General features: G+C 33.9%; 56 protein-coding genes, 6 pseudogenes, 1 riboswitch and 1 other annotated feature (1 of these 64 running past the window's edge). Of the genes and pseudogenes, 41 read left to right on the plus strand and 21 right to left on the minus strand.

Features of this window, described 5'->3' with window-relative positions:
• The first annotated feature begins 217 nt into the window (after nt 1-217).
• The 3 genes from B5P40_RS26760 to B5P40_RS26770 all read left to right on the plus strand — a co-directional run bounded on the left by B5P40_RS26760 (nt 218) and on the right by B5P40_RS26770 (nt 2,967).
• Complete coding sequence (locus B5P40_RS26760) at nt 218-748, plus strand: RNA polymerase sigma factor SigX (protein ID WP_002190245.1); 531 nt, start codon at nt 218-220, stop codon at nt 746-748.
• A gap of 3 nt (nt 749-751) precedes the next feature.
• Nucleotides 752-1,729, plus strand: coding sequence for a DUF4179 domain-containing protein (locus tag B5P40_RS26765; protein ID WP_078177526.1), 978 nt, complete (start codon nt 752-754; stop codon nt 1,727-1,729).
• Between the two features lie 800 nt (nt 1,730-2,529).
• Nucleotides 2,530-2,967: an NUDIX hydrolase gene (locus B5P40_RS26770; protein ID WP_113710200.1), complete on the plus strand. Its 438-nt coding sequence runs from the start codon at nt 2,530-2,532 to the stop codon at nt 2,965-2,967.
• Between the two features lie 780 nt (nt 2,968-3,747).
• On the opposite strand, the gene B5P40_RS26775 is transcribed toward B5P40_RS26770, so the two are convergent.
• Nucleotides 3,748-4,380, minus strand: a complete 633-nt coding sequence (locus tag B5P40_RS26775) for a lysozyme family protein (protein WP_113710201.1) — start codon at nt 4,378-4,380, stop codon at nt 3,748-3,750.
• Between the two features lie 256 nt (nt 4,381-4,636).
• On the opposite strand from B5P40_RS26775, the gene B5P40_RS32965 reads away from it, so the two are divergent.
• A complete protein-coding gene (locus B5P40_RS32965; protein ID WP_002137499.1) occupies nt 4,637-4,804 on the plus strand; it encodes a hypothetical protein in 168 nt (55 codons plus the stop codon).
• Between the two features lie 1,339 nt (nt 4,805-6,143).
• Here the strand turns inward: B5P40_RS32965 and B5P40_RS26780 are convergent.
• A complete protein-coding gene (locus B5P40_RS26780) occupies nt 6,144-7,400 on the minus strand; it encodes an ATP-binding protein (RefSeq protein ID WP_063217447.1) in 1,257 nt (418 codons plus the stop codon).
• Nucleotides 7,401-8,429: 1,029 nt separating this feature from the next.
• On the opposite strand from B5P40_RS26780, the pseudogene B5P40_RS26785 reads away from it, so the two are divergent.
• A pseudogene (locus B5P40_RS26785) lies at nt 8,430-11,710 on the plus strand (VaFE repeat-containing surface-anchored protein).
• A 511-nt stretch (nt 11,711-12,221) separates the two neighbouring features.
• On the opposite strand, the gene B5P40_RS26790 reads toward B5P40_RS26785, so the two are convergent.
• Complete coding sequence (locus B5P40_RS26790; RefSeq protein WP_002035246.1) at nt 12,222-12,476, minus strand: SunI/YnzG family protein; 255 nt, start codon at nt 12,474-12,476, stop codon at nt 12,222-12,224.
• A 244-nt stretch (nt 12,477-12,720) separates the two neighbouring features.
• On the opposite strand from B5P40_RS26790, the gene B5P40_RS26795 reads away from it, so the two are divergent.
• Nucleotides 12,721-13,464, plus strand: coding sequence for a M15 family metallopeptidase (locus B5P40_RS26795; protein WP_033728243.1), 744 nt, complete (start codon nt 12,721-12,723; stop codon nt 13,462-13,464).
• A 1,400-nt stretch (nt 13,465-14,864) separates the two neighbouring features.
• On the opposite strand, the gene B5P40_RS26800 is transcribed toward B5P40_RS26795, so the two are convergent.
• Nucleotides 14,865-15,161: a hypothetical protein gene (locus tag B5P40_RS26800; RefSeq protein WP_002142559.1), complete on the minus strand. Its 297-nt coding sequence runs from the start codon at nt 15,159-15,161 to the stop codon at nt 14,865-14,867.
• A 129-nt stretch (nt 15,162-15,290) separates the two neighbouring features.
• Here B5P40_RS26800 and B5P40_RS33805 point away from each other — a divergent pair.
• The 3 genes and pseudogenes from B5P40_RS33805 to B5P40_RS26810 all read left to right on the plus strand — a co-directional run.
• Nucleotides 15,291-15,359 (plus strand): annotated as a pseudogene (locus B5P40_RS33805) (Holliday junction resolvase RecU); the annotation flags it as partial.
• A pseudogene (locus B5P40_RS26805) lies at nt 15,352-15,711 on the plus strand (recombinase family protein); the annotation flags it as partial. The pseudogenes B5P40_RS33805 and B5P40_RS26805, both read left to right, overlap by 8 nt.
• Before the next feature lie 61 nt (nt 15,712-15,772).
• On the plus strand, nt 15,773-16,144 hold the full coding sequence (locus B5P40_RS26810; RefSeq protein WP_002084333.1) for a hypothetical protein: 372 nt from the start codon (nt 15,773-15,775) through the stop codon (nt 16,142-16,144).
• Between the two features lie 68 nt (nt 16,145-16,212).
• Here B5P40_RS26810 and B5P40_RS26815 read toward each other — a convergent pair whose 3' ends face one another.
• Nucleotides 16,213-16,419, minus strand: a complete 207-nt coding sequence (locus tag B5P40_RS26815) for a hypothetical protein (protein WP_000834521.1) — start codon at nt 16,417-16,419, stop codon at nt 16,213-16,215.
• Nucleotides 16,420-16,936: 517 nt separating this feature from the next.
• Between B5P40_RS26815 and sigI the strand changes: the two genes are divergently transcribed.
• From sigI to B5P40_RS26830, 3 genes are all read left to right on the plus strand, one after another.
• A complete protein-coding gene (gene sigI / locus B5P40_RS26820) occupies nt 16,937-17,659 on the plus strand; it encodes an RNA polymerase sigma factor SigI (RefSeq protein WP_002128341.1) in 723 nt (240 codons plus the stop codon).
• Nucleotides 17,652-19,031, plus strand: coding sequence for an anti-sigma factor domain-containing protein (locus tag B5P40_RS26825; RefSeq protein WP_113710202.1), 1,380 nt, complete (start codon nt 17,652-17,654; stop codon nt 19,029-19,031). Before sigI ends, B5P40_RS26825 begins: the two co-directional genes overlap by 8 nt.
• A 181-nt stretch (nt 19,032-19,212) precedes the next feature.
• Nucleotides 19,213-19,479 carry an ArsR/SmtB family transcription factor gene (locus B5P40_RS26830; RefSeq protein WP_000661861.1) on the plus strand — a complete coding sequence of 89 codons (267 nt, stop codon included), beginning with the start codon at nt 19,213-19,215 and terminating at the stop codon, nt 19,477-19,479.
• Nucleotides 19,480-19,726: 247 nt separating this feature from the next.
• Here the strand turns inward: B5P40_RS26830 and B5P40_RS26835 are convergent, their stop codons facing one another.
• On the minus strand, nt 19,727-20,050 hold the full coding sequence (locus B5P40_RS26835; RefSeq protein WP_078176806.1) for a winged helix-turn-helix transcriptional regulator: 324 nt from the start codon (nt 20,048-20,050) through the stop codon (nt 19,727-19,729).
• Between the two features lie 124 nt (nt 20,051-20,174).
• On the opposite strand from B5P40_RS26835, the gene B5P40_RS26840 reads away from it, so the two are divergent.
• The 4 genes from B5P40_RS26840 (at nt 20,175) to B5P40_RS26855 (ending at nt 24,041) form a co-directional block, all read left to right on the plus strand.
• The gene (locus B5P40_RS26840; RefSeq protein ID WP_002014057.1) at nt 20,175-20,708 is read left to right on the plus strand and encodes an NAD(P)H-dependent oxidoreductase; all 534 of its coding nucleotides are present in this window, start codon (nt 20,175-20,177) and stop codon (nt 20,706-20,708) included.
• Between the two features lie 211 nt (nt 20,709-20,919).
• Complete coding sequence (locus tag B5P40_RS26845; RefSeq protein ID WP_113710203.1) at nt 20,920-22,422, plus strand: class I adenylate-forming enzyme family protein; 1,503 nt, start codon at nt 20,920-20,922, stop codon at nt 22,420-22,422.
• 144 nt (nt 22,423-22,566) lie between these two features.
• Nucleotides 22,567-23,130 carry a GNAT family N-acetyltransferase gene (locus B5P40_RS26850; RefSeq protein ID WP_002190220.1) on the plus strand — a complete coding sequence of 188 codons (564 nt, stop codon included), beginning with the start codon at nt 22,567-22,569 and terminating at the stop codon, nt 23,128-23,130.
• 11 nt (nt 23,131-23,141) lie between these two features.
• On the plus strand, nt 23,142-24,041 hold the full coding sequence (locus B5P40_RS26855; RefSeq protein WP_113710204.1) for a PhzF family phenazine biosynthesis protein: 900 nt from the start codon (nt 23,142-23,144) through the stop codon (nt 24,039-24,041).
• 188 nt (nt 24,042-24,229) lie between these two features.
• Here the strand turns inward: B5P40_RS26855 and B5P40_RS26860 are convergent, their stop codons facing one another.
• Nucleotides 24,230-24,439 carry a hypothetical protein gene (locus tag B5P40_RS26860; protein WP_044443258.1) on the minus strand — a complete coding sequence of 70 codons (210 nt, stop codon included), beginning with the start codon at nt 24,437-24,439 and terminating at the stop codon, nt 24,230-24,232.
• A 176-nt stretch (nt 24,440-24,615) separates the two neighbouring features.
• Here B5P40_RS26860 and B5P40_RS26865 point away from each other — a divergent pair, with 176 nt between their 5' ends.
• From B5P40_RS26865 to B5P40_RS26885, 5 genes are all read left to right on the plus strand, one after another.
• Entirely contained in the window at nt 24,616-25,455 is an 840-nt protein-coding gene (locus B5P40_RS26865) for a phosphotransferase (protein ID WP_078176809.1), read from the plus strand.
• A 27-nt stretch (nt 25,456-25,482) separates the two neighbouring features.
• Nucleotides 25,483-26,040: a DUF7010 family protein gene (locus tag B5P40_RS26870; protein ID WP_078176810.1), complete on the plus strand. Its 558-nt coding sequence runs from the start codon at nt 25,483-25,485 to the stop codon at nt 26,038-26,040.
• 29 nt (nt 26,041-26,069) lie between these two features.
• Nucleotides 26,070-26,894 carry an MBL fold metallo-hydrolase gene (locus B5P40_RS26875; RefSeq protein ID WP_002033312.1) on the plus strand — a complete coding sequence of 275 codons (825 nt, stop codon included), beginning with the start codon at nt 26,070-26,072 and terminating at the stop codon, nt 26,892-26,894.
• A gap of 16 nt (nt 26,895-26,910) precedes the next feature.
• A complete protein-coding gene (locus B5P40_RS26880; protein ID WP_078176812.1) occupies nt 26,911-27,477 on the plus strand; it encodes an SGNH/GDSL hydrolase family protein in 567 nt (188 codons plus the stop codon).
• A 305-nt stretch (nt 27,478-27,782) separates the two neighbouring features.
• A complete protein-coding gene (locus B5P40_RS26885; RefSeq protein ID WP_002033314.1) occupies nt 27,783-28,259 on the plus strand; it encodes a heme-degrading domain-containing protein in 477 nt (158 codons plus the stop codon).
• A 69-nt stretch (nt 28,260-28,328) separates the two neighbouring features.
• On the opposite strand, the gene B5P40_RS26890 is transcribed toward B5P40_RS26885, so the two are convergent.
• Nucleotides 28,329-28,502 carry a DUF1272 domain-containing protein gene (locus B5P40_RS26890; protein WP_001162783.1) on the minus strand — a complete coding sequence of 58 codons (174 nt, stop codon included), beginning with the start codon at nt 28,500-28,502 and terminating at the stop codon, nt 28,329-28,331.
• Between the two features lie 195 nt (nt 28,503-28,697).
• Here B5P40_RS26890 and B5P40_RS26895 point away from each other — a divergent pair, with 195 nt between their 5' ends.
• Complete coding sequence (locus tag B5P40_RS26895; protein WP_078176813.1) at nt 28,698-29,552, plus strand: pentapeptide repeat-containing protein; 855 nt, start codon at nt 28,698-28,700, stop codon at nt 29,550-29,552.
• 21 nt (nt 29,553-29,573) lie between these two features.
• On the plus strand, nt 29,574-30,110 hold the full coding sequence (locus B5P40_RS26900) for a hypothetical protein (RefSeq protein ID WP_107887987.1): 537 nt from the start codon (nt 29,574-29,576) through the stop codon (nt 30,108-30,110).
• Nucleotides 30,111-30,131: 21 nt separating this feature from the next.
• Here B5P40_RS26900 and B5P40_RS26905 read toward each other — a convergent pair whose 3' ends face one another.
• A complete protein-coding gene (locus B5P40_RS26905) occupies nt 30,132-31,019 on the minus strand; it encodes a DMT family transporter (protein ID WP_078176814.1) in 888 nt (295 codons plus the stop codon).
• A gap of 492 nt (nt 31,020-31,511) precedes the next feature.
• On the opposite strand from B5P40_RS26905, the gene B5P40_RS26910 reads away from it, so the two are divergent.
• A complete protein-coding gene (locus tag B5P40_RS26910) occupies nt 31,512-32,297 on the plus strand; it encodes a glycosyltransferase family 2 protein (protein ID WP_080683311.1) in 786 nt (261 codons plus the stop codon).
• Here the strand turns inward: B5P40_RS26910 and B5P40_RS26915 are convergent.
• The 5 genes from B5P40_RS26915 to B5P40_RS26935 all read right to left on the minus strand — a co-directional run bounded on the left by B5P40_RS26915 (nt 32,266) and on the right by B5P40_RS26935 (nt 37,135).
• Nucleotides 32,266-33,189: an NAD-dependent epimerase/dehydratase family protein gene (locus B5P40_RS26915; protein ID WP_113710205.1), complete on the minus strand. Its 924-nt coding sequence runs from the start codon at nt 33,187-33,189 to the stop codon at nt 32,266-32,268. The genes B5P40_RS26910 and B5P40_RS26915 overlap by 32 nt on opposite strands.
• Complete coding sequence (locus B5P40_RS26920) at nt 33,186-34,409, minus strand: class I SAM-dependent methyltransferase (RefSeq protein WP_002033332.1); 1,224 nt, start codon at nt 34,407-34,409, stop codon at nt 33,186-33,188. The genes B5P40_RS26915 and B5P40_RS26920 overlap by 4 nt, the downstream gene beginning before the upstream one ends.
• A gap of 12 nt (nt 34,410-34,421) precedes the next feature.
• Complete coding sequence (gene rfbG, locus B5P40_RS26925; RefSeq protein WP_113710206.1) at nt 34,422-35,477, minus strand: CDP-glucose 4,6-dehydratase; 1,056 nt, start codon at nt 35,475-35,477, stop codon at nt 34,422-34,424.
• 1 nt (nt 35,478) lies between these two features.
• Nucleotides 35,479-36,246 carry a glucose-1-phosphate cytidylyltransferase gene (rfbF, locus tag B5P40_RS26930; RefSeq protein WP_002033335.1) on the minus strand — a complete coding sequence of 256 codons (768 nt, stop codon included), beginning with the start codon at nt 36,244-36,246 and terminating at the stop codon, nt 35,479-35,481.
• Between the two features lie 115 nt (nt 36,247-36,361).
• Nucleotides 36,362-37,135, minus strand: a complete 774-nt coding sequence (locus B5P40_RS26935; RefSeq protein ID WP_113710207.1) for a glycosyltransferase family 2 protein — start codon at nt 37,133-37,135, stop codon at nt 36,362-36,364.
• Between the two features lie 225 nt (nt 37,136-37,360).
• On the opposite strand from B5P40_RS26935, the gene B5P40_RS26940 reads away from it, so the two are divergent.
• The 4 genes from B5P40_RS26940 (at nt 37,361) to B5P40_RS26955 (ending at nt 40,452) form a co-directional block, all read left to right on the plus strand.
• Complete coding sequence (locus B5P40_RS26940) at nt 37,361-37,765, plus strand: MerR family transcriptional regulator (RefSeq protein ID WP_012261301.1); 405 nt, start codon at nt 37,361-37,363, stop codon at nt 37,763-37,765.
• A 119-nt stretch (nt 37,766-37,884) separates the two neighbouring features.
• The gene (locus B5P40_RS26945) at nt 37,885-39,213 is read left to right on the plus strand and encodes a hemolysin family protein (RefSeq protein ID WP_044443291.1); all 1,329 of its coding nucleotides are present in this window, start codon (nt 37,885-37,887) and stop codon (nt 39,211-39,213) included.
• Nucleotides 39,214-39,266: 53 nt separating this feature from the next.
• Nucleotides 39,267-39,680: an ATP synthase subunit I gene (locus B5P40_RS26950; RefSeq protein ID WP_113710208.1), complete on the plus strand. Its 414-nt coding sequence runs from the start codon at nt 39,267-39,269 to the stop codon at nt 39,678-39,680.
• A gap of 220 nt (nt 39,681-39,900) precedes the next feature.
• Nucleotides 39,901-40,452 carry a DUF2179 domain-containing protein gene (locus B5P40_RS26955; RefSeq protein WP_002014015.1) on the plus strand — a complete coding sequence of 184 codons (552 nt, stop codon included), beginning with the start codon at nt 39,901-39,903 and terminating at the stop codon, nt 40,450-40,452.
• A gap of 157 nt (nt 40,453-40,609) precedes the next feature.
• Here B5P40_RS26955 and B5P40_RS26960 read toward each other — a convergent pair whose 3' ends face one another.
• The 3 genes from B5P40_RS26960 to B5P40_RS26970 form a co-directional block, all read right to left on the minus strand.
• Nucleotides 40,610-40,837, minus strand: coding sequence for a DUF3923 family protein (locus B5P40_RS26960; protein WP_002190201.1), 228 nt, complete (start codon nt 40,835-40,837; stop codon nt 40,610-40,612).
• 75 nt (nt 40,838-40,912) lie between these two features.
• Nucleotides 40,913-41,299 (minus strand): hypothetical protein, encoded by a 387-nt coding sequence (locus B5P40_RS26965; RefSeq protein ID WP_078176818.1) that lies wholly within the window; start codon nt 41,297-41,299, stop codon nt 40,913-40,915.
• Nucleotides 41,300-41,527: 228 nt separating this feature from the next.
• Nucleotides 41,528-42,724, minus strand: a complete 1,197-nt coding sequence (locus tag B5P40_RS26970; RefSeq protein ID WP_078176819.1) for an MDR family MFS transporter — start codon at nt 42,722-42,724, stop codon at nt 41,528-41,530.
• A gap of 112 nt (nt 42,725-42,836) precedes the next feature.
• On the opposite strand from B5P40_RS26970, the gene B5P40_RS26975 reads away from it, so the two are divergent.
• From B5P40_RS26975 to B5P40_RS34125, 3 genes and pseudogenes are all read left to right on the plus strand, one after another.
• Nucleotides 42,837-43,379, plus strand: coding sequence for a CGNR zinc finger domain-containing protein (locus tag B5P40_RS26975; RefSeq protein WP_078176842.1), 543 nt, complete (start codon nt 42,837-42,839; stop codon nt 43,377-43,379).
• Nucleotides 43,380-43,381: 2 nt separating this feature from the next.
• Nucleotides 43,382-43,551 (plus strand): annotated as a pseudogene (locus B5P40_RS26980) (class I SAM-dependent methyltransferase); the annotation flags it as partial.
• 211 nt (nt 43,552-43,762) lie between these two features.
• Nucleotides 43,763-44,566, plus strand: a pseudogene (locus B5P40_RS34125) (collagen-like protein); the annotation flags it as partial.
• 322 nt (nt 44,567-44,888) lie between these two features.
• Nucleotides 44,889-45,031, minus strand: a riboswitch (cyclic di-AMP (ydaO/yuaA leader).
• Nucleotides 45,032-45,074: 43 nt separating this feature from the next.
• On the opposite strand, the gene B5P40_RS26990 reads toward B5P40_RS34125, so the two are convergent.
• A complete protein-coding gene (locus tag B5P40_RS26990) occupies nt 45,075-45,530 on the minus strand; it encodes a GNAT family N-acetyltransferase (RefSeq protein ID WP_113710209.1) in 456 nt (151 codons plus the stop codon).
• A gap of 231 nt (nt 45,531-45,761) precedes the next feature.
• Here B5P40_RS26990 and B5P40_RS26995 point away from each other — a divergent pair, with 231 nt between their 5' ends.
• Both B5P40_RS26995 and B5P40_RS27000 read left to right on the plus strand, forming a co-directional pair.
• Nucleotides 45,762-46,010 carry a GlsB/YeaQ/YmgE family stress response membrane protein gene (locus B5P40_RS26995; RefSeq protein WP_000539737.1) on the plus strand — a complete coding sequence of 83 codons (249 nt, stop codon included), beginning with the start codon at nt 45,762-45,764 and terminating at the stop codon, nt 46,008-46,010.
• Nucleotides 46,011-46,073: 63 nt separating this feature from the next.
• Complete coding sequence (locus B5P40_RS27000) at nt 46,074-47,195, plus strand: AI-2E family transporter (protein ID WP_078176821.1); 1,122 nt, start codon at nt 46,074-46,076, stop codon at nt 47,193-47,195.
• A gap of 29 nt (nt 47,196-47,224) precedes the next feature.
• Here B5P40_RS27000 and B5P40_RS27005 read toward each other — a convergent pair whose 3' ends face one another.
• Nucleotides 47,225-48,382 (minus strand): 1-deoxy-D-xylulose-5-phosphate reductoisomerase, encoded by a 1,158-nt coding sequence (locus B5P40_RS27005; protein ID WP_078176822.1) that lies wholly within the window; start codon nt 48,380-48,382, stop codon nt 47,225-47,227.
• Between the two features lie 137 nt (nt 48,383-48,519).
• Nucleotides 48,520-48,727, plus strand: a binding site (T-box leader).
• 51 nt (nt 48,728-48,778) lie between these two features.
• Between B5P40_RS27005 and B5P40_RS27010 the strand changes: the two are divergent.
• The 5 genes and pseudogenes from B5P40_RS27010 to B5P40_RS27030 all read left to right on the plus strand — a co-directional run bounded on the left by B5P40_RS27010 (nt 48,779) and on the right by B5P40_RS27030 (nt 53,431).
• A pseudogene (locus B5P40_RS27010) lies at nt 48,779-49,777 on the plus strand (tryptophan--tRNA ligase).
• Between the two features lie 221 nt (nt 49,778-49,998).
• Nucleotides 49,999-50,562 (plus strand): maltose acetyltransferase domain-containing protein, encoded by a 564-nt coding sequence (locus tag B5P40_RS27015; RefSeq protein ID WP_078176823.1) that lies wholly within the window; start codon nt 49,999-50,001, stop codon nt 50,560-50,562.
• Nucleotides 50,563-50,631: 69 nt separating this feature from the next.
• Complete coding sequence (locus tag B5P40_RS27020) at nt 50,632-51,825, plus strand: MFS transporter (RefSeq protein WP_078176824.1); 1,194 nt, start codon at nt 50,632-50,634, stop codon at nt 51,823-51,825.
• A gap of 123 nt (nt 51,826-51,948) precedes the next feature.
• The gene (locus B5P40_RS27025) at nt 51,949-52,989 is read left to right on the plus strand and encodes an ROK family transcriptional regulator (RefSeq protein ID WP_078176825.1); all 1,041 of its coding nucleotides are present in this window, start codon (nt 51,949-51,951) and stop codon (nt 52,987-52,989) included.
• A gap of 61 nt (nt 52,990-53,050) precedes the next feature.
• The gene (locus B5P40_RS27030) at nt 53,051-53,431 is read left to right on the plus strand and encodes a VOC family protein (RefSeq protein WP_078176826.1); all 381 of its coding nucleotides are present in this window, start codon (nt 53,051-53,053) and stop codon (nt 53,429-53,431) included.
• Between the two features lie 96 nt (nt 53,432-53,527).
• Here B5P40_RS27030 and B5P40_RS27035 read toward each other — a convergent pair whose 3' ends face one another.
• The gene (locus B5P40_RS27035) at nt 53,528-53,977 is read right to left on the minus strand and encodes an NUDIX hydrolase (protein ID WP_078176827.1); all 450 of its coding nucleotides are present in this window, start codon (nt 53,975-53,977) and stop codon (nt 53,528-53,530) included.
• A gap of 17 nt (nt 53,978-53,994) precedes the next feature.
• Entirely contained in the window at nt 53,995-54,834 is an 840-nt protein-coding gene (locus B5P40_RS27040) for a DUF2785 domain-containing protein (protein ID WP_002013997.1), read from the minus strand.
• Between the two features lie 123 nt (nt 54,835-54,957).
• Between B5P40_RS27040 and B5P40_RS27045 the strand changes: the two genes are divergently transcribed.
• The 3 genes from B5P40_RS27045 to B5P40_RS27055 form a co-directional block, all read left to right on the plus strand.
• Entirely contained in the window at nt 54,958-55,680 is a 723-nt protein-coding gene (locus tag B5P40_RS27045) for a GNAT family N-acetyltransferase (protein ID WP_002190192.1), read from the plus strand.
• Nucleotides 55,681-55,860: 180 nt separating this feature from the next.
• Complete coding sequence (locus B5P40_RS27050) at nt 55,861-56,892, plus strand: tyrosine-protein phosphatase (RefSeq protein ID WP_113710210.1); 1,032 nt, start codon at nt 55,861-55,863, stop codon at nt 56,890-56,892.
• A 157-nt stretch (nt 56,893-57,049) separates the two neighbouring features.
• Nucleotides 57,050-57,671 carry the 5' portion of a YjjG family noncanonical pyrimidine nucleotidase gene (locus B5P40_RS27055; protein WP_002128295.1) on the plus strand. It continues 89 nt past the right edge of the window, so the window shows 622 of its 711 coding nt (coding positions 1-622); its start codon is at nt 57,050-57,052; the stop codon falls past the right edge of the window.

Genomic DNA, 57,671 nt, shown 5'->3' on the forward strand with positions numbered 1-57,671 from the left:
TTAAGTTGATGGATGTGTGGCGGTACCCCATTAATAGAAAACTACTGCAAGAGTTATAGTTTTATGTTTTCATTTCCCTTTTGGCATTTATCTTTTAATCAGATGAATGCTTTTTTTAGTACATAATAAAAAAATAACCAGAAAAACTGTCACAAAATCCGTTTTTCTGGTTTCTCTATAATACAGGCATCAAATTGAAAGTGAGGTTTAAACTAACATGTTAACCATAGAAAATGAAGAAAGTCATGCTTCTGATATACCTTTTGAAGATTTATTTAAGCAGTACTATGCTTATGCTGTGAAACAGATTATATGGATTGTTAAAGATCAATCTATCGCTGAAGAGTTAGCACAAGAAGTGTTTTTACAATTATATCGTAGCGACTGGAAAGTAATTGAAAACATACCTGGATGGTTGATTAAATCTTCTACTTATGTAGCTTATAACCATTTGCGATCTGAAAAAAGGCAACAAGCGAAGATTGATAAAGAAATACAATACCATGAAGTACAAAATGTTTCATCATTAGACGATGATTGGATAAGAAAAGAAGAAATTACAAAGGTACAAACGATACTAAATAAAATGAATGATCGAGAACGAACCCTTTTACTAATGAAATTCTCTGGTTTTCAATATAAAGAAATTGCAGAAATACTTCAAATTGAAATATCTTCTATTGGAACATTATTGGTCCGAGCCAAAATGAAATTTCGCAAGATTTATAAACAAATGGAGGAGGCATAACAAATGAAATGTTATGATATCGGATTTATTCAAACATATATTGATGGAGAACTTTCTCATGATATAAGAAAGGAATTCACAAAGCACCTAGATACATGTGAAGCATGCCAAGATTTATTAGTAGAAATTAGTAAATTAAATCAATGGGAAAACGTAATGCTAGATGAAGAATCTGCAAATTCACCACAAGAAATCAAAATTGATATAGAACAAGCATGGAAAACATTTGAAAGTCGTTCCAAGCTAGACAATGTTTCTAATATAAATCACAAAAAACAACAGAAGAAGGGACTCTTTACAAACATGAGTAAAAAATCAAAACGTTTCATGTATACAGCAGTAGCTGCAGCAGCACTTTTCACAACAGCAATGATTCCACAAGTACAAGTAGCGGCTACAAATGTTGCCTCATATTTTTCTGATGCAATTACAAATGATAAAGTTGTAAATGAAGGAATACAAGATGAAAATGGTGTCACACAAGATATGATGAAGAATGGTAAATATATTCCTATTGATGAAAAAATTATAGATCAAGGTATTACTGTACATTTCAAAGAATTATATATCGCAGATTCACGTATATCAGTTCATTATAGAATGGAAAAAGCTGACGGAAGTTTAGTACCATTTGAATTTGATACATCAGGATTAGAGCTCGAAAGTGATGGTAAAATTAATGGGCAACAAGAGGAAAACCCTGAGATTAAACATGAAGGGAGACTATCATTTATCCATGATTCAGATGACCGTCTTCCTTTTGAACTTATGGCAGCAGGTAAAAAATTAAATGATGTAGGCATTCGTGATAATGATAAACCCGAAGGTGTTGCTACATTTGTTATAGTTTCTGAGGGAAAAGACGATTTTAAACAGCCCCTTACTTTAGATGTAAATATAAATAGAATTGGAAAAGTAATTGGATCTTGGAAAGGTGAAATTCAAATTGATACTTCACATCTGAAAAATAATACTAATTAAAATGAAAAAAAGAATAGAACAATATGTATCTAATGCTCAGTTTATATGTTTTCTTGCTTTCGTTACATTTATTTCTTATATAGTTTTTACTCTATCTTTTATTTATGATTTAAGTTTATAACCTTAAATCAATCATTTAAGACCATTACAAGAAAAACCTCCCTAAAAAAGTAGGAAAATAAATAACCGGTCCCTTAACGTATAAGGAATCGGTTATTTTGTATCTAAAATGTGTCTAAACTTACAATTTTCTTTTTTGATATGGTGCCCCTATAGAGAAAGAATTTTTTCGTTTAGGGGGTACTTCAAAACCTTAACTTGATGGCGATGGGGTCCCGCCAACATAACGCGAATTTCGTACGCTAAGGAATTTTTTATTTAAAAAACTTGGTTTTCCGTACATTAAGAGTGTTCCATAAACGGTATTTGATGTTTGATATAAAAATTTGTTTTTGGTAATGAGTTTTTGAACTGAATTTTAAACATATTTCAGTCAGTTTTGATAGATATAAATAAAGTTCCTTAAACGACCGTTTTAGGGACTATTTGGACTGGTTAGTCAACATGTGATACCGCCAGCATTTCGAAAAAAAACACGCTAAGCAAATTAAATAAGAAATAAGCAGGTTTTTATCACGTTAAGAGTAAACCTATTTATGAAAAATAAAATTCTTAAAAAATGGAGAGCCGATACCATAAACCTGCATTATTAATGTAGAATTTTGATGTTGGTTCTTTATTTACTAAAATAGCAAGTTAGTGAATAAATTGCTCATATTTTTTCGAGAGGAGGTTAAGCAATGAGAGCGCCGTATCAAGTATTGATATTTCCTTATATAAAAACTGATGATTCCATTCAATATACCATTTTTAATCGAAGTGATTATGGTTATTGGCAAGGAATAGCTGGTGGTGGAGAAGATGGTGAGACTCCTATTGAATCAGCAAAACGGGAAGCGTTTGAAGAGGCTGGTATTATAAGAGAATGTCCATATATAAAACTAGATTCTGTGTCTTCACTACCAGTAGAGGATGTAGTTGGTGAATTTCTTTGGGGAGAAGATGTTTATGTAATAAAAGAATTTTCTTTTGGAGTTAAAGTTCCTACAAAAAATATTAAATTATCTAAAGAACACTTCAAGTATAAATGGTTGTGCTTTGAGGAAGCCGTAACGCTTTTAAAATGGGATAGTAACAAAACAGCTTTGTGGGAATTAAACAAAAGGCTGTTAAAATAATTTAAGTGTTAGTTAACAAAGCCGATAATAGAAATCACACATTAAACATATATTTATACGCGTTGTTACTACACGCTAAGGAATAGTAATAAAAAGATGATGCCGATAGAACTATATAAAAACCAAAAGAATCCTAAGATGGGGAATGTTTTATGAAAATTAAGCATGGTAAACCTCCTTGGGTATATAAAGGATTATAATACATCGTTGGTCTATTTAGAATACTAACCATGAATTAGATGGCATTAGGCATGGTTAAACTAATAGAAATGATACATTAAACGTATTTAATGAGTCTGCTAGGTATAAAGATAATTGATAATCATATAATGATATGGAAGGGCCTTTTCTAACGTGTTAGTTACCTCAACGTATATGTATCTCTTGGCGCCTGGGCGAGGGTGCTTTTTTTATTGCACATTATAATATGGACAAGCATAATATTATGTAACAGGACGAGTTCTTCGTGTCCTGTTCAATGCTCAGGATAAACCCCAATTCACATTGAGAGCACCAATAGCGAGGGTGCTCTCTTTTTATTGAATCTACATTTATTTTTATGCCTAATGAATTCGCTAAGTGGATACTATTTCATGTAAAAGGGTGATTTTATTTATATTCTGGATAGATTTCTTGCGGAATATGTAACTAGAGCCGTATTTAAATTGAAATATGATACGATAGTTGTATATATACATTTAGATGGTAAGAGGGGATAAAAGTTGATGAAAAACCATATAAAAGTAAATGGAAAACTCCTTCAAACAAATATATACAATTTTAATTTTTTTGGAGGCGTTCTTCAATAAGTTTTGCTTTTTCATTCACTTTTGTTGTATATGTGAAATCACCGTAACAATATGGATATCTAAAATTTTGTTTATTTCCACCACAAGTGTATGTAGCTGGATTCTGATCAACTTTCAACTTAGAAAACTGTTTAGCTTTATCTTCCGAGTGTTGTTTAGCTTCTTGATTGGCAATAAAATCAATATAGCCTGGCCCCATATTATAGCTTTGAATAATTGTATCCATACTAACACCTTTTTCTTCTCCATATCTATACATTTGAACAAAGTGCTTTACCCCTTGTTTAATGCTCAAGTTTATCTCTTGGATTTCATTTGGCTTTAATCCAAGTGATTCGGAAGATTGCATAGGGTCGTTGCCCTCACCCCTACTCTCGTGGTACATAATTCCTAGTAAAATTGCTGTTTTTTCTCCCAAATTATATTTTTCTAATTCTGTTTTCATGATGGGCTCATATTGCAATAAACGTTCCTCGGTAGCAAACGCTTTATTTTTTTGAGTATTGGTTTTGTCATTAAAATATAGTATCCCGATTATTGTTCCTAACCCTAAAATACTAATAAAGAATAATATAATAGTTTGTACTTTTCTCTTATTCTTCAAATATTACTCCTCCTTTTACAAGAAACCCTATTTTCAATGGTGGCTGGTTATTAAAAAAATTCAATAATTCTCTATTTCCCAGCTTTTTTAGACTCGAAAATTTTTTTCTAAATGCTAAGTTTAATAGAAAAATTTAAAGATAAGATAAAGATAAAATAAAGTCTATTTTTTAGGGTATCCATTATGTGTTCTAAAGGCTTCAGATTCAAGAGATATATTATCTACATAACCCATAAGAGAGAAGGAGGTAAGCAAAATGTCACTTGAAACAGACATAATTCTTTCTTTATTAGATATAAAACTGTGGATGGCCCATCATTCGGAAATTAGTCGCTTAAAAATAAAAAAAAAATTAAAATCAGAACCGTACCTCAATAAGTCTTCAAGTGTTAATAAAAGAAAACTATATAAGGTGAGGGAATAAAGATTCAACACCAATGATTATCAAAAATTGAAGTGCTAATGATTATAATAAAAAAGAACCTTCAATAGGTTCTTTTTTATAGTTGGTAAATACGTTATCAACAATAGATGGTAATAAAGATAGAAATTTAGACACTTTTTATTAATGGGCTAAGTTTTCTTAGGAAGAAATCTATTTCTCATGACTGATCGCTAGATATAACAGGATATATCATTTATTAATTTGGGTGGGTGATTTAGCTTTTTGAGTTTACCACACTAAAATTTAAATTTTGTTTAGGGACAAAATGTTAAAGTGTTACATTCTGAATTAACAGAAAATTAAGGTGGTAAAAATCCTATTAAATCTTTTATCAGGTAACTCATATTTCTTTGGCCTTATTTTCATGGTATTACCGAACGTTTATATGTCTCTAAGGGAAAGAAATACTTTAAGTTTTATTACCATCTAATGTTTGATTAAGATGGTAATATGAAAATAAAACGTTTACAACTAGAAAATAAAGAAAAAATATAAAAATTCGACTTTTTTCGACATTACGACTATGAGAGAAAGAATCTAAATTAAGTAAATCTTATATTTAGAGGGGATATTTACCTTATACATAACGGTTAAAACATTTGCAAATGTTTCACGAGTAATTAAAAACGTCGAATATAAAATTATATTGTGACAATTTTAAACGAACATACTTTATAATTCATACTTAGACTAATAAATTAATTACTAATAAATTAAATACGCTATATTTAATAGAGTATAATACGGAATATTTAACTTTAATATTCCATATTATATATAATTATGAATCATTTAACATATTAGTTGCGGGAAATTTTGACATAAGATATTTTAAATATTAAGCACAGAAACATTTCAAAGAAAAAGAGCTATTTTAAAATGTACCCTAAAAACGTTTTTCCTAAAAAGTAGTAAGATTTTGCAAAACGTTTCTGTGCCTAATTAGATGAAAATAATATAATAAATTGTTTAAAAGAGATAAAAATAAGTTACTTTTATGGAGAAAATATACATCCCATACTATTAGAATTATGTCAAATTGTAGTTTGCAAATTACATTTCAAAGTATAAAAGGGGCATTTATTGCAGCTCGAATATCTATTACTTTTTTCTTGAAAACATTATTATGCAAATAGCATACTTAACGTAAACTTGCGCTTAACGGTACTTGTGAATAAATTGTGAAATTGCTACTCTATGTTTCTAACTAGCATTTTTGCACCAGAACCATATAAAAAGAGGACGAATAGTTACGTCTTCTTTTTATATGGTTATATTAGCTACAAAATAATATCATTTAAATAAATCTTCTATTATATTAGCAGGGGATAGTGATAGAGAAGTGTGTTCCTTTTCCTAGTTCACTTTCTATCTCTATATCTCCGTTTAATTCTTTAATAATACTGTACGCAATCATAGTACCAAGCCCAGTACCTTTTTCTGTTGTTGAATAAAATGGCAAGGCAATACGTTTTATTTGTTGGGAAGACATTCCTATTCCTGTATCAATAATATCAATTACAATATTATCTTTTATTTTTTGTATATTTATTTGTAATACGCCACCATTTTTCATAGCCTCAATTCCATTTTGTATGATGTTGGTTAGACATATTTTAAATTTTTCAGTATTAGCATTTATGTAAAGGGAATCTGTTGTAATATGCTGTTTTATTTCAACATTATATGAAAGAGCGAGTGGTGAAATATTATCTTTCACTTGATTTAATATGTAATTAATATCTAGTTCCTCTTTTATAATGTTTTGTGGTTTGGTTAAAGATAAATAGTTATTAATAGTAGATTGTATTTGCTGCATTTCAAGTAACATAATTTCTAAGTACTTATCTTGAGACATCTTAGCACTCTCATCTTCATTTAGTAATTGAGTGAATCCACGTACCGTGGTCAGTGGATTATGAATTTCATGCGCGATCGATGCAGCTAGTTCGCTAGCTATATAAAATTTTTCTGCTCTTTGCATTCTTTCTTTTATTTTATATTTCTCGATCATTCCTTCTATTAAATAAACTGATAATAATACTGTGAAAATATTTATGATTATATAATTGAATAAAAATTCAATGAGAGTAGAGTCAATTTTAACACCTGTATTTATTTGCGTTACAATACCGCAGATAGAAAGGGAAGTTGTACATATCAAAATAAGTAGAATACTTAATAATATCTTCTTTTCCTTGAAATAAGTAGGTGACAAGTAACGAAACATGATTGTAATAACAGAAATAATAGTAAAGATAATAAATGATGGGAAGACTCCGCTTCCACCTAAGTAAAATCTATAAGAAAGATATAAAACTCCAATACAAATAATGCTCTTTGTATTTCCATATAGAAAAACTAATATAATGGGAATAAAACGTAAATCATAAATGAACCCAGCGTGTAAATGAAAAGGAAAAGTCATACAAAAAATAATTGCAATGGAGGAAAGTACAGAAATTAATATATTATTACATGCCATTTTTTCTTTATGTTCTAGCCAAAATACTTGGTAACTAAGGATACAAATAATAATAATAAATGTATTTAATAATAGTGTAGGAATTCCCATAGTTTATACCTCTCTGAGAGTTTGTAAGTAGGATTATGTATGTGTTTAATCTAGGTGTTTGATTTTATTAGATTTTCTATCTTTAAAAAAGAAAAGGAAGGGCACTTGAAAAAGTGCTTTTTTACCATTTATATTAAAATCGATGAGGAAGATAGAAATAAAAAGTTACTTTTACTTATGAACAAAAAAATTGAAAGTAGCCCTTGTATAGGTAAAAGATAAAGCAAATTACAGAAATAGTTACGTTTCTCTGGAGTGAATATTCCGAAAAAACATTGTGTATGGCGAAATCCATTTTATAACCTTCGCCATATTAACATGTAACTTATTAAATTACAAAGAAAAAAATTAAAAATTATTATTTTTTTCTTTGTAATTTATTTAAAAACGTAAAAGTATTCAAGAGGTTACCATTGAGATGCTAGGGTACTTAGACCAATATTCGAACTTAGTAATAACGTTGTTACTTTTTTACTAATATTCTTAATACTAATTTTAGTATAATTAATTGATTGAAAGTTCTAATAATTATCTACGTGCCCCTTTTTTTATATCATTTTATATTAAATACAATGATATTTATTGTCACATAATAATGCAAATTTCCAGTAAACTAATAGAAAAAATCCTATAAAAACATAATTTACTATCTTTTATATAAACATTGCAGGTGTAAATGCAATAAAATTTCATTATTAATACATATATTCAATCTGAAAATATCTGTTTACATATTAAAATATCTTTGTAGTGGTCCTTCATGCCAAGAATCGTTTCCGTACTCCAACTACCGTTATTCTAGTATTTTACCAAGTTTCTTATTTTGCTAAGGTATCCTAATATTGTTACTTTTGTGAAATGGAATGTTTTAATATTATAATTTATAGCGGTTGTTGAGAAAATAAATAATTTGTAAAAATAATATAATATTTGTAACTTTATGTCTTATAATATGAAATATCTTCGTTGTGATTATTTTAAATATTTGAATAATACATCGGATTCATTTTATCTAGGTAGGTTTTAAAATTGGGGAGAAGAGTTGTTAAAAGAGTTTTTGCATTATTATCAGTACTAGCATTATTCTTTAATGTGTTTCTACCGAAGGCAAATGCGGAGGTTATGACGCATGAAAAGTATTCAATGAACTGGAGTTATAGCAACAGTTTAGGTAAGTACATTCGAACTGAAATTATTAAAAATTCAAGCGGTCAAATTGCTTATTGTTTAACTCTTGGCTTAAAATCACCAAATGGTGAAGATCTTCCTGAAATGGGAAAACAGATAATGTAGTATATAGGGTTCTATTAAATGGTTTCCCACAAAAAAGTATAGAACAACTGGGAGTAGCTAATAAGAATGAAGCACATTATGCAACTCAGCTTGCGGTTTGGAATGCATTAGGTCAACTTGATGTAAATGAATTAAAGCATGAAAATAAAAATGTTGAAAAAGCGGCTAAGACAATTATTAATGCTGCAAATACAAGTGAAGATACTCAAGATATTTTTATGAATGTGATTCCTGCTGAAAAGCAAAAGGCAGAATTAAAGGGTGAGTTTTTTGAAACAAACCTATACACAGTACAAACAAATGCTAAGAGTGGTTCTTATAAAGTAGTAGCGAAAAATGCACCTAATGGAGTTAAAATTGTTAGTGAAAATGGAGAAGTGAAAGATCAGCTTTCACTTGGGGAAAAATTCCGTATCCAAATTCCTAAAGATACAAAAACAGGTGAATTTAATCTAAGTGTTGCTACAAATTTAACTAAAGTTCAAGCAATTGCTTATCGCGGTACTGATACTGTTCAGAATGCTACAGTGCTACTAGAAAGAAATGAGGAAAAGCTTAGTAGTGACCTTGCAGTAAATTGGGAAGCTGCTGGTTCTTTAAAAATTAAAAAGGTTGGGGAAAATGGAGAAATATTAGCTGGTGCAGTATTTGAAGTCTTTAATGCAAATAATGAATCAGTTGGAAAAATCACGACGGGTGCTGATGGTACTGCAGAATTAAATAACCTACCAATTGGTACCTACACAGTAAAAGAAATTAAAGCACCAACAGGTTATGTTTCAGGTGATAAACCACAAACTATTGAAGTTAAGACAGGGGAAATAGGAGCTGTTCAAGTAGTAAACAACAAAGTAAAAGGTAACATCGAAATAAAAAAACTTAGTGATTCAGGTAAGATGTTACCTAATGTTGAATTCACGGTCTTTACTGAAGATGGAAAAGAAGTGAAAAAAGTAGTAACAAAAGAAAATGGAATTGCAAATGTTGATGGTCTTACGTATGGTAAATATTATTTCTTAGAGACAAAAACACCTAATGGATATATTGGAAATAAAACAAAGTATCCTTTTGAAATTAAAGAGCACAATAAAACACTTACTTTTACAGTGGAAAATACAGAAGTGAAAGGTAGTGTGAAATTACTAAAAGTAGATAATGAAGATATCAGTAAAAAATTAGAAGGTGCAGTATTCGAGCTAAAAGATGCAAGCGGGAAAGTAATTGGGGAATATAAGACAGATAAAAATGGTGAAGTTAACGTCAAAGATTTAGCGTATGGTAAATATTCATTTGTAGAAAAGGCTTCTCCAAATGGTTATGTTCTTATTACAGAACCAATTGTGTTCGAAATAAAGGAACACGGAAAAATTATTGAGCTATTAGCAGTTAATCATCTTATCAAAGGTGATCTAGAAATTACAAAAGTTGATGTAGCTGATGGAAACAATAAGCTTCCGAATGCAGAGTTTACTATTTATAATGAAGCAGGAAAAGAAGTAGTTAAAGGGAAAACAGACGATAAAGGTATCGCGAAGTTTGAAAAGTTACCATTTGGAAAATACACATATAAAGAAACTGTTGCACCAAAAGGTTATGTATTGAATGAAGAAATATTCTCTTTTGAGATCAAAGAGAATGGTCAAATCATTAAACATATTGTCAAAGATGAAAAGATTCCATCAGTAAAAACAACAGCTACTGATAAAACCGATGGTACAAAAGAAATGCACACTTCTAAGTCTGTAACAATCCAAGATAAAGTGGAATACAAAGACCTACAAGTAGGTAAAGAGTACACTTTAAAAGGTAAATTAATGGATAAAGAGACTAATAAACCATTAGTTGTAAATGGTAACGAAGTAACTGCTGAAACTAAGTTTACACCAAAAGAAACAAACGGTTCTATTACACTAGATTTCACTTTTGATGCAACTGGTTTAGAAGAAAAAGAAGTAGTAGTATTCGAAGAGTTACTGAAAGACGGAAAAGTTGTTACTACACATGCTGATATCAATGATAAAGGTCAAACAGTTAAGTTCGTTAAGCCATCAGTAAAAACAACTGCTACAAACAAAGCTGATGGTGGAAAAGAGATTCATTCAAAGGATTCTATCACTATCCAGGATAAAGTGGAGTACACTAACTTAGTTGTTGGTAAAGAGTACACTGTAAAAGGAAAATTAATGAACAAAGCTATTAACGAACCATTATTAATTGATGGTAAAGAAGTAACAGCTGAGACTAAATTCACTGCAAAAGAAAAGAATGGTTTTGTAACATTAGACTTTTCTTTCGTTGGTGCTGAACAGCAAGGAAGAGAAGTAGTCGTGTTTGAAGACTTATTACATGAAGGTCAAGTAATTGCAACACATGCTGACATTAACGATGTAGGTCAAACAGTTCGATTTGTAGAACCTTCTATTAAAACGACAGCTACAAACAAAGCTGATGGTTCTAAAGAGTTAGACGCTTCTAAATCTGTAACAATCCAAGATAAAGTGGAATACAAAGACTTAATTGTGGGTAAAGAGTACGTTGTAAAAGGCAAACTAATGGATAAAGCAACAAAAAAACCATTATTAGTTGATGGTAAAGAAGTAACAGTAGAATCTAAGTTTACTGCAAAAGAGAAAAATGGTTCTATCACACTCGATTTCACATTTAATGCTTCTGCATTACAAGGTAAAGAAGTGGTAGTGTTTGAAGAATTGTATCAAGATAATGTCTTGGTAGCTATACACGTTGACATCGAAGATAAGGGTCAAACGGTGAAATTTAAAGAAGTAAAACCGGAGCAACCTAAACCAGAACAGCCGCATCAAGATAAAAATACTCCAACCTCAGAACAACCAAAAGAGCAAGTAAAAGAACAACCACAACCTAAGAAAGAAGTTCAATCTAAAATTGGATGGTTACCGCAAACAGGTGCTGATCTTACAAGTTGGATCTCTATGGCTGCAGGCGCATTACTGTTAATTGTTGGTGGAGTTATTTTCTTAAAACGTAAAAACGCATAAAAATTAAAAAATAAGCACATCTGTTTTTACAGGATGTGCTTATTTTTATGTTAGTAATTTAGTTCTATTTACAGTATTTTAATCTATTTGATTATTTTTGAGTTGTTGTAATAATTCCCTGTTTTCTTTTCCTTAGCTTCCAAAGTGTCAGCTTCTAAATTCACTGTGAGACAAAATCCCTTAGCTATTTCAAAAGGTCTCATAGAGAACTGGGGGATATAATGCTCTTTTTTTACAAACTGTGTTTTTTCTGCCGTGATAAAGCAACAAATCCTTTCCTGCTATCATTATAGAGATAATTTTATCAAAAAAAGAGAGCGTTATCTCTTCAATTTAGATAAATGAGACACAAAGTAGTATGGTGTGACAGAAGTGGCTTTGGCCTTACTGAAATGTTAAAGGGAATTTTCATTCATATAGATTGTTTTAAAAAAGGTGCGAAGTCAATTCTATGACTTTGCACCTTTTTATTTCACTTGAACTTTGTTTAAGCGCGTTTATCTACTCATTGTTACGCGTGAATTGCGTTTAAAATCGACACTTTATTCGTAGTAAATAATACATAATTTTGTTTTACAGTTCTAATTAATATACGATCAGTTGTCCCATATGCTGTTCCGATACGGATTGCACTTGGTTCTTCAACACCCGCATAGGTAGCATCTTCGGTAACCTCAATCACATCACGTAATGGAATCGTGACCTCCGCAAATTGCCATGAAATAATTAACTCTTCTTTTGTTTTTTTGACATCAATACCTAGCATTATACCAAGACCTTTCTATAATAGAATGCTACACTTCTTATCTTATTATACAAATTTTTAGATTATTTTTCTACATGTATGAATAGAGCTGATATTTTAAGGGTGCCAAAAGAAAGGGAAGATATACTATCAATCTATTAAGGAATACGTTATGAAGAAAAGTTCACAGGGAATTAATATGGATTTGATATGGTTGAAGTATGATGAATGAGTAACAGTAGGAGTTGCAGGAAGGAAATGAATGATGAGACTTAAATTAGTAGGAACCTTAACTTGTATAGTAGTAATGTTAGGTATCTTTATCATTTACACCAATATATCTATTGGTAAAGAACCATATAAGACAAACCATGAAACTAGTGAAAACTCCATAAATAAAGAAAAAAATAGTAAGCAAAATCGGACCTCAAATAAGATAGCAAGTTCCTTTGCTAGTATACAGGCTGTAGTAAATAAGGAATATGGTTTACCCGAAGACTATATGCCAGAGGATTTAGTTGTACCAAATGTACCGTTCTCATTTAGTGGAACGGTAGAAAAGAGTCATCTTCGTAAAGAAGCAGCGGAAGCGTTAGAAAAACTATTCCTTTTAGCTAAGCAAGATGGGATCCAGTTGAATGCTGTTTCAGGATTTCGTTCCTATGAGTATCAAAAAGGTCTGTATGCCAACAATGTTAAAAAGAAAGGGCAAGAGCATACGGATCGCTTCTCTGCAAAGCCAGGGCATAGCGAACATCAAACAGGGTTAACGATGGATGTTTCTTCTAAAAGTGCGAACAATGAACTAGAGCTATCCTTTGCGAATACGAAGGAAGGAAAATGGCTGAAAGAAAACGCGCATCGTGCAGGGTTTATCATTCGTTATCCTAAGGGGAAGGAAAGTATTACGGGTTATGCATATGAACCTTGGCATATTCGCTATGTAGGAGATATTGCTGAAAATATATATAAGGAAAAACTGACTTTAGAAGAATATATGAATCTGTGAAAATAGAATTGAAGAGTTAAACTGTATTCATTGTTTATGAATGCTACTTTTTCTATTAAAAAGCCTAATTTCTCAATGTTTTGTAGAGAAATTAGGTTTTTTTCATCACTTCATTAGAGTTTTTTAGGCTTCGTTCGTTGGTATACTTCACACAATATTATAAAGGAAATAGAACTTACTGAAGATAACATATGAATGTTTTATAAATGTATCAAAAAAATGAACAAAATCGTTATTTTGCACAACAAGGTAGTCAGCTTAATGAAATAACTGCTTGTAAAAAAAGAAGCCCTACAGGAAATATTACAGGGCTTCACCAAGTTGAGTTATGTCGTATTCACAAGGGATTTTAACATGATATTTGTGTTGAATAAACTGGTAAATGTGTCCAAGTAATTTGGAGCTATTTTATAAAAAAAGAGAAGCGCTTAATCAGGACGCTCCTCTTAATGCCAATACACAATAACTATCCCATTATACTGTATAAGCGTAAAATATTTAACAATTACCTTCATGGTAAATATTTCATTTTGTCTTAGTACCTTTAAATCACGAAAAAAGGTTCTGCTGTTTCCAACAGAACCTTTCCTAAAATGGCAAAGAGTAACTCTTACCTTACTCTTTGTTCATATACTACAGGAGTTTTAATGAAAATCCAAGGCTCCTTATATTGAGAAATAAAGAAGAATCATTATAAAAATTTTTATCTTTTTTCATAAATAAAAGAGCAGCTAGCAAAAACTAACTGCTCAATACAAGGAGATACAGAGAAAACTAAATGGATTTTGGCATACAGCCTATCAACATTATGGACATAATATTGATTTTTATTCGAAGGAATTCATGTTTTACAAATCAGATTATGATAGTCGATATTCTCCATATTGACCAGAAAAGAACCAAGAATTCTAGTGAAATTCCAAGTGTTCTTTTCCTAGTTTTTTGAAATTCTTTTACTAAATAGCCAATAGCGCTAATTGCTAGAAGAATGAAAAGAATAAGTTCTAGTGTAACTGGCATTTGATCTACTCCTAATCCATTATTTTAATTTAGTATATAACGATTATAAGATATTTTTTTGTGGTTAGTGGTGAGAAATTAAACAAAACCATCTCTTTACGAAAAAAGGTCCTGTTGTTTCCAACAGAACCTTTCCTAAAATGGCAAAGAGTAACTCTTACCTTACTCTTTGTTCATATACTACAGGAGTTTTAATGAAAATCCAAGGCTCCTTATATTGAGAAATAAAGAAGAATCATTCTAAAGAATCTTATCTTTGTTATAAATATAAGAGCAGTTAGCAAAAACTAACTGCTCATCTCCAAGGGGGAACAAGGAGAAAAATCTAATGTCATCTATATTATTGACGGAATATTGAGTTTTACTCATAAAAACTACGTTTAACTTAATGCATAACCCACAATCAAAGTTAGTGTTAAAAACACTGATAATAACAATGTTAGTAAGACTGTTGCTACACTCCTAAGCATCGCAATCCAATTATTCATCTTAGAAAATCCTATAATGCCAGCAAAAAAAGTTCCTATTGTTAAAACTAGTAATATAAATAAAGGGTGAATGTGTAATGAATCCGTGAAAAATTTGAATAATTCAAGTGGAATTTCAAAATATAAACGGAATAGTCCAACGCAAATCAAAGAGCATATAAAGGACCATAGATTGAGGTTATGCTTCATAGCTTTCTCCTATGTTTTCAAAATAGTTTTACTCAATTTTAATGGGAAATGAAGGAAAAAGATAGAGGTTATAAATTAGAATCAATTTTTTAACAAAATAATCCTTTTAATAGAAAGCGAGGAATAACAATGGGACTCGGAAACCGTGGGATGGCATTTGAAATGCTTATCAATCTAGCGAATGAAATGTATCATAGAAACAATTAAAGAAAAAGGCGCTTCTATTAAGTCGTTAAAAGACAATTGGCTTGATACTACAAGCGATAATCCATACAGCACTTTCCTACTCACTGTAATGGCTGGTGTTAATCAGTTAGAACGTGACCTAATTCGAATGCGGCAACGAGAAGGTATTGAACTAGCTAAAGAGCGTGGTGTTTATAAAGGGCGCCCTAAGAAGTACGATGATGATAATCCTAATATGGAACATGCTTTAGATCTGCTTGCAAACCGAAAGGAAAACAAGCTTACAGTAAAGAAGATATGTGAAGTTACAGGTGTAAGCCGCACGGTTCTTTATGAGAGAGCAAAAGAAAAGGGAGTTATGTAGATTTTAAAGCAGCGAATCCGCTGCTTTTTTATTTTATCAAATAAATTGTTTTTGAGTAGAAATGAAAATAGGGGTTTGCCTTAAACATTTATTATTAATCAAGAATATGAGTATAGAAACAGGCTTAAATTTTGTAATGGTGGAGGGGATTGTTGTGGACATAACTCAAAGTGTGGTAAGAATAGTGGTTAATGGGAAAGACCTTCCGTTCACTTCAGTTCAAACCTCTGCATGGAATCATGGACCTGTAAATGATTTAATCGTTTCGACGAATCAGAGAGTGAATGAGCTTTATCAATTCATGTGGTCACAAGTACCAGTTACGATCTCGGTGTATTTTCTTCAAGGGGCGGACTTAATGAGATTCGCTAGGATCGCTGGAATTAATGAACGTGTAACGGGAGAATATATATATCATTTCATTTGGGGATAAGAAGAATTCAAAGTAGCTTAACAGCTGCTTTTTTATTTTGCATAGAAAAAGGAACCATAATAGGCTCCTTAATTTGATTCAGAAGTTGTGTAGTTTTTCTTGATGATATCTTTTATGTTGATAATTAAGGATATAAGGAATCCAGCAGCTAGGATACCGTTTACCCAGTAATATGTATTCCCGGATGTAAATTTATTATAAAAGGAATCGATATTATAATACACTAAGCCTGCTGAAATGACGGTAGAGATTACTAACGTACCAAAACTTTTCATGACGCTGCCCTCGGATTCTGAAATTTTAGACTTTTAATACAATTATACATTTAAATAAAAAGGTTTACAAAGGGATTACCATAAGGAGGATTTATAACGAGTTTCTTCCAATTGATGGTTTTTATTTTTGAAAAAATAACTATTTTATAAAAAATATTTTTTTGACCCCCATAAAATTATTTGTTCCTTCGAATATATATAAAGTAGAAGAAAACAGTAGAAGAAAAAGCTAAAATTACCAAAAATATAGCGAAGAGTTATTCAAAGATTGCAGCTAAAATAGAAAAGAGCAAGAAGAACAAGTGGTATTGCAAAAGAAAACAAGAAAGTAATACAAAATACAGACTTCACTTTAGTACAAGTGGAAAAAATAGTCATATAAAAAGTCGGCCTCGAAAAATATGAGCACCAGCAAGAAGACAAGCCCAAAGAAAAGTACTAAGAAAATGTGGTTAAATGGTCACTTGTTTAGTGGCCATTTTGCTATTTGAAGCAGAAGGAGGCAGGGAGATTACTAGTGTTGAGTTTAGTAATGAAAATCTTAAAAAAAACGAAAATAGAAGATATCGTATTTAACATACAAAACAACGGAGGAGATAAGGAAGCTTTTATCGTACAGTATCAGCCGTTTATTAGAAAATCAATCTCGTCTGTCTGCCGCAGGTACATTACAGAACAGGATGATGAATATAGTATTGGATTGTTTGCGTTTAACGAAGCAATTGAACAGTATTCATATAAAAAAGGAAAATCTTTTCTAGCGTTTGCTGATCTTCTTATAAAAAGAGATGTAATTGACTATATACGCAAGGAGTCTAAGCATAATCTTGTCTTTTTAAAAGAAGATAAGCAAGAGGAAATATTAGAAATACAAGTATCGCTTACGGAGTATATGAAAGAGATGGAAAATAGTAACCGTAAGGAGGAAATTCTTCATTTTCAAAGTGTGCTAGCTGAGTTTAAAATCACATTTTCAGAGCTTGCTAAGGAATCCCCTAAGCATCGTGATACGCGTGAGCACTTAATAGAAATTGTAAAGATTATTATAAAAGACGAGAAAATGATGGAAGAGCTGTTCCGAAAGAAAAAGTTACCCCTTAAACATATTGAACCACGTGTTAGGGTAAGTCGTAAAACGTTGGAGCGACATCGAAAATACATTATTGCGATGTGTATTATCTTTGCAAACAACTATACATATATTCTGGATTATATAAGAGGGGAGAAGCATGATGAATAAAGGAATTGTGATGGATATAAAGAAACATAACGTAGTTGTTTTAACTCCAAATGGAGAGTTTATTACGTTTAAAAGAAAAGTACACTCTTACATGATTGGAGAGGAAATCTCGTTTAACGAACAAGAGCAAAGAGCACCGCGTTTTTCAATCCCTTCTTTCTTAAAGCCTGCATCATTACTTGTTACTTGTTTTCTATGTGTGTTGCTGTTTTTCTACAACCAACCGGAAGAAAAAGTATTTGCTTATGTCTCAGTTGATATAAATCCAAGTTTAGAGGTGAGCGTAACAAAGGATCTTCGTGTAATAGATTTGCGAGCTTGTAATGATGATGGAAGGCGTATTTTAAAAGAAATGAAAGGGTGGGAAAATAAGCATCTGCAAGACGTAATACGTACTATTATAAAGCAGAGTCAAGGGGATAAGTACTTAACGAATGATAAGCAAGTTATGCTAACAGCTGTTACAAAGGACAAGTCGTTAGAACCACAGTTGGAAAAGGTTATGCAGGAATTAAAGAAAGAGTATGAGATAAAACATATTACAGTTGAATATCAAAGCAGTACGATGCAAATGCGGGAGGATGCCAAGAAAGCAGGGGTTGGAACGGGCGTTTATATAAAACAAGAGAATGAGAAGCAAAAATCGCTTACTCCACCTGCACCTCCGTCTAATCAAGAACAACAAAAGTCATCTTCTGATGCATCATCGGACGCATCTCCTGTAAAAGAAGAAAGCAACGAGAAGAAAGAGCATATAGAACAAAAACAATCTAAGGAACAACAACCGAAGCAAATAAAAGAAAATAATGGGAATCAGCAAGAGAACAACGGAAGAGGATCACAAGGAAATAATGGGAATGGGCAAGGAAACAACGGCAGAGGGTCACAAGGAAATAATGGAAATGGGCAAGGAAACAAAGGCAGAGGGTCCCAAGGGAATAATGGAAACCAGCAAGGGAACAACGGAAGAGAATCGCAAGGGAATAATGGACATCAGCAAGAAAACAACGGTAGAGGTCCACAAAAAGAAAATAATGGACACCAGCAAGAAAACAACGGTAGAGGTCCACAAAAAGAAAATAATGGACACCAGCAAGAAAACAACGGAAGAGGATCCCAAGGGAATAATGGGCATCAGCAAGAGAATAACGGAAGAGAATCGCAAGGGAATAATGGAAATGGTCAAGGGAACAACGGAAGAGAATCGCAAGGGAATAATGGGAATGGTCAAGGAAACAACGGAAGAGAATCGCAAGGGAATAATGGGAATGGTCAAGGGAACAACGGAAGAGAATCGCAAGGGAATAATGGGCATCAGCAAGAAAACAACGGTAGAGGATCGCAAGGGAACAATGGTAGAGGGTCTCAGTAAGGAAAGCTCCTACCACATAATATCGAGTGAAAGAAAAATCTATAGAATATTGAACAGAGGGATTCCTTCCATCTGAAGGAATTTCTTAATATTTTTTAAAATGACGGACATAAAATCGTATATCCTTTCGAATTATATATATGGATATCATTAATATTTATATAAAAGGGGAGAAAAAAATATGAAAGAAATGTATGAAGAAATCACTGAAGTATTAAAGGTGTTGGCGCATCCTGTCCGTTTATCATTAGTAAAAATAATGCTTGCAAAAGGTCCTATTAACGTAACGACAATGTATGAAACATTACAAATGCCTCAAAGTACAATTAGTCAACATTTATCTAAACTAAAAGCTACTAAAGTCGTTACAGGTACTCGGAAAGGATTAGAAATTTATTATGAGGTAACAGATAATCGTACAAAAGCGATATTATTAAGCTTGGCTTAAAGGGTAACTGTTTAGATTTCAAAATTAAGTAAGCAATTCAGCGACTATAATTTTCTTATTAACATTAGTCGTATGTGTTGTTGTTTTTAATTTGTTTAATACATTTCTTTATTAGGGTCTTGCCGTATCACTATCAAGCTAAAGTTTAAATGGATTATAAAAATGAAAGTTTTCTTATTAGGGTCTTTTTGTTAGCTTGATAGTGATGTGCCATTCCCACTAGTATGTAAAGAATTTGGTAGTTTTTTTAGTCATGTAATCTTTTGATCTGATGGTCTTTTCCCCATTCACATAGTTCATCCATAATTTGCATTAAAGATTTCCCGTATTCGCTTATTGTGTACTCAACCTTTGGTGGTACTTCTTGATATACAGTACGATGGATAATCCCATCAGCCTCAAGTTGCCGAAGTTGCTGTGTGAGAACTTTTTGTGTAATGTTTGGAATTTCTCGTTTTATTTCATTTGTTCGCATTTTTCCATCCGCCAAAACACATAAAATATGAATTTTCCATTTTCCACCGATCACGTCGAGTGTCGTTGCGATTGGGCAATTATCATTTTGATTCATATAACACCTCCAAAGGTACTTTAAGGTTCCTATAGCACTTTAAAGTACGTACTTTTCAATTATATGTGACTCATTCATACTAATACTAAAGCGTTTGAATTATTTATAAGGGGGAAGAAAATATATGAAAACACTTGTAATTGTAGCACATCCTGATATTGAAAAGTCTCGAATTAATAAAAGATGGGTAGAAGAACTTGAGAAATATCCAGATGAAATAACGGTGCATGAATTATATAAAGTGGCACCAAATTGGGAATTTAATATTGAAGAAGAACAAAAGCTGTTAGTAGAGCACGACCGATATATATTCCAATTTCCACTCTACTGGTATAGCTCACCACCATTATTAAAAAAATGGTTCGATGATGTATTAACATATGGATTTGCCTACGGATCAAAAGGGGATAAAGTGAAGGGGAAAGAATTTGGTGTAGCTATTTCTATAGGTGGGTTAGAAAAAGACTATAAAAATAGCGGAATTACAATGGATGAATTAACGAAACCATTCCACGCTACGAGCTTATATACAGGAATGGAATTTATACCATCATTTTATTTATATGGTGCAGAATATGAAATCAGTGATGAAGAGATTGACAAAAGTGCACCTGAGTATGTGAAATATGTGATGAATAAGGAGTTTTCTAATATATAAGGAGAAATAGCCATTTACTTGTTAAGTAGATGGCTATTTTTGTTTATCCCGCATTAACCGCCCGTAAGCTGTGGACTAATAATCAGTGGGGATGAACACCCCACATCGTCTAAAGATTCACTTCATTTAAATTCACTAAGTTTAATCTTTAGTAAATTAATAATTAATCTGGTAAAATAAAAATCCTAACATATATAAAGGGGAGTTTTACTTGAGAACGATGCGACAATTATTACAAAAAAGAGCAATGCAGTCACCAAATTTGGAAGCGCTTATCGGTGGAGAGAAAAGGTATTCGTTTCAGCAGTATAATGAACGAGTAAATCAGCTTGCACATTATTTGTTACATACCGGTGTGAAAAGAGGGGATCGTATAGGAATTCTATGCAAAAATAATCATCCGTTTCCAAGCGTTATGATGGCAAGCTTAAAAATTGGAGCGGTATTTATTCCGCTTAATCATCAGCTTACTGCTTATGAATTAGAATCGATTGTAAAAGAAGCGAGATTAAAAGTATTAGTTATTGATGATGAATTTAGTGAAGTTGTATTAAAGATTAATGCAGTTAAAGGAATTCCTTATGTAATTGAGACGACAAAAGAAGGATTTGGCTCATTTGAATTAAAATTAAAGGAACAGCCAATAACAGAGCCGAATGTGGAAGTTCATGAAGATGATGATGCCATTTACTTATTTACTTCAGGAACGACTGGACAGGCAAAAGCATGTGTAATTGGTCATAAAAACTTACACCATTATTTTACTGAAATTGCGGGGCAAAGAGAAATTCCAGCAGGTGAACGCTTTTTATCAGTGCACCCATTGTTTCATATGAGTGGCGTGCTTTCTATTTTAAATTGTATTTATCATGGCGTTACGATGGTCTTTTTAGCTGATTCGAATCCTACTCTTATTTGGGATAAGATTGAAGAAGAGAAAATTACTACGATGCTTGCATTCCCAGCTGTTTATAGTTACATGCTTGATGAATTAGATAATAAAGAGCGCAACATTTCGACCTTTAAAGTAGCGCAAAGTGGTGGTACAAAAGTGCCAGAAACACTTATCCAAAAATATATGGAAAAAGGAATATATATGGTGCAAGGTTATGGGAGTACAGAAGGTTGGGTAGTAACTTCTTGGCATCCAAATATGGGAAAAGAAAAAATGTCTTCTGTAGGGAAAACTTTGAAACATGTAGAGCTGAAAATTGTTCATCCAGAAACAGGTGATGAGCTAACAACAAATAAAGTTGGAGAGATTCACGTGAAAAGCCCGTACATGTTTAAAGGATATTGGAATAATGAAGAGGCAACAAAGAAGGTAGTAAAAGATAATTGGTTTAACATGGGTGATGCCGGTATGATAGATGATGATGGATTTCTACATATTATGGGAAGATATAAAGACGTTATCGTACGCGGTGGTGACAACGTATATCCAGATCAAGTAGAAGATGTAATTCATGAAATAAATGGCGTTTTAGAAGTTGCAGTAGTTGGGATTCCAAATGACTTTTGGGGGGAGGTCCCAACAGCTTACATTGTAAAGGACATTCAAACGTCTTTAACAGAAGAAGAGATTATTCAGCATTGTAAAGAAAAACTAGCAAGCTATAAAATACCAGAAGTTGTATTTATGGACGAATTACCGAAAAACGCTTTAGGGAAAGTGTTGAAGAGGGAATTAAGGGATGTTTTTCTTGTGAAATAAAAGGTTATTAAATAATGAAGAGTCCAGTTATGTAAAAAGCATAACTGGATTTTTGTTTATAAAAAACATAATGATTTACTAGATTTTGTATTTTGTGTAAGATAATAAAGAATATTCAATTAACAATTAAAGGAAGAGATATAAATGAAGCTGCCACTATTACAAGTAGAGACAGAGAGACTGATTATTCGTCCATTTCAAAAAGAGGATTATGAAAGTTGGTTAGATGGATTCAATAAGAGGTTACCATCTCAATATAAATACGATGACGGCTATCATGACATGTCGTCTTCAACGAAAGAATGGTTTACGGAATGGATAAGAGGATTTGATGAGGCGGCAAGACGGGATGAAATGTACGTTCTAGGTATTTTTCAGAAAGAAGATGGCGCCAATATTGGAAAGCTAGAACTTATAAAAATTTTACGTATGGACTATCAATGGGCGATGATGGGTTACTCTATTCATAATCAACATTGGAAAAATGGATACGGAGCAGAAAGTGTAATAGCTGCGCTGCCGTTATTTTTTAATGGCCTTCAATTTCATAGAATCGAATTACATATACATATCGATAATGAGCCATCTATTCGTCTTGCAGAAAGAGCTGGTTTTTCATTTGAATGTACGAGAGAGGCATTTTCTATGGGGAATGGTAAGTGGGCAGATTTTCTTATTTATTATAAAAATAATGAAACGAACAAATAAGGGGATAAAAAATGAAGACTATAAACGTATTTCATTACGACGCATTTACGAATAAACCAAATATGGGAAATCCAGCAGGTATTGTATTAGAGGCGGATGGATTAACGGAAGAGGACATGCAGCGTATTGCTGAAAAAGTTGGATTTAACGAAACATCTTTCGTTCTTTCTTCAGAAGTAGCAGATATAAGCATGCGCTATTTTACACCAGGGTTTGAAATGGATTTATGTGGTCATGGGACAGTTGGAACTATATATGCCTTGCGTGAAAGAGGTTTATTAGAAGAAAAAACAAACCTTACGATTGAAACGAAGGCAGGTATTTTACCGATACAAATAGGTGCAAATGAAAATGGAGAAACCTTTATTAAAATGAGGCAGGCAGCACCTCAGTTTAAAGATTTTGCAGGTTCAAAAGAAGAATTAGCTCATAGTATCGGGTTAGAAGTAACTGATTTAGATGCAAGTGTACCAATTGTATATGGAAGTACGGGGAACTGGACTGTAATTGTACCGATTAAAAATCTAGATGCATGTGAAAGAATGAAACCTAAAAATGAGGCGTTTCCATCGGTATTAAAAGAAATACCTAAGGCTTCTATCCATCCAGTTTGTCTAGAAACTTATGATGAACAGGTGCAAATGCACGGTCGTCATTTTTCATCACCTTATGCTGGAACGATTGAAGATCCTGTGACAGGAACAGCTTCAGGTGTAATGGGAGCGTATTATGCGACGTATTTGGAGAAAGATTTTGACCATGAATTGGAGTTAATCGTTGAGCAAGGACAGGAAATAAATAAAGATGGTCGTGTAACGGTTTATGTAACGAAAGATGTAGAAAATGATAACTTACAAATTGATATTGCTGGAACAGCGGTGTATGTAAAAGAGTTTGAAGTTTCAATATAAAGTGAAACTTTAATCAGTGGGGGTTTTGTTCATCCCCCACTGATTATCAGCCCTCACCAATCGGGCTTTTACGGGCAGTTGATCCCCCACCTAACTTCTTTGCTTCCGCTGAATTTTGAGGTGGAGGTCTTACTGCACGGCAAATAGCGGGATAAAAAAAGAAAGCCCGGAATACATCCAGACTTTCATTATCTGTTCAACACTTCAATATACGAAGCATCTCCAGTTGTTCTTAAAGCAGAGCGGAAATTGTTGTTTTCTAACGTTTTAGCGACTTGTTGTAATTGCTGTGCATCATCATGATGGATAAGTAAGCTGTCGGCACCGCTTTCTTCTATATGAATGTGTTCGACACTTCCAATGGCATCATGTACTGCTTTTAAAAATTCAGGTTTCATATTGTCCTCCTAATATGTATGTAACGTTGTTGTTAGTATTTCCTTATTTTTGAAATATAAAAGTAAATGATTTTTTGTTATATTAAGATTTTGGAAGGGGTTTCCTATTCGTTTGTCAAATAATAGTAAAGTTGTCTTTTGAATTGAGGGAATCTTCGGAATTAAAGGGTGGGAGAATGGACATTTCAATAATTGCTGCACAACTAGTTAAGGAGAAAGTTATTTCACATGATCCAAATAGCGTAAAAGCGTTGAACGGAGGAACGACAAGTACTGTATATTTGTTGGACGAAAAATATGTAGTAAAGCTGAATGAAGCGGAAGTAATACGTGAAGAAGCTAATTTTCTCTCATTTTATGAGGAGAATAGTTTATTTTCAAAGCTTTTGTATAAGGAACCTTTACATACATATTTCGTGTATTCTTTCCTTGAAGGTAATACTTCGTGTAAACAAGGATATAAACGAAGTACGCTTCGTACACTTGTAAAAGAAGTTATCAATAAGTATAAAATGGTTCCAGGGGCAGAAGGCTGGGGATGGAAAGAAAGTCCGGTTCAATCTTGGAATGAATTTTTAACGGCAAATGTGATGGAAGCTTATGAAAATGTAAGACGTTACATAAGTGAGGAAGATTATAGAATTGTTCTTAAACTAGCAAATAGGGAAGCCGGAGTAAATCAGCCATTTTTATTACATGGTGATTGCGGATTCCATAACTTTATATTTCAAGAAAATAAGTTATATGGCGTGATAGATCCTTTACCAGTGTTAGGGGATCCTCTATATGATTTAATTTACGCGTTCTGTTCAACTCCGGAAGATTTAACAAAAGAAGTGATTGGTTATGCGATAAAACCATGTATATTTCATAAAAAAGAACGAGATTTATATGAGGAAATAGTCATAGGTTTATATTTGCGTATAGATACATGTTTGAGACACCACCCGAAAGATTTAGAAGATTACTTAGTAGCTTGGCGTTATTGGATGAACGAAATTGAGCCGGCTTTATAGTACAAATAGTTTGGGGGAGATAGTGAAATGAACATAGCAGAAGCAAAACGAGATTTAGCACAAAGAACGAAGAGGGGAATTCCTGTTATAATAGCTGGTATTTTGTTTTGGATTGTAGCGAGTGTAACGGGTATTCTTCTTTCAGAAAAACAAGTTGTGTGGGTGTATTTAATTGGTATGGGTTGTGTATTTCCTTGTGGCTTAATGATAGCTGCTATATTGAAAATTGATATGTTTGCGAAAGGAAATCCGCTAGGGACTTTAGCTGGAATAATTGGTGGGATAAATGTATTAAATATTCCGTTAGTGTTACTTGCATATTTTCAATTTCCAGAATGGTTACCTTTTGTAGTAGCAATGTTAATAGGTGTTCATTTTGTACCATACGTATGGATTTATGAAAGTAAAAGTTATGGTGTATTGTCAGTAGGAACCGTATTTGTGACGTCAGTTTGCGGGATTCTTTTTGCAGACAATGGACTTATTGTAATTCCATTGTCAGTTACAGCTGTCTATTTACTGACTCTAATAGGTTTAGTAATCGAAAATAAAAAAGCAGAAAACTATCAACAAATATCAGCTTAATAAAAAATTAAAGGGATAGGGGAATGACTATGAATAATTTCGTTTGTACAACGTGTGGTGTGCAGTATGCAGCGAGTGTGGAAGAGCCGGTAAGTTGTGTTATTTGTGATGAGGAGAGACAATATATTAATCCGAAAGGGCAGTCTTGGACGAGTTTAGAAAACTTGCAAACGAGTGATACATATAAAAATGAAATTATAGAAGAAGAAAATGGGCTTTATAGTATTACGACAAAACCAGAATTTGCGATCGGTCAGACGGCATTTGTAGTAAAAACAGAGTCATATCGTTTGTTATGGGATTGTATTACTTATTTAGATGACACGACAATTGAGAAGGTAAAAGAGTGGGGCGGATTAGATGCAATTGCACTATCTCATCCGCATTATTATTCAACACAAGTAGAATGGGCAGAAACATTTGATGTACCAATTTATATACACGAAGACGATAAAGAGTGGGTTATGCGCCCGAGTAGTCGTATTATTTATTGGACTGGTGAGTCTTTACAATTAGCAGATGGAATTACTGTGCATCGTCTCGGAGGACATTTTAGTGGCGGTTCTGTATTACATTGGGAAGAAGGAAATGATGGGAAAGGTATATTATTAACAGGTGATATCATTCAAGTTGTAGCGGATCAACAGTGGGTGAGCTTCATGTACAGCTATCCAAACTTAATTCCATTACCGGCGAGAAAAGTTGAGGAAATGGCGAATCGAGTGAAACCGTTACAATTTAATCGTTTATATAATGCTTTTCACCGAGTAGTAAAAGAAAATGCAAATGAGGCAGTGGAACGTTCTGCTGAAAGATATATGAAAGCGATAGAAGGAAAGTTGTTTCATACGTAAAAGGAGTGCTAGATTAATGAAAACGTTAGTATGCTTTGGCGATAGTATTACAGCTGATGAAATGTTTTTTGATGGAACACCGAGATTAACACCACGTTTGCAAGAGATGTTTCCAAATTGGAAAGTGGTTAATGCGGGTGTTCCAGGTGATAATACTTTTGATGCGTTAAATAGGATAGAAGATGATGTACTATCGCATAAACCAGACTTTGTAACGGTTTTTCTTGGTACAAATGATGCGGTCTCTTTTTCTCAAGTGTCATTACAAGTATACAAAGAAAACTTAGAGAAGATTGTAAGCATGATTTCACCAGAAAAAGTATTACTTATTAGTCCTGCACCAGTTGATGAAGAAAGACAGCATAATAGAACGAATGAAGTACTCGGCCAATATGCAGACGTGGTTGAGGAAGTGGCGAAAGAAACAAGAAGTCATTTTTTAAATTTGTATGCTGAAATGATTCAAGAACAGCATTATAAAAAATTTGTAGAAGATGATGAAAAAGACGGTTTACACTTTGGACCACAAGGTTATGAGTATTTAGCGAAGTTAATTTGTGAAAAATTAAAAGGGATTTTGTAAGAAGCAAAGCTTGGGCGCTTTGCTTTTTTTGTATTCACATAAGTAAAATATAGTATCTTTTCGCAAGGGCATTGTAGCAAGGCAAAAATGCAAACACCTTAATATATTCTAATTAATCACAGAAATAGACAATTCCTGTACTAAATGTTTAGTACCTATAGCACTTTAAAGTACATACATTTTTAATGTGTTAAATATAATTCATAATAGCACCAGTAAGAAGAAAACAAGCGTTACGGTACTATAGAATCTGGTAATTCTAAAAAATGCCAATGTGGTATAAGACAATTAGGGAGGTTAAAGATATGAGTACTTCAAATTTGAGTGAAATAAGTAAACAAATATTAATAGAGGAGGAAACACTTCAATTTTCCTCTTTTACAAATGAAGATGCCTTGCAATTAGGTTTATATATCGTTGAAACAGCAAAGCGAGAGGGGAAATTGATTGCTGTTGATATAGCAAAAAATGGTGTGCAATTATTTCATTTCAAGATGACAGGGACGACTGAGGAAAATACGAAATGGATTGAGCGTAAAAAACGGGTCGTTTCCCTGCATAATCATAGCTCGTATTATATGCAGATAGAAAGTGAAATAAGCGGAGTTCCATATCATGAAAAATACCGTTTAGATGGCTCGGAATATGCTGCGTTTGGTGGATGCTTTCCTATCCAAATAAAAAACGTAGGGGTTATTGGGATGATAACAGTCTCAGGATTACCACCAGAAGTAGATCATGAATTGGTTATAAGAGCAGTTAAAAATCATTTGAATCAATAATAGAAGTAATTTTAATAGTTAAATAAAAAGGCAAAAATGAACATATTCCTGTTCGTTTTTGCCTTTTTATTATTTCTTTTTCGGCCTACGTACTAACTCACCGCCACAATTCGGGCAAACATTTTGCCTTTCCTCTGTACATGGTGCACAAAATGTACATTCATACACGCATATGTATGCTTCAGAATCAGGCTGAAGGGAATGGTCGCAAATTTGACAGTTTGTTTTCATTTCTAATGCCATAGTAATCCTCCTTGTTATTCGAAAGTTCATAATTTAATTATAATTAACATTGTAGTGGGTGTCCTTTTTAAATGAAAAGAAATAAAAGGATTATGTTGTTGTTTGAAATGAAATAGGTCTATTTATTTTAAAATTGATTATTTATTGTAGTTGGAATATTATGAAATAGTCAAAAGACAACAGGGGGTATATATTTTGACTAATAATAACGATTATTTTCATGTAGAAGAGGATGTAAATCACAATAGTTTAAAAGCAGATTGTGAAAAATGTTTTGGATTATGTTGTGTAGCATTACCGTTCGCAGCGTCAATAGATTTTGCGGTGAATAAAGATGGTGGTAAACCTTGTACAAATTTACAATCAGATTATAAATGTAGTATACATAGAGATCTTAGAGGAAAAGGGTATAAAGGTTGTACAGTGTTTGAATGTTTTGGTGCTGGACAAAAGATTTCTCAAGTTACGTTTAAAGGAATTGATTGGCGGAAAGATGCTCAGCATGCGAGAAAAATGTATGATGCTTTTCCGGTAATGCATCAACTTCATGAAATGCTTTGGTATTTGAATGAGGCTATTCTATTAAAGGCGACGCAGACAATTCATAAAGAGCTGAAGGAAGCAATTGAAGAGACTGAGCGTCTTTCTAATTTAAGTCCAGATGAGTTAATGGAAGTAAATGTGCCATTACACCGTGCAGAAGTGAACATTCTCCTTTTAGAGACGAGTGAATTAGTTTGGAAAGAAATGAATGATGCACGTAAGAAACGAATCAGTCACCGAGGTGCAGACCTTATGGGAGCGAATTTAAAAAAGAGAGATTTACAAGGAGCAAATTTAAGAGGGGCGTATCTTATTGCGGCTAATTTACGAGATGCAAATTTAAGGGGAGCGGATCTCATCGGAGCAGACTTGCGAGATGCAGACATTCGCGGGACAGATTTTACAAATAGTGTTTTTCTTACGCAAGTTCAAATTAATGCGGCGAAAGGGGACAAACATACGAAATTACCGGAAATGTTGTCTCGTCCAGCGCATTGGACTGCGTAAAGTGTAGGGAGTTGTAATAGTGTGGATATTTTTCAGTATTTAGAGGAAATGCAGGAAGATGTATTTTTGTTATCAGTATCTCAAATAGAATTGAAGTATTATGATATTTGTCGCACACTAGCGTCAAGTGAGGATGCGGAGCGCATTAAATTGATTCCATTAGATTCATACAAGGAAAGTATGAGGATAGGTTTGAAAGAAGCGTTAGAAATTGCTGAAAGTGAAGAAGCAAAGGCGATTTATTTTGAGTATGATCTTGATAATGAGTGGGATAGTCAGTTTTATATTTGTGACGATTATATGTTTCTTGAAGAAGAAGATGAGGATTGGGCAAGTGATTGGACGGATGAAATAGAAGGACCATCTTTAGGAGAGTTAGCTGATATTTATGGTGAAAATGGCTTTGATTCAGATAAAAAGGCTGTAGGTATTACTTTATATTTAATCGCAAGAACGGTGTGTAGTTTTATAAGTGCATGCAGTGGATTACAAAGTAATATACCAATTTGTATCGGTTTTCACGACCAAGACCCAATTATGCGAACAGGCAGAGACTAAGTCTCTGCCTGTTTTTTTATACTATTTTTGCTTTTCAAAAGTAGTAATTATAACACTGCATATAATAAGGATACCACCAATGAAAAAGTTACTGTTTAACGTCTCATTTAACAGGAGCCAGCCAAGTAATGATCCTACGATCGGTTGAAAGAAGAAAAATAATGAACCGATGCTAGCATCCATTAATTCTAACCCTTTATTCCAAAGAAAAAATGCACCTGCGGTTGAGACGATTCCTAAATAGAGTACGCCTAATACTACATACATGTTCATATGTTCAATAGGATTTGTTTGGAATTCCCATACCATAAAAGGTGTAATGAAAAAGAGTGAAAAAAATATTGCGTACGTTGTAATAATTAAAGATGAAAATCGAGCGGAAGCGATTTTTACATAAATGGATAGTAAAGCCCACGTAATAGCGGATCCAACTAAAATGATTGTACCGATAAAATAGGAGCCGATTTCAATATCCCATCCGATAACGATAATGACACCGATTGTCGCTATTATAGTTGATAAAAGTCTACGAGCAGTTAGTTTCTCTTTTAAAAGGAGCGCTGCAAATATAACCATAAATGCAGGTGTAGCTGATGTCACTAAGGAGCCTGTATGAGCATCGGATAATTTCGTTCCGATAAATTGACATGTGATCGAAATGAAATACCCGATGAATCCAATCCAAGCGAATAATAGCCAATCTTTTTTGTGTATGGTTACTTTTTTCTTTTGCTTTTTTTCAGTTGTTTTCAAAATCGCATATAAAACAACAAAAGCGATAATAAAGCGTAGCCAAACGAGTGTAAGTGGCGGAATAAAGTCGAGTACGTATTTACTAACGACGTACATACCGCCCCAAATACTTGCTGCTAGTGATAAACATATAGCTCCTAAAATTGTTTGTTTCATGTAAACTACCTCCGTCTATTTTTAGGGTATTATGAGTTCCCTAAGACGAGGCAAAGTGTATGTGTCCCGCATTAACGGGCAGTAAGACCCCTACCTCAAAGTTCAGCGAAAGCAAAGAAGTTAGGCGGGGGATCAACTGCCCGTTAATGCCCGATTGGTTCAACCAATAATCAGTGGGGAATAAAGCCCCCCACTGATTAAAGTTTCACTTTATTATATGAATGCCCGTCTTAGTTTATAGACGGCCTACAGGTTGGTCGTTTTCGAATGAAGTGTTGTAGTACATGAGCGCATTCCTCCTTCATAATTTTATAATGATATTATAACTCAATTTTCAGTTTATTGGGATGGTTATTGTACGGAGTTGATTCTTTAGAAAATGGTGGTTGTCTAAGAAAGCATAGTATATGGTAGAAAAACATATTTTTAAAATAAAAGAAACCAATTACATAACTGATAAGTATATTAAGAGTAGGATGAAAAAGTAGATTAATAGAGAAAGAGGAGGAGATTTACATTACTACAACCGTTATTTCTCATTTTTATAACGAAGAGTATTTATTGCCGTGGTGGCTTGTGCATCATACGAAACTGTTTGATCATGGTATTTTAATTAATAAAGGTTCTACAGATCGTTCGGTTGAAATTTGTAAAAAATTCGCACCGCATTGGGAAGTGCGAGATTCTACAAATCCAGAGTTTGATGCAATAGCGACAGATCATGAAGTGATGAGGGCGGAACAAGAAGTAGAAGGTTGGAAAATGATTTTAAATACGACTGAGTTTCTTTGTGTGCAAGATAAGAATCAGTTTTGGAAATCACTAAATGAATTGGGAGGGAGGATGTATTGGCTGGAAGGGCTTATTATGGTCGATAATCTTAACTATAATTATCCGGACCTTAACTTTGGAATACCTTTAATGAAACAGCGATTTCACGGTTATTTACCAGAAGATTGGGCGTTATGGAGAAGAGGTAGATTTATTCATAATCATGAACACGGAAGTTATACGGTTGGAAGACATTTATCCGCGCATGAATCTATGATTTATCCGCCTCTTGCTTGCATATTATGGTTTGGATTTAGTCCGTGGAACGATGCGATGAGAAAGAGAAAATTACAAATTGGTCCGACTCTTTCTGAAGCTAGTAAGCATGGGGGAATGGGAACGCATCATATTATTACACCCGAAAAATTAGAAGAATGGTATAGGGATTTAGCGAGAGGAACGAAGGATTTACGTTTTAGTGATGCATATCGGTATGCTTTTGTATAAATGATTCCCACCATAAAATTGTTTCTTCAATTCCTGTATTTAGATCGTATGTTGGTTTCCAGTTTACTTCAGTTTTTAAACGTTCTACATTAACGCCGACAAATAAAGGTTCATCTTTAGAGAAAGGGATCGCACCTAATTTAATTAAATGTTCTTTTCCTATCTTTTTAGCAATGATAGAAGCTAATTCTTTAATTTGTACAGATTGACCAGAAGCGATATTGATTGTGCCTGTAACATTGCGTTCTAATACTGTTACGAGAGCATCAGCGACGTCACCCACATGGAGGAAATCTCTTGATTGTTTTCCATGTGTACATAGTGCTTCCTCATTTTTTAATAAAGAAGTGATAATGTTAGAAACGAGCCGATTTCCTTGTTCGTGAGGGCCATACATATGAAAAATTCGTCCCCAACATACGCTGAGGCTGGTTTGCCCAGCGTATGATTGTAGCCAGGAATGTAGTGTGTTTTTACATAATGAATACGGGGTTTTATAGGAAAGAAGCGGTGAATCTTCAAATAATACGCCGTTAAACCATTCATACTCTGCGCCAGTACCTGCAACAATGACTCGCTTTCCACCGCATGATGTGAAGTGTTGAATCAATGAGATACTGCACGTAAGCCAATAGTAATTATTAATAGATACATAACACGCTGGCGGCACTGCTTCCCAAACTAAATGAATGAGATGACTAGGTTTAATGTCGTAAATGAGTTTTTTTACTTCTTCATCGCAAAGTAAGTTTACTTTATGCCAATGGCAAGAAAGGTGAGAAGGCTTATTTGTATTGTAAGTGGCGTGCACCTCATAGCCCTTTTGTATAAGAGAATTTACAACATATTTACCAATCCATCCACTACCGCCTGTTACAAGGATTTTTTTCATGGCTCAATCACCTCAACTTCTGGAATCGTTACTAAAAATTTGCCGCCCCATTCACGAATGAAAGAGCATTCTTTCATAATTTCATCTTTTAAATTCCAAGGAAGTATGAGAATGTAATCGGGTTTTGTACGTTTAATTTCTTCTGGAGATTTTATTGGAATGCGGGTACCTGGTAGAAGGAGATTTTGTTTGTGAGGGTTTTTATCTACTGTATAAGCTAGAAATTCTTTTCCTATCCCGCAATAATTTAAAAGGGTGTTTCCTTTAGCGGGAGCACCGTAACCGATAATTTGTTTGTTTAAAGCTTTTGCTTTGATAAAAAACTTTAAAATACTTATTTTCAATTGTTCTATGCGTTTAGAAAAAAGGAGATAGCAATCTAAAGTATCTAGCCCGTGATCTATTTCTTTTTGGATTATATTTGTAACACTGGAATGGATAGTGGATGAGTCACTGTGATGGTTTACAAAAATACGCAATGAACCACCGTGCGTTGCAAGTTCTTCTACCTCGACAATTTGTAAATGATGATGCGCTAAAACTTTTTGAAGACTTATAAGAGAGAAGTAAGAGAAGTGCTCATGATAGATTGTGTCAAACTGTTTAAAGGATATGAGGTTCAATAAGTGCGGGAATTCAATTGTTATCGTGCCATCTTGTTTTAATAATGTTTTTAAACCGGCAACAAAATCATGCAAGTTTGGAACGTGTGCTAATACGTTATTTGCGACGATTAAATCAGCTTGTGGTAATTTTTTTGCTAAGTCATTGCTGAAAAAATTCACTTCAGTAGGAATTCCTTTTTGGATAGCGATTTCTGCTACATTTTTTGCTGGTTCAATTCCTGACGTTTTGATATTTTCTTTTTGAAAGTATTGTAATAAGTACCCGTCGTTACTTGCGATTTCAATCACTTTCGAATGGTTTGTTAAGTTGAAACGCTTAATCGCCATTTCTACATATTGTTTAGCGTGTAGTAGCCAACTGGAGGAATAAGAGCTAAAGTATAAATAATCATGAAAAATATTGTGGGGAGATTCAAATTCATCTAATTGTACAAGTAAACAAGAGTTACAAACAAACGTGTGCAGCGGATAAAATGGCTCCATTTTATATGAGTGTTCTGGAACTACAAATGAGTTAGCGAGAGGAGAAACGCCTAAATCTAAAAAAGTATTTGTTAGTAATGAGTGGCAAAAACGGCATTTTTTTTGTTCCATTTTATAGCCCCCTTATAAATTTTTGAATGCATCGATTTGTTGTCGCGTGAAAGATTCCATATTTTCACCAGATGCATATTTTTTGTACCAATCAACAGTCCAAGTGATAGAATGATCTGTTGATAATTTAGGAGTCCAACCGAGTTTATTTACTGCTTTTGTACTATCAAGTGTTAAAATAGGTGATTCATAAAGAGTATTTGTATGAGGGGAAAGGATTGTTAGTGGTTGATTCCATAATTTTATTATAGATTGAATGACATCATGGACGGTTCTGTTAGCCTCGTTAATTGGTCCGAAATTCCATGCTTCTGCATACTCTTTATGCTTCCAAAGTTTCTCAGCTAAAAGGATATATCCATGTAAAGGATCCAAAACATGTTGCCACGGTCGGATAGCATTTTTGTTTCGAATACTTAAAGGACGGTCTTGTAAATATGCACGAATGATATCTGGGAATAAGCGATTTTCTGCCCAATCACCACCACCGATGACATTGCCTGCTCTTACTGAGGCGAGTGAAAGGGTGTTCGTGTGAAAAAAAGATTTTTGATATGATGTTGCAACTAATTCAGCGCAAGCTTTACTAGCACTGTATGGATCATAGCCCCCTAAACGGTCGGATTCTACAAATGCTCGATTACCGCTCCCATCATTCGCATAACATTTATCACTCGTAACATTAATAATGAGACGTACGCTTTCGACGTACTTTGCTGCTTCTAATATGTGAACAGTGCCTAAGACGTTTGTTTTAAATGTATCAATAGGATCTTTGTATGAAGTGGTGACGATTGGTTGAGCTGCTAAATGAAATATCATATCAGGTTTGTGCTGTTTTATGGCATGGAATAAAGAATCGTAATCTGTAATGTCTCCTTCAATTGTAATGCACTCTTTTGCTGCGTTACATTGTTCAAAAAGGTTAGGAGTTGAGGGAGGGTGAGAAGAGTAGCCGATTACTTCTACGCCTAAAGAAGTTAAAAAAAGGGTGAGCCATGAGCCTTTAAAGCCAGTATGTCCTGTAATAAATACTTTTTTCTTATTCCAAAAAGATGATGAAGTCATATTACCAGACCTTCCATGGAGCGTCATTATTTTCCCATAGCTCGACTAATTTATTTTTATCGCGCAATGTATCCATCGGATGCCAAAAACCAGTATGCTGAAATGCTGCCAGTTCATTTTTGTTTACTAACTGAACTAAAGTTTCGGTTTCAAAAACAGACTTATCTCCACTAATGTAATTGAAAATATCATGATTTAAAACAAAAAATCCACCGTTAACCCATCCACCATCACCTAGTGGTTTTTCTTGAAAGGATGTGACAGATTGTTTATCTAAAACGAGAGAACCAAATCTACCAGGAGGTTGTACGGCTGTAACAGTAGCCATTTTTCCGTGTTTTTTATGAAATGCAATAAGTTCTTTTATATTTACATTACTTAATCCATCACCATAAGTGAGACAGAAAGGTTCGTCTCCAACATAATTTTTTATCTTTTTAACTCGTCCACCTGTTTCGGTATTTAGACCAGTATCAATTAATGTAACTTTCCATGGTTCTATAGGATGAGAATGGCTAGTAATTGTGTTATTGCTTAAATGTATTGTGAAATCTGACATGTGTAAGTTGTAATTTAGAAAAAACTCTTTAATTGCATATCCTTTATAGCCTAAGCAAATAATAAACTCAGTGATCCCATAATGGCTAAACAAACTCATAATGTGCCATAGAATAGGTTTTGTTCCAATCTCAATCATAGGTTTTGGTTTTAAATGTGTTTCTTCCCCAATTCTTGTACCGTATCCACCAGCAAGAATAACAGCTTTCATTTTTTCCTCCTAAAATAAAAATTTATAATATATACAGTATTCATATTTTATGCAAATGAGATTGTTTTTGATTAAGCGGATGAAATGGTGTGAGGTGATGACCATGCAAAAAACATTATGGTTTAAACTTTGGAAATAATTCTTGATATTCAGGATTATTACGGAGGTCTTGAGTTACGTTACTAAGCTCTAAAAAACGTGTTTCCAGTTCTTCAGGAGATTGACCGTAATGTGTTTGGAGTCCCATTTGAACACCTATTTTTGAAAGGGTAGGTGTAATTTGTAATTTTCTTGCCTTTGACTGTTCATTCCAAGGGCTAAAATAAAATTTTAAAATAAATGAAGGATAGTCATAAACTATATTCCCGTGCCGCGAATAATGTCTACCAGGTAAATATGCACCATCTAGATGATTGTGAATAAATCTCCAGGCACATCCGAGTTTTGGGTTATAAGGGAAGACGCCGTGGTATCGTTGTTCTACTAATGGGATAGAGTATCTTGGCTTTGAATAATTGTACTTATGGCTATCTATCATTAAAATCATTCTAATCGCATACATATTTTGTCCTAGTGCATGAAGAGATGAGAAAAACTCTTCTGTATTATTACAACAAAAGAATTCAGTAGTATTTAAAACGATTTTCCAACCTGAAATTTCTTTTTCAATTCCCATCACTTCAATATCAGTATTTGTTGGATCAAACTCAAGAAATCTGGAATCTCGCACTTCCCAGTGGGGTGCGAATAATTTACAAATCTCTACGGAACGATCAGTAGAACCTCTATTAATTAATATGCCGTGATCAAATATTTTTGTATGATGCATAAGCCACCATGGAAGTAGGTATTCTTCATTATAAAAATGAGAAATGATAGTTTTTTTAATATTAATCTCCTCCTATACAAGCAATCGTTATTAGTAAGGTATGCTGTTAAATAAGAAAGGTTGAAAGGAAAAAGCTGTATAGTTATAGATTAATTGTTTTTATTAATAAAGGATGAAATTTAGAAATTTGTATAATTTGTGAATGATAACCATCACGTTTGACTGTACAGTTTATGTATTGTATGATAATAGTAATATAAACAAGGGGGGAAGATCGTTGGGAAGGTGTATCGAATCGGACAGTTGGCTCTCATGGCTCACGTGTCGAAACGAACGATTGATTATTATACGAATCTAGGTATCTTAAAAGCGGAGCGATCTCAATCTAATTATCGCTATTACGACGAAACAGCATTTGAGACATTACAATTTATTGAGAAGTGCAAAGAAATGCATATGCCGCTTTGTGAGATTAAAGAGAAGATCGAGGAGAAGAAGCTGCTCGGTATCAATGAACACGTTTCGAAACAAGTGAATGAAGTGACAGACCATATTCATAGATTAGAAGCAGAGCTAACGGAGTTAAAGCCTCTTTTAGATGAATTGACTGATTCACAACGTGAAAAAATATCGAAATCTTTATCAGGTCAAACGACAGCTTTAATACAGACACTTGCTCTATTATTATAGAATAAGTGAAATCCGACCTCTTTAATTTTTGTATCGGGCTATGTTTTCTAATGAACAAATAAGAAAACATTATAGTATACAGGAGGTGGACACCTTAGTTTTTTAACTAAGGGGATTCATTGGAAATATTTAATTTAGTCATGGTTGCGATTTTAATCGCATTTACTGGATTTTTCGTAGCAGCAGAGTTTGCGATTGTTAAGATACGTTCAAGTCGCATTGATCAGCTTGTTGCGGAAGGGAAACGCGGTGCGTTAGCAGCGAAAAAGGTAACAACAAATTTAGATGAATATTTATCTGCTTGTCAATTAGGTATTACAGTTACAGCGATGGGATTAGGTTGGTTAGGTGAACCGACAATCGAAAAGTTATTACACCCGTTATTTGAGAAATGGAACGTAAATCCTTCTATCTCATCAGTATTAACTTTTGGTCTTGCTTTTATGCTAATGACATATTTACACGTTGTAGTAGGGGAATTAGCTCCGAAAACGCTGGCAATTCAAAAGGCTGAAAAAGTAACGTTGTTATTGGCAACTCCGTTAATGATGTTCTATAAAATCATGTATCCATTTATTTGGGTATTGAACGGTTCAGCTCGTGTTATAACTGGTTTATTCGGTTTGAAACCAGCTTCTGAACATGAAGTAGCTCATACAGAAGAAGAATTACGTCTTATTCTTTCAGATAGCTATGAAAGTGGCGAAATTAATCAAGCTGAATACAAGTATGTAAATAATATCTTTGAATTTGATAATCGCATCGCGAAAGAGATAATGGTACCGCGTACAGAAATCGTTGGTTTCTATCTTGAAGATTCAGTAGAAGAACACATGAAAGTAATCCAAAATGAACGATACACACGTTATCCGATTTTTGGAGAAGATAAAGATGATATTATCGGTATGGTCAACGTAAAAGATTTCTTTATTCGATATATGAATAACGATCAAGAAGATTTATCATCGATTCGCACGTATATGCGTCCGATTATTGAAGTTATGGAAACGACTCCAATTCATGATTTATTACTGCAAATGCAGAAGAAGCGAATTCCAATGGCTGTTTTATATGATGAGTACGGAGGAACAGCTGGAATTGTAACGCTTGAAGATATATTGGAGGAAATCGTCGGCGAAATTCGTGATGAATATGATGAAGATGAAGCACCACCAATTCAACATGTGAACGAGTATCATAAAATTGTTGATGGAAAAGTGCTTATCTCAGAAGTAAAAGATTTGTTTGGATTACACATTGAAGAAGACGATGTGGATACAATCGGTGGATGGATTATGATGCAAAATCATGAAATCGAAGAAGGACAATACGTTGAAGCAGAAGGCTATGAATTTAAAGTATTAGAAAAAGATGCTTATCAAATTAAACGTGTTGAAATTCAAAAAATGGATCATGAACAAGAACAAGAGAAAGCAGCAACTGTGTAAGTTGCTGCTTTTCTTCTGACACATAATAAAATGTGAAATTAGGAGCGGATATTTTGATTCAAGTAGCCTTACGTGTATATCGATTACAATTGTATACGATCTTTAGTGGTTTACTACTAATGTGGGCGGTTACTCCGTTTGGGAAACAAGTGACAGGGTTCGGTATCGGTTTAGCAGTTAGCGCATATTGTCTTTGGCTATTAGCTCGCAGAGTGGAGAAATTAGGAAGAAGTATTGTGATGAAAGAAAAGGCTCCTGGATTAGGAGTTCTAAACCGATTTGCAGCCGCAATATTAGGGGCTATCATTATGTTTGAAATTGAGCATGAAATGGAAATGTGGGCATTTGGTACTGGAATATTGGGTGGACACTTTGTAATGATTGCGAATTTAGCCTATGCAAATATGCAGCTAGTAAAAGAAGAAGAGAAGCAAAAGGAAAATGCTTCGAAAAACATAGAGCTCTGATGAAAGGGACCTAATCAGGTTCCTTTTTTGCGTTTAAAAATAAATGATATAATACGAATGATTTACTGGTACTTATCGAATTTACGCCAAACATAATACGCTTATTTTTGGGGCATTTCAATAGTATGAAAAAAAATTTAAAAAAATTAAAAAACCCATCGATTTCTAAAGCTTATGTATGTTATCATGACAAAAGAATTTGCGAAAGAGGTGGATACCAATGTTACAAGCTTTACTTATTTTTGTGCTTCAAATTATTTACGTTCCAACTTTAACAATCCGTACGATTTTGCTTGTAAAGAATCAAACAAGATCCGCTGCAGGTGTAGGATTGTTAGAAGGAGCAATTTATATTGTCAGTTTAGGTATTGTGTTTCAAGATTTATCAAATTGGATGAACATTGTTGCCTATGTCATCGGCTTTAGTGCGGGACTATTATTAGGCGGTTATATAGAAAATAAATTAGCAATTGGATATATTACGTATCAAGTTAGTTTGCTAGACCGTTGTAATGAATTAGTAAATGAATTACGCCATTTTGGATTTGGCGTTACAGTATTTGAAGGTGAAGGAATAAATTCTATACGTTATCGCTTAGATATCGTTGCAAAGCGTTCTAGAGAAAAAGAACTTTTGGAAATTATTAATGAAATCGCACCGAAAGCGTTTATGTCTTCTTATGAAATTCGTTCGTTTAAAGGTGGATACTTAACGAAGGCGATGAAGAAGAGAGCGTTGTTGAAGAAGAAGAAAGATGAACATGCATCGTAAGAAAAAGGGAGTAGTATGGCTTAAAATAAGTTTATAACCATAATCCTATATGAATACGAAAATGTAAAAGAGAGGAATCTATTTTAAAAAAGATTCCTCTCTTTTTTAAAAAAATAATTTCTCGTATAATTCTAAAAAAATTTAAAGTTATGTATGATTATTTTTTATTGCTCTTTCTCAAATTAACAATTAGCCATATAGCTTGAATAATTATCGGTAATATAAATGCAATTAATAAAACGATAAATGCTACTAATTTCAGCTCGGGTGTTTGAGTAACACCAGTACCATCAACCTCTCTTAGCCAAATGATAGCTGCCAATATCCCAAAAATGGTAATCCAAAATATGTTACCAATCCACCAAAAAATCCATCGTCTTTTCATATTAGCACCTCTTATATTTACCCTCTGTTAAAAGTATATTTTCGGTTGTTATATTTAAATGAAATAACTATAAAACTACTTTTTTTTAACTGTATATCTAACTTGTTTAAAGGTTGCCATGTCTCCATCTTCGTTATCATCTTTCGTTTGCAAAAGTTGAACTTTTGGCTTGTAGTCTGTCCTATGAGCGTGCTCGATATCTTTAATGTTAAGTTTGTAGGATTCACCATTATTTATTTTTTGTTCCAATACTTTTTTATTGGCTACATAAATAAAAGTCACTTTATTTTCATCAATGCCCTCGGTCTTAATTTCTAATTCATTATCTTTTGTTGTAATCGTGGGTGTTAATAATTCAATACTGCCGTTTCCAGTTTCTAAAGACTGTTCTACTATAGTTGAACATCCGTATAATGTGATTAAGATGAATAGAAGAAGGCTAAATCCTTTTATCTTTTTCACAAGATCCCCCCTAATTTAAAAACCTTTTGATTTGTCATTCCTAGACGGTTAGTGTGGAACATAGATAAATAGCTATTAATCTGACAATATTATACCATAATATGTAAAATGTAACAGGTGTATATTTACTTTAAGGGATAGCTTCAGGATTTTATGTTTTTTATCGTATTGAAAGATACATTTATTATTGTAAATTCGCATTTCCTAATTCTTGAAAATTGTAATTTTTTAAAGGTGTTTTGTATCTTTACATAGGGATTCATGTTCTTTAGAAATAAGTTTTTTAGTATATAAAATATGTAATGCAATAAAGCCGATAAGTCCAAATGTACCGAAAATAAGCCAAGGTGCATACATTCCGTTTAAGTTCGATGTAAACGATGTACCGGTATAATTACCAACGATAAAACCAAATGCGAGTGATAGTTGATAAAATCCGAAATAAGTAGCTGTATACGATTCGTTACTGTAATTTGCAATAGCGATATCAGCGTTAGGTAATACGAGCGTTTCACCGATTGTAAATAAAATTACACAAATAAATAGCCAATATGGATGTTGGAATAAAGGAATGAGTAAAAAGGAAATACCCATTAATAAAACACCGTATTTAATAATAGAAAGTGTGTTGTATTTATGAAAGAGTTTCCGGAATAATACCATAAATATGACGCCTGTTATTGCATTTATCGTAATAACTAGTGTAGCGAGCTGGTTGCTATGACTAATGTTTTTCATATGAAGTGGAAGTGCGACAGTAAGCTGAGTAAACATAATGTAGAAGAAAATCATAATAAATGAAAATAAAAGAAAGGTTTTATTTTGTAAGATTGCCTGTATTCCTAATGTAATAGACGTGTTTTCAGTAGAGACTTGGAAGTGATTTTTAAGCAAGTAAAAGATAAGAGAGAATAACAGCATAAGAGATCCTGTTAGAGAGAAAGCATATATCGGATTGAGTAAGAGTAAGAAACCTCCTGCAATTGGTCCGATTATCGCACCGCAATTAAAACTAAGGTTTAAGTATGTAAATAAACTTTTTCTCATATGAGCTGGTTGTGAGCCGAATATGGCGCGAGCAGCAGGTTCATAAAATGCAGTCCCAAAACCGATAAGTGCGGAAGAAATAGAAATTGTATAGAAATCAGAGCATATTCCTAAGGCTATAAATCCGATTCCTCTTAAAAATAATCCGGCTATCATCATAATGATATAACCTGTTTTATCCGCGATTAGCCCTGAGAATAAAGGGATAATTCGAGATGTGATTGTCATAACTGTTAAAACTGTTCCTACTTGCATCGCTGAAAAGTGGAGAAAATTTAATAGATAAATAGCTAAAAAGGCATATACCGCAAAATAACCAAAAGACATGAAAAATGAAGCAATAAGCATGAAACGTATCGGTATTGAGAAAATTTTCATAGAACTCCTCCTAATTTTGTAACCAGTAAAATTAATTGGTGGTTAACGATTTTATATTATAATTATACATAAAGTTAGAAAAAAGTAAATTTTAAGAAAAAGGTGAATGGAATTGAATCAGAACGCACCAAATGAATTAGAATATATTCGGGGATTTTTAAATACATGGAGAATACCAAATGATACGAGAGAGCCAATTGATTTGTTGCAAACAGAAGGTGATATAAAGCAATTTATGAAAAAACATTTTCATAAAGAGTTTCTTTTTCATACGATAGATGAATTGAAACGTTTTCGAGAAGACATTCGGCTAACAATTGAAGGGGAAGGATCGTTGCAAAAGTGGTTAGAAAAATACCCATTTCAAGTACATGTAAAGGAAGATATGAAAGGTATTACATATGAACCAATACACGAAGAGAATGTGTATACAAAAATATTAAGCGTTGTTTTAATAGCGATTCAAGAAAATTTGTGGGGAAGGTTAAAAGCATGTCCGGATTGCCACTGGGTCTTTTATGATCATTCGCGTAATGGAAGTAAAAGATGGTGCGGTATGTATGCTGGAGAAGAAGGAGGAAGAGCGTGCGGAACGATCGCAAAAGTGAAAAACTACCGAGCGAAAAGAAAAGGGAGATCAAGTTATAATGTGTAATACCTATTACGTTTGAAGTATTTAAAGGAGAAGATGTACAAGCGATAGTATATAAGAGAAAAATGCGTTAAATAAAGTGGGATTTACGATTGAGAAAATAGAAGAATTTGAACCATCTAGCTCGTTTGATGAAAAACTAGCGGAGTTTTCTACGAAATATTATTCTATATGAAGCTAGGAAGTAATTTGGTAGAAAAGAAGCCTATCATTTCAAATACATGAAATGATAGGCTTCTTTATTTTATAAAAAATGTAGTTGAATGTGTACTTTTTTTATAACAGTGCATTTCATATAAAAAGTGTGATTATTTTGGGGAAGGGGGATTGTTGTGCGTCATCATAAAAATTGCAAAAAATTCGGAGTGGCACTGCCTCTTCCGCTTATAGGAGCAACTGGTCCAACGGGTCCACAAGGTATACAAGGAATAACGGGTTCAACAGGTCCAACCGGTGTAACTGGAGCAACCGGTCCGACGGGAGCAACTGGTCCTCAAGGTCCACAAGGAATTCAAGGTCCACAAGGGATAACTGGTCCAACAGGAGCAACCGGTCTGGCGGGAGTAACCGGTCCTCAAGGAATCCAAGGAATCCAAGGTCCACAAGGGGTGAGCGGATCAGCAGGAGCAACCGGTCCGACGGGAGTGACTGGTGCAACTGGACCGACTGGAATCCAAGGAATACAAGGGATAACTGGAGCAACAGGGGGAACGGGAGTAACCGGTCCAACAGGTGCCACGGGTCCAACTGGATCATCTGCTATATCAACAGGTGGTGGGTACTTCTTTTCTACATCAACAAGCACAATTGCGGCAAATGCCAACATTCCAATTAATTCGGGATCAACTGTATATGGAGCTGGCGTATCTTTAACTAGTGCTACAACTGTTACAGTATCGACGCCAGGAATCTATTTAGTAAGCTACTATTTTCAAGGAGATGCAAATGGTGGGAATGAAGTAGTATCTGTAAGATTACTATTAAATGGAACACAAGTAACAGGGAGTTTTATACAAAATGTAACGACATCAACTGTAGTACTAGAGCCAGCCATTTCAAATACACTTCTTGTGAATGTAGCGAGTGCAAATTCAACGTTTGTATTACAAAATGGCCCATTAGCTGTTGGGCATGTGACCACTATAGCAGGGACAATTACGGCAAGTTTAAATGTAGTGAGGATATTATAAAAAGCACAGGAAATATAAAAACACAAGGGATGTCTTTTTAGACACACCTTGTGTATTGGATGTTAAATGAACAATTTCTTTATCTTTTTGGTTGAAAAATATGTTGGAAAAAGTATTTGTGATGTAAGTTATCTACAACTTTATTTGCTTGATATGTGCGATGTTGTTCGAGTCGAAGTCTTTGCTCCATCATTTTTATTGCGTGATCAGATAAACGTAACATAATACATCTCTCCTTTTCTATAAATATAGGTCTCTAAAATGATATCGATTCCACATTTTATAGTTAAGGAGGCATACTGTGTAACATAGGCAAAAAGCACCTTCCTCTCCCATTACGCTTACGAGGTTAGCTGTCGGACTCGGGAAGTGAGAGTTTCCCTACTTAAAAAAGATTCGCCCCAAGTAGCATTGCTACAAAAATGGTTCCCCCGCTCCAAAATTTGGACTCAGCAAAAGGTTTTATAAAGTAAAAAATAACATAAAGAAACAGATAAGTCAAACTATTTTATTTTTTCTGTTTTTTAAGTTTTGTAAGAACTAGACCATCAGGGAGTTCTGTATTTGTTACTTCAATGAATCCGTGTTTTTTATATAATGCAATAGCAGGGGTATTCGCTTTACCCGTTTGTACAATGTATGTCATGGAAGAAGGGAACATGTTAAATATATAACTTAGGAGTTTCGTTGCAATTCCTTTTTGAAAAAAATCGGGCGATACAACTAGCCTGTGGATATCCATTAGTTGTTCTTCTTGTACAAAAGAAATAAAACCGACAAGTTTATTTTCAAAAAAATATCCATAGAATGTTTCAGCGCAACTTTGAATATCGTTTACAGTATCATATAAACGGGGTATGGCAGTACTATTTAAGTAGTCTGCTTCAACTTTATAAGCTGGAATTTGAACTTGTAAAATAGATACTGCTACCTCATGAGAACTGGAAAGTAACTTATGAATCATAGATAAGGAAGCCTCCTTTGAATATGGTATATTAATATAATTGATTTTTGGGTAAGTTTGACAATATTTTTCTTTTTTGCATATAATATATGTATCTCCATACATATATTATTCTTACGTTTATTTCTATAGTAGGATATGGTTAGTGTAAACGAATTTGAAATCTTATATAAGAGTTTTGCTACTCTTGTATTTGATCATACAAACTATAATAGAAATGGAGGACTAGAAATGGGATGGATTATCACATTAATAGTTGGTGCTATTATAGGTGCAATTGCTAGTTCTATAACGGGTAAAAATTTCCCAGGTGGTATGTTCGGAAATATTATCGCAGGTTTATTAGGTGCTTCGTTAGGTAGTAGATTATTTGGATCTTTTGGGCCATCATTTGGTGGGATTCATGTCGTGCCAGCACTATTAGGAGCAATCGTATTAATTCTTATTGTATCATTTGTAGTGAAAGCTGCAAGGAAATAAAGATATAGATAATGATGAAAAGCCCTGAGGAAGGGCTTTTCATCATTCAAAGAGGTGATTTCATTGGAGAAAGTAAATATAAGAAAAAGAGACAAGTTAAAAAAGTTTTTTAGAGAACAAAATTATTTAGCAGTGTTACTTGGATTTGCATTATTGTTCATTAACATATTATTGCTAACAAAAATTTCTTTTGTTTTTACTCCGTTTATCGTCTTTTTAAAAACAATCTTCTTCCCGGTATTATTAGCTGGAGTACTATTTTATATCTTGCACCCATTCGTTTCACTTTTAGAAAAGAAAGGTGTTTCAAGAATCGTATCGATAGCCTCGATATATTTAATAGTACTAGGATTATTTGTGTTTTTAGTTGTAACGGTTATCCCTATTATTAAAGATCAAATTGATGCATTAATAGATAACTTACCGTATTTCGGTCATGAAATCGAACGAGCAGCACGTAGATTTGGGGAAAGTAATTTACTCGGTAAAATTCAGGAGAATTTAAATATTGATGTAGCGAATATAGTAAAAGACTACACAGTTGATTTTACAAAGTCATTATCATCAGTAACTGGAAATGTAACTGGATTTTTAAGTACACTTACAGAAGTTGTTTTAACATTTGTCATGGTTCCGTTTATATTGTTCTATCTATTAAAAGATGGTGAACAATTACCGAATCACTTTTTGAAGTTTATTTCAGAGCAAAGACAACCGGCAGCAAAGAGAATACTAGATGATATGCATTATGCGATTAGTTCGTATATAAGAGGACAAATTATCGTTAGCTTGTTTATCGGTATCATGCTATTAATTGGTTACCTTATTATTGGTATTAAATATGCGGTATTACTTGCTATTTTAGCGATGATTGTAAATATCGTTCCGTACGTAGGCCCAGTTATCGCAATAACTCCAGCGTTAATTATCGCATTTATTGACTCGCCAGGAATGGTTTTAAAGGTAATTATAGTTATGATGGTTGTGCAATTAGCAGAAGGTAAGTTTATCTCCCCGCAAGTAATGGGGAAAAAGCTAGATATCCATCCGATTACAATTATATTTATCATTTTAACTGCTGGAAACTTATTCGGTATTATGGGGATAGTTTTAGCAATTCCAGGGTATGCGATATTAAAAGTGTTAGTTACACATGGTTATAGATTTGTAAAATTGAATACGTAAAAAAAAGAGCTAAAACAGAGAAACCTGTTTTAGCTCTTTTTTATTAATAATTGATTTGCGTATTGGCGTGCCCATTGATCAGCTTCTAATATAGCATCGAGTGAAGGATCTTTTACGTTATGATGAGCTTCAACTGTATTGTAAATTGTTTTTTCGATATCGAAAAATGCAATTTCATTTTTAAGAAATAGTGCATTTGCAATTTCGTTCGCTGCATTTAATACAGCTGGAGTTGTACCGCCAATTTTGCCACATTCAAATGCGTATTGTAGACAGGGGAACTTCTCTAAATTTGGTTTTTCAAAATGTAAACTACCAATTTCTAATAAATTTAATTTTTCATAGGATGAAGGTAGTCGAGTAGGATAGTGAAATGCATATTGAATCGGCATTCTCATATCAGGGGCACCGAGCTGTGCCATGACTGATCCATCAATAAACTCTACTAAAGAGTGAATGATACTTTCTTTATGAATCATAACATCAATTTTTTCATAAGGAATATCAAATAGCCACTTAGCTTCCATCACTTCAAACCCTTTATTCATTAACGTGGCAGAATCTATCGTTAGTTTTGCCCCCATTAACCAGTTTGGGTGTTTTAAAGCATCCTTCGCTTGTAATGTTTTCATTTCTTCACGTGTTTTATCACGAAAAGCGCCGCCAGAAGCTGTAACAATTAATTTTTCGATTTCCTTATTATTTTCCCCATTTAAACATTGGAAAATAGCTGAATGTTCACTATCGACTGGAATTAGGCGGCATCCATTTTGTTTCGCTAGTTCGGTTACGATATGTCCAGCTGCAACTAAAGTTTCTTTGTTAGCGATGGCGATATCTTTCTTCGCCTTTAATGCTTCAATTGTTGGGAGTAAACCTGAAACACCGACAACTGAACTTAATACAAGATTTGTATCAGGATGGGTAGATACTTCAATTAAACCATCAGTTCCATATGTAATTTTTGTATTTGTTGAAATACGAGAACGTAATGTGTCCGCTAATTCTTTTGTCGCTACGCTTACAATACGAGGCTGAAACGATTCGATTTGCTTTTCGAGAAAATCGATATTATAATTTGCGGTTAAACCGACGATTTTAAAATGTTCAGGATGAGCGGAAACGACATCTAATGCAGATGTGCCAATGGATCCTGTTGAACCTAAAATGGATATATATTTTACCATGAAAAAACCTCCAAAGTTGTTTCGAGTATTTCTGCAAACCTATATATTATTAGACAATCAAGGTGAAAATTCCTGCTATATAAAACAGAAAATTAGGGTTTAATTGGAAAGGGAATGTGATAAACTGTAAAAAATAACTAAAAGCAATGAAAGAGAAGAGTACATGTTCAAAACTTTTCAGAGAGCTGATATGTGGTGGGAATCAGTAAGGGATGAATATGGAATGGGCTCTGGAGCTTCTAACTGAAATGAGTAGGTAAAGACGGTTACTTCACGTTATAGAAGTATGAAGTGAGCTAATGATAGCTAATTAAGGTGGTACCGCGGGAGTCTCTCGTCCTTTTTTAAGGATGAGAGGCTCTTTTTGTTTTTTATTTTGAGAAAGGAGGGGTTAGTATGAGTGGAAAAATAATGTTAACAGGAATTAAGCCGACAGGTTATCCGCATTTAGGAAATTATATTGGTGCAATTAAACCTGCATTGCAAATGTCAAAAAATAATGAAGGAAAAGCATTGTACTTTATAGCTGACTATCATGCGTTAAATGCTGTGCATGATCCGAGTCAGTTTAGTAGTTATACGAAAGAGGTAGCAGCTACTTGGTTATCACTCGGACTTGGAGAAGATGTTATTTTTTATCGACAAACAGAAGTACCAGAGATTCTAGAATTAGCTTGGATGTTAGCTTGCCTAACTCCGAAAGGACTTATGAACCGTGCTCATGCGTATAAGGCGAAGGTAGAGCAAAATAAAGAAGCGGGATTAGAAATTGATGCAGGTGTGAATATGGGATTATATACGTACCCGATTTTAATGGCGGCTGATATATTATTATTTCAAGCTACTCATGTACCTGTCGGAAAAGATCAAATTCAGCATATTGAAATTGCTCGTGACATTGCGACGTACTTTAATCATACATTTGGTATGACATTTACGCTTCCAGAGTATGTCATACAAGAAGAAGGGGCAATTTTACCGGGACTTGATGGAAGAAAGATGAGTAAAAGTTACGGAAATGTTATCCCATTATTTGCAGAGCAAGAAAAACTTAGAAAGTTAATATTTAAAATAAAAACAGATTCCTCACTTCCGAATGAACCGAAAGAACTAGAAACGTTATTTATGATATATAAAGAATTTGCGAAGGAAGACGAAATTTAGGCGTTACGCGAAAAGTATGAGACTGGAATCGGATGGGGCGATGTGAAAAAAGAGTTATTCCGCGTTGTAAATCGTGAACTCTCAGGACCTAGGGGAAAATACGGAAATTATATGAATGATCCACATTTACTATATGAAGCGTTAGAAAAAGGTGCTGAGAGGGCGCGGGCTATTGCGAAGGTGAATTTGGTGGAAATTAAAAAACAGATTGGATTTGAGAGGGGACGCTGAGCGCTCCCTTGTTTTTTTCTATGTGAATCTTAATTATTTATTCGTTTTATCTGCATGTAAAATGAGGGATTCGCATTTTTTACTGAATTTATTAATTGCATATTAATAAAAATATGTTAATATAGGGTTACTTATTAAACATGTTTAATAAGTAACATTAAAGTCACTTATTAAACTAATTTAATAAGTTTGATTCATTCGATAACGAAGGAGATGATTAGATGAAAACTGAGAAAGAAAAGATGTTAGCGGGAGAAATGTATATTGCGGATGACGAAGAATTAGTAGCTGATAGGGTGGAGGCAAAACGTTTAACACGCCTTTATAACGAGGCGATGGAGACTGGTGATGAAAGTCGCTTTACCTTGTTAGAGCAGCTTTTAGGTTCTTCAGCTGACGGAAAAACCCACATTAATCCTGATTTTCGTTGTGATTACGGCTACAATATCCACATTGGAAAGAGCTTTTTCGCAAATTTCAATTGTGTTATTTTGGACGTTTGTGAAGTTCGAATCGGTGATAATTGTATGTTTGCACCTGGTGTCCATATTTATACGGCCACTCATCCTTTACATCCGGTAGAGCGGAATTCTGGAAAAGAATATGGAAAGCCTGTAAAGATTGGTAACAATGTTTGGGTTGGTGGGGGAGCTATTATTAACCCTGGTATTTCAATTGGAGACAACGCTGTAATTGCTTCAGGGGCAGTTGTGACAAAAGATGTACCTAATAATGTAGTAGTTGGTGGTAATCCAGCCAAAGTTATGAAAATGATAGACTTATAGAAATCATTTTTCACGGATGCATGAATAAACTGGTGTCGTATCGTATAGACAATGTGAAAGGTGTTTCATATGAAGAAAAATAGTGCGTATAATCATACAAAGACATTACTTGCCTCTCGAAATGCTCTTTTTCTCTTATTTGCTTTGCCAGGTGTCGCGTTTGCTACATGGATTTCAAGAACAGCAGCTACTCGAGATATGTTAGCAGTGTCAAATGCAGAAATGGGCTGGATTTTATTCGGACTATCTGTCGGTTCAATAATTGGTTTACTGAGTGCAAGCCGCTTCATTGACTGTAAGGGAGCTAGAGACGTTATTATAGGCAGTATGTTTTTTATGATTGTTGGATTGATTTGTTTAGGTATAAATATTTATTTTGTTTCTAGTATGGGGGCTTTTAGTAGCTTACTAGTATTTGGAGTAGGCTACGGATTGGCGGAAGTCGCATTGAATGTAGAAGGTTCTTCCATTGAGCAGAAATTAGGAACAACTCTTCTTCCGAAATTCCATGGCTTTTTTAGTGTAGGAACTTTAGTAGGCGCGCTCAGTGGTTCTGTCGCAGCGTCGCTTCACATCCCGATTCTGTATCAGTTTCTTGCGATTTCGGTCGTGTTTATATTACTTGTATGTATGGTGTATCGTTTTCTTCCGCATGGAACAGGAAAGAAGGAGAAATCGTGGAACAAAAGGAGAGAGAAGCATACGACCTTACGTATGGAAAAAAAGGTGCTTTTAATTGGTCTTTTTGTACTCGGAATGGCATTTGCAGAAGGTAGTGCAAATGATTGGCTACCTATCGTGATGGTAGATGGACACGAGCAAAGTATAGTGGCAGGTTCTATTATGTACACAATTTTTGTATTAGCAATGACGTTAACTCGTATGTGTAGCAGCTATTTCCTTGATCGATTCGGTCGTGTCGCTGTCGTACGTGCCACCATTATGATGGCGATTCTAGGAATTTCAATCGTAATATTTGGGAGTAATTCGTATTTTCTAGCATTTGGTGTAGTACTGTGGGGGATTGGTGCAGCGCTAGGGTTCCCAATTGGTCTGTCAGCTGCTGGAGATGACCGTGAAAATGCGACTTCTAATGTTGCTGCAGTTTCTATAATCGGTTATACAGCATTTTTAGTCGGACCACCATTCTTAGGTATACTGGGGGAAGCATTCGGGATACGCAATGCCTTGTTAGCTGTTTTATTATTTGTTCTCTTGTCTGGAATTGTATCGTCTGTTACGAGAGAGAATAAATCGAGCTAAATAAGGAGTGCATGCCAGCGGAAATGTATCATCTCTATTGCTTTAGAAAATGATGTATGATATATTGTCAACGCAACTTATTAAAAGTGTTTAATAAGTATGTTGATTAAGGTGGTGAGCGATTTGAGTGAACAATTTGTTACTCAAAAATCGATTAAAGAGACGATCCTTCGCGGCATTCGTACAGCTCTTCTAGAGCAAGGTAGTGCAACGAAAGTTGAACTTAGTAATACATTAGAAATCAGTTTTCCAACTGTGAGTAAATTTATAGAAAAAATGAAACAAGACGGAGAAATCACTCTAGTCGGTTTAGATGATTCAAGTGGTGGAAGAAGAGCAAAACGATATGCGTATAATCCGGAATATATGTTAGGTTTAGCGATATTTTTAGAAAAAAATGAGACGAACTATACAATTTTTAACTGTTTAGGGGAAGTAAAAGAACAAGGAAGTACTTCAAGTGTATTAATTGATACTGGCGTAAACCTATTATCTAAACATATAGAAAGTCTTATAGCTACATTTCCGAAAATAAGCTCTATATCAATTGGTGTGCCCGGTTCGGTTGATAATGGTCGTATTTTTTATATACCTGGTTATGAAAAGTTTCAGAATTTTAATTTGAAAAGTCACTTGGAGGACCTGTTTTCTATACCTGTAGTAATAGAAAACGATATGAATGCCGCAGTCCTTGGCTATTATAAAAACACTGGAAATGATGATAATTCATCTCTTGTATATTTGTATTCAGGTCAAAATGGTCCAGGTGCAGGTATTATGATAAATGGAGATGTGGTAAGAGGAAGTACCTTTTTTTCAGGAGAGATATCTTTCGTTCCGCAGTACGATAATAAAAATTTCTTACAAGCTTTAAGAAGTGAAGACGAAGTTAACGATGCAAATAATCCAGAAAAATATAATATAGATGCTATTACTCGTTTAATAGCTACATGTATAGCTATTATTAACCCGCATGCGTTTATCTTCTGTGATGATGAAGTGAATCAATTCGTAATAGAGCAAATTGTAAAAAGTTGTCCGCAGTACATTCCAGAAGAACATATTCCGAAAATAACAGTGAGTAATTGGAAAGAAGATTATTTATTTGGGTTAAAAAGCCTTGGGCTTGATCTTATGATTACTAGAACAAATAAAGAAAATTAAATGTGCTGGCAATGAAGCATCCAATTGTCGGTTGAATAACATAAAAGAAAAGGTGTCGATTATGAAAATTGAACATGTAGCAATTTGGGTGAATGATTTAGAAGGAATGCGTGATTTCTATAAACAGTACTTCGGTGGTGAAGAAAATAGCTTATATCACAATCCGAAAAAGCAGTTTGAATCTTATTTCATAACTTTTGAAGGTGGTGCGCGTCTAGAACTTATGAGACAAGTAGGGATAGACGATAAAATAAAAACACAAACAGTAGGATATGCGCATATTGCTTTTTCTGTAGGTAGTAAAGAAAAGGTGAACGAATTAACTAATACATTAAGCGAAGCAGAGTACCATGTGTTAAACGGCCCGCGTACTACAGGGGATGGTTACTATGAAAGTGTAGTAAGTGATCCTGAAGGAAATCAGATTGAGATAACAATCTAACTATTAAGGGGATAATTAGGATTTACAGTGAAATAAAACAACCTCATTTCTCGTTATAATAACGGGAAATGAGGTTGTTTTAATATGTAATGTTTTTTAATTGGAGCGCTGAAACGCCTTAATAATTCTCTCAATAACAGGAGAAAGATTACTAGGTAACTCAACTAGCGGAAAGAAGCGTAGTTCTTTCGATTCCGTTTGGTCGCATACAAGTTCACCATTGAATTCGCGGCAAATATAAACAACGAGTACACCGTGTACTTGATCGCCGTTTGGATAGATTTGAAAGAAATCAGGTCCTGAGTATGTACGGAATAGTTCTGGATTTTTAATGATAAGTCCAGTTTCTTCATATACTTCTCGTTGTAAAGCGTCTTCTAACGTTTCGTTATATTCTAAGGCGCCACCAATAATGCCCCAGCGATTAAAATCTGTACGGAGCTGCAATAATATTTCATTTTTCTCATTTAATATAATGGCGTGTGATCCGATTAAAATGAGTGGATGATTTCCTACTAGATTTCTCATGTCTTCAATATAGCCCATAATTCTTCTCCTTATATTTAATAATAATTAGGCAGTTCTTTTAACATTTTTTCTGTTTTACGTGCTGTAAATGCTAAGTTATGATCATCTTTTGTTCTAAAAAATAATGTGCGTAAAAAGATTTTAATGTTTGCGCATAAAATACAATACTCATTAAGGGAAAGACGTTTTCTAATTTGAGGAAGCCTTTTTATTTTTTTATAAATAATTGAAATTAACTCATCTTGCGGAAAGTCATGATATAGCATAGATAGTAACGGTGTAACAATTCGTTCATCTTCATTATTATGAAAAAGATCCGATGGGATGAAAATTTTATTTAATAAACAATGAATTAATTCCTCGTACCATTCAAAGGTCGTATAGGAATTGTGAACAATTTCAGAAAAGGCATCAGATACGTGGGCAAGACAATGAGCCCATCCTTTATTTTCAATATAGCCTCGAAAATCCATTTCTAAGTTTGTGTATGTAATGAGTTTGTTTTTTATTTCTTCGATATCCTCCTCTGTAAAAAAGTAGTGCGAGTTAGCGAATTGGAGTATTAATGCAAGTAACGAAACAGTATAAGAACGTGTGAAAACCCCATCTGTAAGTGGGGAGTGAATGTCACAATATAAATACTCATCACTTAAACAAGTTTGTAGAAGTAATTTCAACTGATCATCCATAAGGAATTCATGATGAATGAAATGTGCAAAACATTTATATATAAGTTGGTAACGAACGTAACTATCAGTTGTTCCGATATACTGAAGCATATTGAGCGTTAACTCATTAATATCTATATGTTGCAGTTGCGTATAGTCATTTTGTTGTATAAGCTCTAACTGTTGTTGCAATGCTGTAATATCCAATGGAGAACCTCCTCCGCACTTTAAAGATGCAATGTTTTCTAGTATTCTATATATTCAAGGACAATCCTGCTCATGCAAGGAGAACAAGTAGAAATTCGAGTATGACATAGATGAGGGAAGTATATGATGACTATAGAACAGTTAGAAAAACATTTTAAAATAAGAAAAAATGCTTCTTCTATAATGATAAAAGAAAATGATGCAGAGGTTTTTACAGAAGAGCAATTAGAAGAGATAATGCAATATTGCGTTGCTGAAGCTGAAAAAGATGGAATAGAAGAATTGCAATTTGAGATTTCTTCAAAAAGCCCAAATTATGATGTGTATAAGAAATGTTTCGAAACGTATTCATTTGAATATATTACTGAAAACATGATTGTATTTAAGGATATATATGAAGTGGAAGATATAGAAAGTGATATTGATTTTAAGCTTATTGAAGAGATAGGCGAAGACGCTTTTTATTCACTGTGGAATGAAGTGACGGGAGAACAAATCGATTATGATCAATTTGTAAATACGATGCTACAAGAAATAGGTGGGCAATGGAAAGAACATTGTTTAACAGCAAGTATCGATGAAGAGCCAATAGGAATTGTAATCCCGCATATTGAAAGAGGTACGTTAGAAGAAGGAAAACTTATGTATTTCGCAGTTGCTCCAAATATGCGAAATAAAGGGTATGAAGCAGCGTTCTTTACAGGGGCAATGTTTGTCTTAAAAGAAATAGGCGCATCTTATTATATTGGCGAGACAAATGTACAAAACGAGTGGATGAAGGATGTCTTTGAAAAGAACGGATGTCAGCAGCTGAGCTCTACTGAGCGATATGTGAGAAGGTTTTAGAAGGATGGATGGCTTACTCTCTCGAACTCATTTAGGGGGAATCCATGTACAACTTATGAACAAGTAAAAGAACTTTTTGCATGTTTGTAAGATAAAAAGAAAAATCGAAACGACAAAGTAAGCTTTCCTATAATACAATAGAGAAGGATTAGACTATACGAAGAAAGCGTTGGTGAAAGAATGGAGCAGCAAAGAAATTGGCTACAAGCAACTGTAGAACGAAATGAAGATAATACGTTACATATAAAGTGGGAAAATAATATAGAAGAAGTTCGTATTTATTGGAGTACTTCACCAAATCATATTGAAGAAAATGGAGAATTACTTGTAACAGTAAGTGGGGATTCAGCATGTACAATTGAAAACCCGAGTGAAAATGAGCGTCCATATTTTAGGTTAGTAGGAAGTAATGGACAAGCAGTGACAGTAGCTGAGCGTAGATTACCATTACAAGGTGCGTTTAACTTCCGTGATATGGGAGGATATGAAACGACTGAAGGCCGTAAAGTAAAATGGGGTAAATTGTATCGTTCTGAAGAATTAGCAGGATTAACAGAATGGGATATCGAGTATTTACAGAAGTCTAGCTTAAAATTAATTTGTGACTACCGTACAGATTTTGAAGTGAAGCATAAGCCGAACCCAAGTGTTACAGGTGCTCGTCAAGTGTGCTTACCAGTTATGCAAGACTTGGCGAAAGACTTGAATATAAATGAATTTTTCCAAGTTGGTGACCTTTCTATGTTAGGGAAACCAGGCGAGTATCTTGTGAAAATGAATCAAGATTTCGTAAGTGGTAATGAAGCATTCGTGAGCTTCTTAAAACTGGCGCAAAACCCGGAAAACTTACCGTTAGTAAACCACTGTACAGCTGGAAAAGACCGTACAGGATTTGGCTCAGCATTATTATTACTTTTACTAGGTGTACCGGAAAAAACAGTAATGGAAGACTACTTACTAAGTAACGGTTTCCGTGAAAAGTTAAATGAAAAAATGATGGCCTTTTTAGGTGCGAAATTACAGAACGACGAAAGTAGAGCAATATTAGGTGCAATGTTTGAAGCACGTGCTGAGTATTTACAAGCTGCGATTGATGAAGTTAAAAAGCAATATGGATCAGTGGAAGCATACGCTGAAAAAGCTCTTGGCTTTACGAAAGAATCGTTAGAGGAAATGAAAGTGTTATTGCTAGAAGATAAAGTGAAACTTTAATCAGTGTGGGGGCATCCCCACTGATTATTAGCCTTCACCAATCGGACTGCCCGTTAATGCGGGATAAATAATGAGGAGGGAGGCTGATTGGATTAGCCTCCTTTTATTATTGTTGCTATAATTAAGCTATGAGAATATAGGAATTGAGGCGAACATCATGAAATACAAAGTAATACTATTCGACGTAGACGATACATTATTAGATTTCCCTAAAACAGAAAGAAACGCATTACATAACGCGTTTGTACAATTTGGCATGCCTACAGGGTATAATGATTATCTTGCAAGTTATAAAGAGATTAGTAATGGATTATGGAGAGATTTAGAGAATAAAATGATTACGCTAAGTGAATTAGCGGTAGATCGATTTAGACAATTATTTGCTCTTCATACTCTAGAAGTAGATGCGCAGCAATTTAGTGATGTATACCTTGAAAACTTAGGAAAAGAAGTACATCTTATAGATGGTGCAGTGCAATTATGTGAGAACCTTCAAGATTGCAAGTTAGGTATCATTACGAATGGATACACAAAAGTGCAACAATCGAGAATTGGAAATTCGCCTTTATGTAACTTCTTTGATCATATTATTATTTCTGAAGAGGTCGGCCATCAAAAACCAGCGCGTGAGATTTTTGATTATGCTTTTGAGAAGTTTGGGATTACTGATAAATCAAGTGTACTAATGGTTGGAGATTCGCTAACTTCTGATATGAAAGGCGGAGAAGATTACGGTATTGATACGTGTTGGTATAATCCGAGTTTAAAAGAGAATACGA

Origin of the sequence: Bacillus sp. SRB_8 (assembly GCF_003264205.1) — a bacterium.
Taxonomy (GTDB): domain Bacteria; phylum Bacillota; class Bacilli; order Bacillales; family Bacillaceae_G; genus Bacillus_A; species Bacillus_A mycoides.

Coding starts and splice junctions, on each gene's coding strand:
- B5P40_RS27005 (WP_078176822.1), bottom strand. CDS start 48,382: ATGGTAAAATATATATCCATTTTAGGTTCAACAGGATCCATTGGCACA.
- B5P40_RS26905 (WP_078176814.1), bottom strand. CDS start 31,019: ATGAAACAAACAATTTTAGGAGCTATATGTTTATCACTAGCAGCAAGT.
- B5P40_RS26960 (WP_002190201.1), bottom strand. CDS start 40,837: ATGAAAAGACGATGGATTTTTTGGTGGATTGGTAACATATTTTGGATT.
- B5P40_RS26995 (WP_000539737.1), top strand. CDS start 45,762: ATGGGATGGATTATCACATTAATAGTTGGTGCTATTATAGGTGCAATT.
- B5P40_RS26765 (WP_078177526.1), top strand. CDS start 752: ATGAAATGTTATGATATCGGATTTATTCAAACATATATTGATGGAGAA.
- B5P40_RS26795 (WP_033728243.1), top strand. CDS start 12,721: ATGAGACTTAAATTAGTAGGAACCTTAACTTGTATAGTAGTAATGTTA.
- B5P40_RS26835 (WP_078176806.1), bottom strand. CDS start 20,050: ATGAATCAAAATGATAATTGCCCAATCGCAACGACACTCGACGTGATC.
- B5P40_RS26855 (WP_113710204.1), top strand. CDS start 23,142: ATGAAGACTATAAACGTATTTCATTACGACGCATTTACGAATAAACCA.
- B5P40_RS26810 (WP_002084333.1), top strand. CDS start 15,773: ATGAAAATAGGGGTTTGCCTTAAACATTTATTATTAATCAAGAATATG.
- B5P40_RS26890 (WP_001162783.1), bottom strand. CDS start 28,502: ATGGCATTAGAAATGAAAACAAACTGTCAAATTTGCGACCATTCCCTT.
- B5P40_RS27015 (WP_078176823.1), top strand. CDS start 49,999: ATGAAAACTGAGAAAGAAAAGATGTTAGCGGGAGAAATGTATATTGCG.
- B5P40_RS26790 (WP_002035246.1), bottom strand. CDS start 12,476: ATGCTAGGTATTGATGTCAAAAAAACAAAAGAAGAGTTAATTATTTCA.
- B5P40_RS27030 (WP_078176826.1), top strand. CDS start 53,051: ATGAAAATTGAACATGTAGCAATTTGGGTGAATGATTTAGAAGGAATG.
- B5P40_RS26870 (WP_078176810.1), top strand. CDS start 25,483: ATGAACATAGCAGAAGCAAAACGAGATTTAGCACAAAGAACGAAGAGG.
- B5P40_RS26865 (WP_078176809.1), top strand. CDS start 24,616: ATGGACATTTCAATAATTGCTGCACAACTAGTTAAGGAGAAAGTTATT.
- B5P40_RS26780 (WP_063217447.1), bottom strand. CDS start 7,400: ATGGGAATTCCTACACTATTATTAAATACATTTATTATTATTATTTGT.
- B5P40_RS26830 (WP_000661861.1), top strand. CDS start 19,213: ATGAAAGAAATGTATGAAGAAATCACTGAAGTATTAAAGGTGTTGGCG.
- B5P40_RS26815 (WP_000834521.1), bottom strand. CDS start 16,419: ATGAAAAGTTTTGGTACGTTAGTAATCTCTACCGTCATTTCAGCAGGC.
- B5P40_RS26860 (WP_044443258.1), bottom strand. CDS start 24,439: ATGAAACCTGAATTTTTAAAAGCAGTACATGATGCCATTGGAAGTGTC.
- B5P40_RS26970 (WP_078176819.1), bottom strand. CDS start 42,724: ATGAAAATTTTCTCAATACCGATACGTTTCATGCTTATTGCTTCATTT.
- B5P40_RS26920 (WP_002033332.1), bottom strand. CDS start 34,409: ATGGAACAAAAAAAATGCCGTTTTTGCCACTCATTACTAACAAATACT.
- B5P40_RS26840 (WP_002014057.1), top strand. CDS start 20,175: ATGAAAACACTTGTAATTGTAGCACATCCTGATATTGAAAAGTCTCGA.
- B5P40_RS26760 (WP_002190245.1), top strand. CDS start 218: ATGTTAACCATAGAAAATGAAGAAAGTCATGCTTCTGATATACCTTTT.
- B5P40_RS26880 (WP_078176812.1), top strand. CDS start 26,911: ATGAAAACGTTAGTATGCTTTGGCGATAGTATTACAGCTGATGAAATG.
- rfbF (WP_002033335.1), bottom strand. CDS start 36,246: ATGAAAGCTGTTATTCTTGCTGGTGGATACGGTACAAGAATTGGGGAA.
- B5P40_RS26955 (WP_002014015.1), top strand. CDS start 39,901: ATGTTACAAGCTTTACTTATTTTTGTGCTTCAAATTATTTACGTTCCA.
- B5P40_RS26875 (WP_002033312.1), top strand. CDS start 26,070: ATGAATAATTTCGTTTGTACAACGTGTGGTGTGCAGTATGCAGCGAGT.
- B5P40_RS27020 (WP_078176824.1), top strand. CDS start 50,632: ATGAAGAAAAATAGTGCGTATAATCATACAAAGACATTACTTGCCTCT.
- B5P40_RS27035 (WP_078176827.1), bottom strand. CDS start 53,977: ATGGGCTATATTGAAGACATGAGAAATCTAGTAGGAAATCATCCACTC.
- B5P40_RS26800 (WP_002142559.1), bottom strand. CDS start 15,161: ATGAAGCATAACCTCAATCTATGGTCCTTTATATGCTCTTTGATTTGC.
- B5P40_RS26915 (WP_113710205.1), bottom strand. CDS start 33,189: ATGAAAAAAATCCTTGTAACAGGCGGTAGTGGATGGATTGGTAAATAT.
- rfbG (WP_113710206.1), bottom strand. CDS start 35,477: ATGACTTCATCATCTTTTTGGAATAAGAAAAAAGTATTTATTACAGGA.
- B5P40_RS27050 (WP_113710210.1), top strand. CDS start 55,861: ATGGAGCAGCAAAGAAATTGGCTACAAGCAACTGTAGAACGAAATGAA.
- B5P40_RS26850 (WP_002190220.1), top strand. CDS start 22,567: ATGAAGCTGCCACTATTACAAGTAGAGACAGAGAGACTGATTATTCGT.
- B5P40_RS26990 (WP_113710209.1), bottom strand. CDS start 45,530: ATGATTCATAAGTTACTTTCCAGTTCTCATGAGGTAGCAGTATCTATT.
- B5P40_RS27045 (WP_002190192.1), top strand. CDS start 54,958: ATGATGACTATAGAACAGTTAGAAAAACATTTTAAAATAAGAAAAAAT.
- B5P40_RS26770 (WP_113710200.1), top strand. CDS start 2,530: ATGAGAGCGCCGTATCAAGTATTGATATTTCCTTATATAAAAACTGAT.
- B5P40_RS26825 (WP_113710202.1), top strand. CDS start 17,652: ATGAATAAAGGAATTGTGATGGATATAAAGAAACATAACGTAGTTGTT.
- B5P40_RS32965 (WP_002137499.1), top strand. CDS start 4,637: ATGTCACTTGAAACAGACATAATTCTTTCTTTATTAGATATAAAACTG.
- B5P40_RS26885 (WP_002033314.1), top strand. CDS start 27,783: ATGAGTACTTCAAATTTGAGTGAAATAAGTAAACAAATATTAATAGAG.